Here is a 55,884-nt window from a genome sequence, read left to right on the forward strand (position 1 = left end):
CGAATCGAATTATACAGTACATTTAGCAAATGTCAACTAAAATTATCGAAAATTCTAACTAACTGTGTTATACTGTCTGCTTCGTTTTCTTCACCGCGTCAGCAGCGAAGAACCGAACTATACGCCCTCCAGCAAAACCAGTCAACACCTTTCGCAAAATTATTTCTAGAAATTTAACCACCGCCCTGTTTTAACAGGGTTTTTATTTTATAAAAAAACACCAACAACCTTCCTACACAATCCATACATACAAAAAATACAAACTAAAGGCCGTCTGAAATGCTCTTTCAGACGGCCTTTTGAAGTTTCTATATCTATATTCTTAGTCGGCGAACTGTTTTTTCATTCGTTCGCGGCGCTCTTGCGCTTCTACGGACAATGTCGCGGTCGGACGTGCCAGCAGGCGTTTGAGGCCAATGGGTTCGCCAGTATCGGCACAGAAACCGTAATCACCTTCGTCAATGCTGCGGATAGTCGCTTGCACTTTATTGAGAAGTTTACGCTCGCGATCGCGGGTGCGCAGTTCTAAAGCGTATTCTTCTTCTTGAGTAGCTCGGTCGGCTGGATCGGGAGCGGATTCGTGCTCTTGAAGATGGCCGGTAGTGGTGTTTGCATTTTCAATCAGCTCTTCTTGCATTTTAACCAGTAGTTCGCGGAAGAAGGCCAATTGGTCGCTGTTCATGTAGTCCTCTTCAGGACCATCCCAGTTTAAAATATCTTGTTCTGTCAGCTTTGCCATGGTGTCTGCTTTCGGTTTGTTGTTAATGATTTGGATGCTACGGGTTTGCTTTTATTGGGTTTTCTTAAATTTCCGTTTTGGAAATTGGGCGAATCATATCATGTTTTACCTATTCATTTATTCTTTATATTTCGATTTGCACTTTTTTGCACTACCTTACACCTAAATGTATTAAAGCGCTTTTTAGGACGTTGTATTTTTGGTCGTTAATACCTGCTGCGCTTTCAGACGGCCTATTGGAGCAACCATAGGTTGGTTTGCTGGATAAGCTGGGGAAACCATCGGGCCAGCCACAACCATAATAAGAGTGCCAACAAACTGCCTGAAAAATCGTATCGTCCTAGGCGTAAGAAGGAAAACGGTTTGAGCAATGGCTGCAAGATTCGTTCGATGGCATAAGTCAACGGCGAATAGCGGCCCTGTATGCTGGACACCATTCTAATAATCAGACCGATAAATAATGTATAGGCCGCGGCTTTCAGCATATGGAGCGCGGCAAACCAGAAGTTTGCCAAAATCAGCTTATTGCTGATGGACAGCGCCGGCGAGATGAAAATAATGGCGGTACAGGCAAGGTAGTACACCAGAAAACCTGAAGGCAGGCAGTACCAATCGGTTTTCTCGCCGGATGGAAATGCTTTTTGCCAAGGTTTGGTCAGCCAGCCTGTTGCCTGTATGCTGAATTTGAGCAGGGGGTGTTCTGCTGCCAATCCTGCATATCGGAGCAAAAAGCGCGTGATACACAGGATGGCAATAGCGTCTGCCAATAATAGGAGCAAGTCGCCACGCATGTTCAGACGGCCTTATATTGTTGCGCCATTTCTTGCGAACGTTTGACGCAGGCTTCTACACCCTGTTCGATGGCTTCGGCAACGTGACGGGCTTTGAAGGTTTCGATGGCTTCGTGTGTCGTGCCGCCTTTGGAAGTTACGTTTTGCTGTAATTGTGCGAATGCTTCGCCGGTTTGTTCGGCCAAAGCCACTGCGCCTTTAAATGTAGCGAGGCTCAGCTCGCGTGCGTCTTGTTCGTTGAAACCTTGTGCCAAAGCCGCATTTTGGAGCGCGCCCAACAAATAGAAAACATAGGCGGGGCCGCTGCCGCTGATGCCGGTAATATTGTGGAGTTGCTCTTCCTCGTTCAGCCAAACGGTTGTGCCGACAGAGCGCATGATGCCATCGGCAGCGGTACGGTCTGCTTCTGAAACGCCTGCATCGGCAAACATACCGGATACGCCCAAACCGATTTTGGCCGGTGTATTGGGCATGATGCGTATGATACGGCGTGTGCCGCCCAAATACTGGCTGAGGGTATCGATGGACAATCCAGCCGCCACGGACAACACCAACGCGCCATTTAAACGGATGTTTTGACAGGCTGCCTGCATGTCTTGCGGTTTGACGGCGAGAATGAGGATGTCGTCCGCACTCAATTCGGGCAGATTTTCAGAAGTGGCTACGCCCAATTCTTGCACCAGTTGCGCCCGTCTTTCGGCGCCGCGTTCGACAATGTGGACACGATAGCCGTCTTGTTGGACCAAACCGCCTGCAATGGCAGTCGCCATATTGCCGCCGCCGAGAAAATAGATATTCATATATATGTCACTCCTTTGTGATATCGATCAGGCCGTCTGAAACTGCTGTCTGCCCTGTTCAGACGGCCTATTACTTTTATTGAGGATAATGCCGCTTGCCGAAAATCGCGCTGCCGATGCGGACATGGGTTGCGCCGCATTCTACCGCGATTGGCATATCTCCGGACATACCCATAGACAAAACATCTGCTTCGACACCTGCCGCGTTCAGCTTAGCTAACAGCTGTTGCATGGTATGAAACTGGCTGCGCAATTCATCGTCGCTGCTGTCGGCCTTAGCCACACACATCAATCCGCGCACTTTAATATTCGGCAACTTGGCCACTTCAAGGGCCAGCGCAACCGCCTCATCGGGTGCTACGCCGTGTTTTGATTCTTCCGCAGCAATGTTCACTTCAATGCACACCTGCAACGGCGGCATTTCAGACGGCCTTTGTTCGCTCAAGCGCCGCGCCGTTTTCAGACGGCCTATCGTATGCACCCAATGTGCACGCTCGGCCACAAATTTGGTTTTATTAGACTGCACATCGCCGATAACGTGCCAAACAATATCCGGCAAATCGGCCAGCGTTTCCGTTTTTTCAAACCATTCCTGAATATAGTTCTCGCCAAAATCGCGCTGACCGGCCGCATACACTTCGCGGATATTGTCTGCCGGAAAGGTTTTGCTGACCGCTACCAGCTTCACCGTATCCGCAGGCCGCCCTGCAGCCTCAGCTGCCTGTTCAACCGACCGGCATACGTCCTGATAGTTTTGTTGCAATACCGACATGGTTTTCTCCTTTAACCCGTTCATCACTCGGCATTTTGAAAATTTTACTTGGTCGAACGGATTTATCTATTTAAAATAAAGCGATTTTATTATTCTAAACCAAAACAAGGCCACATTATGCAGATTACCGACTTACTCGCGTTCGGCGTGAAAAACAAAGCCTCCGACCTCCATTTGAGTTCGGGCATTTCCCCCATGATACGCGTACACGGCGACATCCGCCGCATCAACCTTCCCGAGATGAGCTCGGAAGAAGTCGGTACCATGATTACCTCGGTCATGAACGACCACCAGCGCAAGCTCTATCAACAGGATTTTGAAGTCGATTTCTCATTTGAGCTGCCTAATGTTGCCCGTTTCCGCGTCAACGCCTTTATGACCGAACGCGGCCCGGCTGCCGTATTCCGTACCATTCCGAGCACCGTCCTGACACTGGAAGAATTGCGTGCGCCGCGCATTTTCCAAAAAATTGCCGAAAATCCGCGCGGTTTGGTCTTGGTAACCGGCCCGACCGGTTCGGGTAAATCCACCACGCTGGCGGCGATGGTCAACTACATCAATGAAACCCAACCGGCCCACATTCTGACCATCGAAGACCCGATTGAGTTCGTCCACCAAAGCAAAAAGGCGCTCATCAACCAGCGCGAACTGCATCAGCACACCCACAGCTTTACCAACGCCCTGCGTTCCGCACTGCGCGAAGACCCAGACGTGATTTTGATCGGTGAGATGCGCGACCCTGAAACCATCTCCCTCGCCCTGACCGCCGCCGAAACCGGCCACTTGGTTTTCGGCACGCTGCACACGACCGGCGCCGCCAAAACCATCGACCGTATTGTCGACGTATTCCCTGCAGGCGAAAAAGAAATCGTGCGCTCCATGTTGTCCGAATCCTTGCGCGCCATCATTTCCCAAACCCTGCTGAAAACCCGCGACGGTAACGGCCGCGTCGCCGCACACGAAATCCTGATTTCCACACCGGCCGTGCGCAACCTCATCCGCGAAAACAAAATCGCCCAAATCAACGCCGCCCTCCAAACCGGTCAGGCCCACGGTATGCAAACCCTCGATCAAGCCCTGCAAACCCTTGTCCGCCAAGGTACCATCAGCCCCGAGCTGGCACGCAGCAAAGCGCAAAACATCGAAAACCTCTCTGTTTTCTAAACCATACCCAGGCCGTCTGAACCCATCATCCCGTTTTCAGACGGCCTTTCAGCCTGACCGAATACCCGTTTTAAAGAGAATCATCATGAGCGACCTCGCCCCTCTGCACGACCTGTTAAGCGAAATGGTGCAAGCCTACTCACAAAAAAACCAAGCACCGCACATCCCCACCCCGGCCGAAATCGGCACACATCTTCATCCCCTGCTCGACCGCATGTGTGAAGAGGCCGAAAAACGTAACGCATCCGACATCTTCATCAGCGCAGGCTTTCCCCCTGCCATCAAAGTCGGCGGCACCCTCACGCCCATGCCCCACAAAGCGCTGACCGGCGCGGACACCGCCGCCATCGCCGAATCTACCATGAACCCCGACCAGCTCGAAGCCTTCAACCGCGACTGGGAAATCAACTATTCCGTCCAATCGCGCAGCAACACGCGCTACCGCGTCAACGCCTACCACGAGCAAGGCCGCGTCGGCATGGTATTGCGCCGCGTCAGCCAAGACATTCCCGAGATGAAGACCCTCGGTTTGCCCGAAAAACTCCAAGAGCTTGCTCTCGCACCGCGCGGCCTGCTAATCCTCGCTGGCCCGACCGGTTCGGGTAAATCCACCACCATGGCCTCCATGCTCAACTACCGCAACCAAAAGCTGCCCGGCCATATCGTTACCATCGAAGACCCCATCGAGTTTATCTACAAACCTTGCCGCAGCATCTTCACCCAGCGCGAAATCGGCATCGATACCGACAACTGGAAAACCGCCATTCAAAGTGCCATGCGTCAAGCACCCGACGTCGTCTGTATCGGCGAAGTCCGCAGCGAAGAAAGCATGGAATACGCCCTCCAACTGGCTCAAACCGGCCATCTGTGCGTTTTCACCATCCATGCCAGCACAGCCTCCCAAACCATCGAGCGCATCATCAATTTCTATCCGGAAGACCGCCGCCAACAGGTTTTGATGGATTTGGCGTTAAACCTCGTCGGCATCATCGGCCAACGCCTCACCATCAAGAAAAACCGCCAACGTACGGCCGTTACCGACCTCCTGCTCAACACTCCGGCCATGCAGGACTTGATTTTCAAAGGCGAATTGCTGGAAATCCGCGACCTGATGGCACGCTCCGGCAGCAACGGCATGCAGACGTTCGACCAAAACCTCTTCAACCTCTACGCACAAGGCCAAATCGAACTCAGCGAAGCCCTGCGCCAAGCAGTATCCGCCAACGATTTGCGCCTGCGCATTCAAATGCACGACGAAGGCAACAATACCGAACGCCTCTACGACCGCATCAGCGACCTCAACCTGATGACCTAGTGGCGCAAGCCAAAAAAGGCCGTCTGAACGGGTGTGGAAACGAAATCAAGTATTTCCCCGTATCCGTTCAGACGGCCTTATCCTATCTCAAGCATTCTGAAACCGACTGAAAATCCTGTTAAAATCCAATCATTCACCTCATAACGAATAATAAACAACATCATCATGAAAACTCCGCCGCTCAAACCTCTGATCATTGCCTCCCTGCCCGTCTTCGCCAGCGTGTTCATCGCCGCCACCCTCGTTTGGCACTTCGACACGCCCAAGCTCGTTATGCCCTTCGTACTCGGTATTATTGCCGGCGGTTTGGTCGACTTGGACAACCGCCTCACAGGTCGTCTGAAAAACATCGTCATCACCGTTGCCCTGTTTACCCTCTCCTCACTGCTTGCCCAAAGTACCATCGGCACAGGCGTTCCCTTCATCTTGGCCATGACCCTGATGACTTTCGGCTTCACCATCCTCGGCACCGTCGGCCTCAAATACCGCACCTTCGCTTTCGGTGCACTTGCCGTCGCCACCTACACCACGCTGACCTACACCCCCGAGACCTACTGGCTGACTAACCCCGTCATGATTCTGTTGGGCACTGTCCTATACAGCGTCAACACCCTGATCTTCCAAATCATCCTGCCCCACCGCCCTGTCCAAGAAACCGTTGCCAACGCCTACGACGCACTCAGCAACTACTTCGATGCCAAAGCCGACTTTTTCGACCCCGACGAAGCCGCATGGTTGGGCAACCGCCAAATAGACTTGGCCATGAGCAACACCGGCGTGATTACCGCCTTCAACCAATGCCGCGGCGCACTTTTCTACCGATTGCGCGGCCAACACCGCCATCCGCGTACCGCCAAAATGCTGCGCTACTACCTCTGCGCACAAGATATGCACGAACGCATCAGCTCCGCCCACGTCGATTACAGCGAAATGGCCGAACAACTCAAAAATACCGATCTCATCTTCCGCATCCGCCGCCTGCTCGAAATGCAAGGCCAGGCGTGCCGCAACGTTGCCTCCTCCCTGCGCAACAACAAACCCTACGCATACAGCAAACGCCTCGGCCGTGCCATGGAAGGCTGCCGCCAATCCCTCAGCCATTTTGCCGAGACCCATGCCGATAATGCCAACCTCCACAATATCCGCCGCCTGCTCGACAACCTCAGCAGCGTCGATTACCAACTGCGACAACTGCAAAACGATGCGTCCCTTGCCGAAAACGACAACGCCGACACCCGCATCGCCGCCCTTGAAAACACCAAATTCCGCAATATCGGCGAAACCGTCCTCAGCCAGCTTAATTTCGAATCCGGCGTCTTCCGTCATGCCACCCGCCTCTCCATCGTCGTGGCCGCAGCCTGCATCATCGTCGAAATCCTCCATCTCAACCTCGGCTACTGGATTCTGCTGACCGCCCTTTTCGTCTGCCAACCCAACTACACCGCCACCAAAAGCCGCGTATACCAACGTATCGCCGGTACGATTCTCGGCGTGATTGTCGGTTCGCTCGTCCCCTACTTCACCCCGTCCGTTGAAACCAAGCTTTGGATTGTCATCGCCAGCACCACCCTGTTTTTCATGACCCGAAGCTACAAATACAGCTTCTCCACCTTCTTCATCACCATCCAAGCCCTGACCAGCCTCTCGCTTGCCGGTTTGGACGTGTACCACGCCATGCCCATCCGCATCATCGACACCATCGTCGGTTCCGTTATCGCATGGGCCGCCGCCACCTACCTCTGGCCCGATTGGCGTTACCTCACCCTCAGCCATACAGCCGCCCAAACCATTACTGCCAACGGCCGCTATCTCAACGCCATCCTCGACCAGCTGCAAAACGGCAGCCGCGACGATGTCGACTACCGCCTTACCCGCCGCCAAGCCCATGAAAGCACCGCCGCCCTCAGCAGCACCCTGTCCGACATGAGCAGCAACCCGAAAAAATACCAAGACCGCCTGCAAGACGGTTTTACCCTGCTCAAAACCAGCTATGCGCTGACCGGCCACATTTCCGCGCTCGGCGCATACCGCGACCAAGTTCATCACGACGGCAGCGATACCTTCGCCCCATATGCCCGCCTGACCCACCACATCGCCGAACTCCTCAAACAAATGCCGCAGACCGAACCGGCCACCTTCGATGCAAGCATCGAAGCCATCCGACAGGAGTTTGCCGATTTGGAACAGACCGACAAAGAGCAATCCCAACAAAACCAAATCCTCAAACACCAGCTCGACCTCATCATCCGCCAGCTTGCACCGTGTTATCAGGCATTGCACAGACAGTCGGATACGCAAACCGCCTAAACCGATAATACATTTCAACAAAATAAAGGCCGTCTGAAACCTGATTTCCAGATTTCAGACGGCCTTTATTCAGCCATCGAGATTAAAACCGATTACGCGCCGCGTTTTTCCAAAGCAGCAACGGCAGGCAACTCTTTGCCTTCCAAGAACTCAAGGAACGCGCCGCCGCCGGTAGAGATGTAGCTGATTTGATCGGTTACGCCGAATTTGGCAATCGCCGCCAAAGTATCGCCGCCGCCGGCAATCGAGAACGCATCGCTTTGGGCAATCGCTTCGGCCAATACTTTGGTACCGCCGGCAAATTGGTCAAATTCAAACACGCCGACCGGGCCGTTCCATACGACCGTACCGGCAGCTTTGAGCAAATCGGCCAAAGCAGCAGCAGATTTCGGGCCGATGTCCAAAATCATGTCGTCTTCGGCAACGTCGGCAATGTCTTTCACCACAGCTTCCGCATCGGCGGCAAAAGCTTTAGCGACAACCACATCGGTCGGCAGCGGAACAGAGCCGCCTTTGGCCGCCATTTTCGCCATGATTTTTTTGGATTCTTCCACTAAGTCGTGTTCGGCCAAAGATTTGCCGATGGCTTTGCCTTCTGCCAACAGGAAGGTATTGGCAATGCCGCCGCCGACGATGAGTTGGTCGACTTTGTCAGCCAAAGATTCGAGGATGGTCAGTTTGGTAGACACTTTGCTGCCGGCAACGATGGCAACCATCGGATGAGCCGGTTGTTTCAGGGCTTTGCCCAAAGCGTCGAGTTCACCCGCCATCAACACGCCAGCGCAGGCAACAGGCGCGGCTTGGGCAACGGCTTCAGTCGAAGCCTGGGCGCGGTGGGCGGTACCGAATGCGTCGTTGACAAACACGTCGCACAAAGAAGCGTAGGCTTTGCCCAGCTCCAAGTCGTTTTTCTTCTCGCCTTTGTTGATGCGCACGTTTTGCAGCATCACAACATCACCGGCGTTCAAAGTCGGTTTGTTTTCACGCCAGTCGTTCAATACTTTCACGTCTTTGCCCAACAGTTTGCCCAAATGCGCGGCAACAGGCGCCACATCGTCTTCAGGATGGAATTCGCCTTCGGTCGGACGGCCGAGGTGGGTCATCACGATCACAGATGCGCCGTTGTCCAAGCAGTATTTGATGGATGCGAGCGAAGCGCGGATACGGGTGTCGTCGCTGATGTTGCCGTCTTTAAACGGTACGTTCATATCGGCGCGGATCAGAACGGTTTTACCTTGAACATTTTGTTCGGTCAGTTTCAAAAATGCCATGATGATTCCTTTGTGATGGTTGGAAACGGGAATGTTTGGGATTATCCGCGAATGAGGCGCGACGGTAAAGATTGGCAACGGCCGCGCTTGATGTGAATCAGCAGATAAAGCCGCAGGCCGTCTGAAACATTCGGCCAATCTTTCAGATTTTCCGCTATACTTTGGCGATTGATTTTCATTTTACGGATTGAACCATGTTACGCCGAATTGCTTTAATGCTTGCCTTCGCGCTGCCTGCCGCCTCATGGGCGCAGACGCTTTCTGAAACCCTGCCCAACGGTCTGAAAATCATCGTCAAAGAAGACCATCGCGCACCTGTGGCCGTTTCGCAAATTTGGTACAAAATCGGCAGCGTGGATGAGAAACCGGGCAAAAGCGGCCTGAGCCACGCTTTGGAACACATGATGTTTAAAGGCACGAAAGACGTCCCCTCCGGCGAGTTCAACCGCCGCGTGTCCGAGCTGGGCGGACAAAACAATGCCTATACCAACCGAAATGAAACGGTGTATTACGAAAACGTCGCCGCCGCCAACCTGCCCGAGATTCTGAAGCTCGAAGCCGACCGCATGCACAACCTCAACTTCAGCGACAAAGAATTCCTCAACGAGATGAACGTCATCCGTGAAGAACGCCGCCAGCGCACGGAAGACACGGCCGACGGCAAAATGTGGGAGCAAGCCTACCTTGCCGCCTTTACCCAACCGTCCATGCGCGCCTCCGTCATCGGCTACATGAAAGATTTGCACACCCTAAAAGCCGACGACCTGCGCGCGTGGTACAAACAATATTACGCGCCCAACAATGCTGTATTGGTCATTGTCGGCGATGTCGATGCCAAACAAACGCTTCAGACGGCCGCCAAACTCTTCGGCGATATTCCGGCCAAAGCCCAGCCGCCGCGCAACAAACTGAATACCGAACCCTATTTGCGCAAACCTGTTACAGTCAAAGCCACTTCTCCGGTTACACACCAGCCGCTGATTGCCATCAACTTCCGTGTGCCAAAACTCCAAAAACTCGATGACACGATGCCTTTCGCCCTCGACATCCTCTCCGATATTTTGGCAGGCAACGCGTCCAGCCGTTTTGATAAAAACCTCGTGCGCGGCAAGCAAACCGCATTGAACGCAGGAACGCATTACGACATCATCAGCCGTGAAATGCCGCTGTTCAGCGTCATGGCTATGCCTGCCGAAGGCGTGAAAACCGATACTTTAATTGCCCAGCTGCGCCAAGAAATCAAAGACATTGCCGACCACGGCGTTTCCGAAGAAGAATTGCAGCGCGTCAAGACCCAGGCAGCAGTCAACGAAATCTACGCCAAAGACTCCATGTCTTCCCAAGCCTCCATGATGGGCCGCCTCGAAGCGCGCGGTTTCCAATATACCGACGAACAAGAAATCCACCGCCGCCTACAGGCCGTCAGCGCACAAGAAGTACAGGCTGCCGCCCGGATGTTGACCGACGATCGCATGAGTACCGTCATCATCGAGCCGCAAAAACCTGCCACCGCGCCAAACAAAAAAGTTGCCAAACGCCGATAAACATCAGGCCGTCTGAAAGCCCATAACCTTTCAGACGGCCTTAACAGAAAGCCACAACATGAAACCCACCCTGCTCACCCTTGCCCTACTCCTGCCCTTAAGCGTCCAAGCCGCCACCGACATCCAACGCTGGCGCAACCGCGACGGCACCCAAATCCTCCTTGTCGAACGCCACGAAAACCCCATCATCGACCTTGAAGTCAGCTTCAAGGGCGCAGGCAGCGTCGCCAATCCGGACGGCAAAAGCCAAGTTGCCGAATTTACCGCCGCCCTCCTGACCGACGGCACCCAAGAGCTGGACGAAGAAGCCTTCAATGCCGAAGCCGACAACATCGGCGCACAAATCAGCAGCGACAGCAATGCCGAAAGTGCATCCGCAGGCTTCCGCAGCCTCAGCAAAGCCGACATCCGCGACAAAGCCGCCAACTTGCTCAACCACTCGCTAACCCGTCCGCGTTTTGACGAAGCCGTTTTCCGCCGCCGTCAAATCCAATCCATTACCGGCTTGCAACAACAGGAAACCACCCCCGACTACACCGCCACGCGCGAACTGACCAAGCTCATCTACCCGAATCACCCTTACGGCAGTGGCGCAAACATAACCGTCGACAGCCTTAAACAAGTTAGTCTGGACGACATCCGCGCCTTCCACCGCACCCACTACGGCAAAGACAACGCCATCGTCGCCATCGTCGGCGACCTCAACCGCAAACAGGCAGAGCAACTGGTCGAGCGCGTCCTCAAAGACCTGCCAGCCAAAGCCACCGCAACCCACGCCATCCCGCCCGTTCCCAAACAAACCGCCCAACGCCGCGACATCCCCTTTGCCGGCACACAGGCACAAATCCTGCTCGGTACTTCCCTCTTCAAACGCCATGACCCCGACTATTACGCCCTCATTGCCGGCAACTACATCCTCGGCGGCGGCGGTTTCGACAGCCGCCTCATGAAAGTTTTGCGCGACCAACACGGCTACACCTACGGCGTATACAGCAGCCTCGCCCCAGCGACAGAAGAAGGCACGTTTGCCGTTTCCTACTCCACCCAAAAGAAAAACACCAAAGCCTCACTGGCCGACACCCAAGCCGTCATCGAACAGTTTATCGCCGAAGGCCCGACCGAAGCCGAACTGAAACAGGCCAAAGCCAACATCGTCGGCAGCTTCCCCCTGCGCTACGACTCCAACGACAAGCTGCTCAACTACCTGAGCCTGATCGGCCTCTACGACCTGCCTAACGACTACTTGGAAGCCTACCCCAAAGCCATCAACAGCCTGACCGTCGAACAAGTCCGCGACGCATGGCAACGCCGCGTTAAATTCAAAGACCTCAACACCGTCGTTGTCGGCGCAGAATAAAACGCTTTAAAACAACAGGCCGTCTGAAAGATTTTTCAGACGGCCTGTTGTTTGACAATTATTCAGATTACTTATGCACTATGATACAATTTCTTACTTTTTAACTATTAATCATAAAAGGGGTTTTCATGAAAGTATATAAGATATTTAAAGATTCAATAGGCCAATATGAAGCGGTCAAACAAGGCTGGTCTTGGCCTGCATTTTTCTTTGTAGGCATTTGGGCATGCGTGAAGAAAATGTGGGGGTTGGGTATCATCCTTATTATTCTATCTATAATTTTAAGTTTTTTTAATTTTGGAGCTGAAAAACTGGTAAGTATGGACCCCGCCTTCGCAATCTTTCTCCCCTTTCTATTTCTTATTGGTATTACCATTAGAATCCTAATGGGTGCATACGGCAACAAACTGCGTGAAAAAAATTTGATAAGCCGAGGCTATCAGTATCAAAAAAAAGATACTGAATTTATTATTGCTCAGAATCCTCAAATGGCCATTATTCAGTATATTTCCAAATACGAAAAATAAATCGGATTCTTAAAACATAGAGGCCGTCTGAAACCTGTTTCAAGGTTTCAGACGGCCTTTTTTAACCGGTTTATTGCTTATTCAACCGTTACTGATTTAGCCAAGTTGCGCGGTTTGTCCACATCTGTACCGCGTGCGAGGGCGGCGTGGTAAGACAGGAGTTGCACGGGGATGGTGTGCACAATCGGCGAGAGTACGCCGACGTGGCGTGGGGCGCGGATAACGTGCACGCCTTCGGTGGCGTTGAAGTTGCTGTCGAGGTCGGCGAAGACAAAGAGTTCGCCGCCGCGTGCGCCGACTTCCTGCATATTGGCTTTTACTTTGTCCAACAGGCTGTCGTTCGGGGCAATCACGACAACAGGCATGTTCTCATCCACCAAAGCCAACGGGCCGTGTTTCAACTCACCCGCAGGATACGCTTCGGCGTGGATATAGGTAATCTCTTTCAGCTTCAATGCGCCTTCGAGGGCGATTGGGAAGTGGATGCCGCGGCCCAGGAAGAGCGCGCTGGTTTTCTTGGCAAATTTTTGCGCCCAAGCGGCGATTTGCGGCTCAAGGTTGAGAACGTGCTGAATGCTGCCCGGCAGTTGGCGCAATTCTTCAACGTATGCAGCTGCTTGCTCGTCGGAAACCAGGCCGCGCTGTTTGCCCAAGGTAACGGCCAGGCCGAACAGGACAACCAGTTGGGTCGTGAACGCTTTGGTAGAGGCAACGCCGATTTCCGCGCCGGCGCGTGTGTACAGTACCAATTCGCTTTCACGCGGCAAGGCGGATTCCATCACGTTACAGATAGACAGGCTGTGTTTGTGTCCCAAGGATTGCGCGTATTTCAGGGCTTCCATGGTATCCAAGGTTTCGCCGGATTGGGAAATGGTGATGACCAATTGTTTCGGATCGGCAATCACGTCGCGGTAGCGGTATTCGCTGGCGATTTCCACGTCGGTCGGTACTTTGGCGATGGATTCGAGCCAGTATTTGGCGGTCAGCGCGGCATAGTAGGACGTACCGCAGGCAAGGATTTTGATGCTGTGGATATCGTCGAATACTTCGCGGGCGTTGGCGCCGAAGTTTTCAGGTTCGAAGCCGCCATCAAGGAAGACTTCGGCGGTATCGGCGATGGCGCGGGGCTGTTCGTGGATTTCTTTTTGCATGAAGTGGCTGTATGGGCCCAACTCCAAAGAAGCCAGAGACAATTCGGACACTTTAATCGCGCGTTCGGTTTGCACACCGGTTTTGTCGAGCAGCTTTTCGATACCGTTTGCGTTCAGCAGGGCGATGTCGCCGTCTTCCAAGTAAGCGATGCGGCGGGTAAAGGCGATCACGGCAGATACGTCGGAAGCGATAAAGGTTTCTTGGTCACCCAAGGCCACCAACAGCGGGCAGCCCATGCGCGCAACAACCATTTGTTCAGGGTTGTCTTGTGCGATAACGGCAATGGCGTATGCACCGTGGAAACGGGCAGTCGCAGCCTGGACGGCTTCAAACAGTTTGCCGCCGTTTTGTGTGTATTCGTGGTTGACGCTGTGGGCGATGACTTCGGTATCGGTTTGCGATTCGAAGGTGTAACCCAAAGCTTGCAGGCGTTCGCGTTCGGCTTCAAAGTTTTCGATGATGCCGTTGTGGACAACCGCAATCATGCCGCCGGAAATGTGAGGGTGGGCGTTAGGCTCGGTTACACCGCCGTGGGTTGCCCAACGGGTGTGGCCGATGCCGATATGGCCGAACACGCCTTTTTCGCGTGCCGCATCTTCCATCAGCTGCACACGGCCGACACGGCGGACGCGTTTGATTTTGCCGTCTGTATTTACGGCGATACCCGACGAATCGTAGCCTCGGTATTCAAGGCGTTTGAGACCGTCGGTCAGAAAATCGACTACATTGTGATTGGCGCGAATAGCACCTACGATACCGCACATATAAGTTCCTTAGTATCAAAAGTTTGAGAAAATGACTGCTGCTCCGGCTCCCGAAAGCGGCAGTCGGAAAACGCCGTTTTATATTCATTGAAACGGCAAATCTGGATTTCAGACGGCCTGTTGTTTCTCAAGGCCGTCTGAAAACAAATATAAAGATCAACCTTACTTCTTATCGCCTTTTTCCGGACGCACCCAGCCTTCAATGACGGTTTGGCGCGAACGGGCGAGAACGAGTTTGCCGTCTTCGCAGTTGCGGGTAATCGCACTGCCCGCGCCTGTCGTTACTTTGTTGCCGAGGGTAACGGGGGCAACCAGTACGCAGTTTGAACCGATGCGCACTTCGTCGCCGATGACGGTTTTGTGTTTGTTCACGCCGTCGTAGTTGGCAATAATCGTACCGGCGCCGAAGTTGGTTTTGCTGCCGATCTCGGCATCACCGATATAGGTGAGGTGGTTGGCTTTGGTGCCGTTGCCGATGGTGGCGTTTTTGACTTCGACGAAGTTACCGATGTGTACGTCGTCGGCCAGTTTGGCTTGCGGACGCAAACGGGCGTATGGGCCGATTTGGTTGTTTTCGCCGACTTCGCAACCTTCAAAATGGGAGAATGGGGCGATTTTGGTGTTGGCACCGATTTTGGCGTTTTTGATCACGCAGTTGGCACCGATTTCGACGTTGTCACCGAGTTCGACTTCGCCTTCGATGACGACGTTGACGTCAATCACGACATCTTGTCCGTGTTTCAGACGGCCTCGTAAATCAAAACGCGCCGGATCGCGCAGGGTTACGCCTGCTTTGAGTAATTCTTGCGCCTGTTCGGTTTGGAAGATACGCTCGAGTTCGGCCAGTTGGAGTTTGTTGTTCACGCCGGCGGCCAAATGGGAGGCGCGGACTTGGACGGGATGAACTTTAATACCGTCGGCAACGGCTTTGGCGATGAGGTCGGTCAAGTAGTATTCGCCTTGGGCATTGTTGCTGGAAAGGCTGTTCAACCAAGCTTCGAGTTTGGCGTTGGGCAAAACCAAAATGCCGGTATTGATTTCTTTTACGGCTTTTTGGGCGGCATCGGCGTCTTTTTCTTCGACAATGGCGGTTACGCTGCCGTTGCTGTCGCGGATGATACGGCCCAAACCTGTCGGGTCGTTGGGCACGTCGGTCAACAGGCCGACTTCGTCGCCTGCGGCTTCGAGCAGGGTTTCGAGGGTGGCTGCGTCAATCAGGGGGACGTCGCCGTACAACACCAGCGTGCGGCCTTCGGCAGACAGGTGCGGCAGGGCGGTTTTGACGGCGTGGCCGGTACCGAGCTGTTCGGTTTGTTCAACCCAAACGACATCGCGTTTGACGGTGTCCAAGACTTGCTCTTTGCCGTGGCCGATGACGACGCAGATGTTTTGGGGATTCAGGGAGGCGGCGGTATCAATAACGCGCTCAACCATGGGAAGGCCGCCAATGCGGTGCAGCACTTTGGGCATTTTGGAGTACATGCGTGTGCCTTTGCCGGCAGCGAGGATGACGATATTTAAAGCTGTCTGAGCCATGATACGGTTTCCGTTGTCGTTGTTTGAGGCCGTCTGAAAAGTGGGGCAACAAATGTTGATTGTTTTTCACTCCGTTTCAGACGGCCTTGGGGATATTGTTATTCGGTTACTGGCTGTTGGTTGGCAAATTGCGGTTTTTGCCAATGTTGGCCGCGTTCGCCGTGTTCAGCATGATCCGCTTGATTGGATTGGACGGCGCGGCGCTCTGGGCGGAACTGGTTGTAATTCATGTTTTTAGAATAAGTACCGTCCTGATAAACGATAGGTGTGCCGGTAGCATATTTTTGGCGTACGGCGGTACGGCCGGATTCGTTGGTGTAGGTTTCCCAAGAGCAACCGGCCAAAACGGCGGCGGCGGTCAGAATTAAAGCGAGTTTACGCATGATGTTGTCCTTGTTTTTAAATGTCGGCAATACCGTGTATTGTACTTGTTTTTTCAAAACTTCACGGCAGTTTTGTGCAAAATTCAAGCAAACCCTGCATATCTTTCGCTATGCCGTCGGCAAATGGTAACGGATGGGCTTTTTCGCCGTACCAAACGGTCTTCATGCCCAAGGCTTTGGCTTGGTGCAGATTGTCGGCGCTGTCGTCCACCATAACGCACTGTTCGGGTTTGACGCCCAACAGGCGGCAGACGTTGAGATAGGCTTGCGGATTGGGTTTGTAGAGCAGGCCGAAGTCGTCCGTGCCGAACAAGCCGTCAAAATGCGCTTCCAAGCCCAACGCCTCAACCAATGCGCGGACATAAAACGAAGGCCCGTTGGAAAATACGGCTTTTCGCCCTTTCAGACGGCCTAAAACATCATCAGTTCCATCCATACCCTCCACCTTTGCCAAAATTTGCTTAAGCGGGTGGCTTTCACGCAAAAATTCATCGATATCGACTTCGGGATGGTGGATTTGCAAACCGGCAAGCGTCGCGCCGTATCGGTGCCAATAATCTTGGCGCAGGTGGGAGGCGGCTTCTTCGGAAAGTTTCAGACGGCCTGCCATGTATTCGGTCATGGCGCGGTTGATGATGTAGAAAATGCCGACTTCGGCATTGTGCAAAGTATTGTCGAGGTCAAACAGCCAAACGGGGGAATGATTCATATCGTGCCTTGATATGCAGATTTTGTTATGATATTTCGTATTTTACCCGTACAAAGGAAAGAGAATGAAACTGAAATTGTCCGCCCTAGCCCTGTTGCTGGCTTCGGCAAATCTATACGCCCAAACCGAAGTGCGTTTGGCCGTGCACAAATCCTTCAGCCTACCCCAATCCGTCATCGCACAATTTGAAAAAGCCAACGATGCCAAAGTGTCCGTCATTAAGGCAGGCAGCGGCAACGAAATGCTCAACAAACTGATTTTGAGCAAGGCCAACCCGATTGCTGATGCGGTTTACGGTTTGGACAACGCCAACATCGGCAAAGCCAAAGCCGCCGGCATCCTCGCTGCCAGCCAACCCAAATCCGCGCCCGTAACCGCTTCCCTGCCCGATGCGCTGGCTGTTGATTACGCCTATGTCGCCATCAACTACGACAAAAAATGGTTTGAACAGAAAAAACTGCCCCTGCCGCAAACCCTGCAAGACCTGACCAAACCGGAATATAAAAACCTTCTGGTAACCCCGTCTCCCGCCACATCCTCGCCCGGCCTCTCCTTCCTCTTGGCCAACATCGGCGGTATGGGTGAAGAAGGCGCGTTCAAATGGTGGGCGCAAATGCGCCAAAACGGCGTGAAAGTTGCCAAAGGCTGGAGCGAAGCCTACTACACCGACTTCACCCAAAACGGCGGCGCCTATCCCCTCGTGGTCAGCTATGCCACCAGCCCGGCGGCTGAAGTCCACTACTCCAAAGGCAAATACAGCATCCCGCCCACCGGCAACCTCTTCCTCAAAGGCGGCACATTCCGCCAAGTTGAAGGCGCGGCCGTTTTGAAAGGTGCAAAACAACCCGAACTGGCGGCCAAACTGGTGAGCTGGCTGCAAAGCGGCGAAGTGCAAAAAGCCCTGCCTGCCGAAATGTGGGTCTATCCGGCAGTCAAAAACACGCCGCTGCCCAAAGTATTCGAGTTTGCCCAAACCCCGCAACACAGCGATTCCCCCAATCGCGCCGACATCAACACCAAGCAAAAACAATGGGTGAGCCGTTGGAGCAAAACCGTTTTACGTTAAACCGAAAAACTTAAAAACACATCAAGGCCGTCTGAAAAAACAAATCATTAGTTTTCCAGACGGCCTTGTTTTACAATAACCTTTTAAACAACTTCACACGCACACACAATTATGAATTTCGATCTTCAAGTCCTCTCTTCGTTTTCCGGCTGGGAACAACTCGCCCAAACCGGCATGTCTTTCGGTACCAACCTGCTGGCCGCCTTGGCCATCTTCTTTATCGGCCGCTGGGTCGCCACGCGCGTGGTGACACTGATGAAAGCCGCGCTGACTCGCGCCAAAGTCGATAAAACACTGGTCAGCTTCCTCGGCAACGTCGCCAACATCGGCCTGCTGATCCTCGTCATCATCGCCGCACTGGGCAAACTCGGTATCCCGACCACTTCCGTGACCGCCTTGATCGGTGGCGCAGGCTTGGCCGTGGCTTTATCTTTGAAAGACCAACTATCCAACTTCGCCGCCGGCGCGCTGATTATCCTGTTCCGCCCGTTTAAAGTCGGCGACTTTATCCGCGTCAACGGTTTTGAAGGCATCGTCCGCGAAATCAAAATGGTGCAGACCTCTTTGAGCACGCCGGACAACGAAGAAGTCGTCCTGCCCAACAGCATGGTCATGAGCAACAGCATCGTCAACCGCTCCTCCCTGTCCCTCTGCCGCGCCCAAGTCGTGGTCGGCGTCGATTACGCCTGTGATTTAAAAGTTGCCAAAGACGCCGTATTGAGAGCGGCAACCGAGCATTCATTGTGTGTTCAAACCAAAGAACGACCTGCCGTCGTATACATTACCAACCTTGGCGACAGCGCCATCGAAATCACCCTTTGGGCGTGGACGCAAGAAGAAAACCTCGGCCCGTTCCGGTTCGCCCTGAACGAGCAAGTGGTTGAAAACCTGCGTGCCGCCAACATCAACATCCCGTTCCCGCAACGCGATGTCCACCTCATCCAGTCGAAAGCCTGATTTCAGCTTTCAGGCCGTCTGAAACCCAGCGGGCCAAGCGCCTGCCCGGTTTTACCCTTTTCTATTAAGGAGCCGCTATGTCCCACCTGCAAACCATCGCCGAACACCTGACCAGCCGCCGTCAAACCGTTACCTGCGCCGAGTCCTGCACCGGCGGCCTGCTTGCAGGTGCGCTGACCTCCGTTCCCGGCAGCTCGCAGTGGTTTCACCAAAGCTTCGTCACATACAGCAACCAAGCCAAACAAGACCGCCTTGGCGTCATGCCCGACACCTTGCTGAAACACGGCGCAGTCAGCCGCGAGACCGTCTATGAAATGGCTCGCGGCGCAAAAGCCGTCGCGCAGGCGGATTACGCCTTGAGTATTTCCGGCATCGCCGGCCCCGGCGGCGGCAGCACAGCCAAACCGGTCGGCACAGTCTGGTTCGGCCTGGCCACGCCCGAAGGCTCGTTTGAGCAAACCGCGCTATTCACGGGCGATCGCGAAGCAGTAAGGGCGCAAGCCGTCGAATACGCATTGGCTTTCTTGGCGGAACATTTGGTTTGATAGAAAAAACTCAGGCCGTCTGAAATCTGGAAATCAGGTTTCAGACGGCCTTTTTATTTATCTATTCAAACCATCGGCGGATTTATACGCCCAAAAGTTCTTTGCCGAGGAAGCTGCCTTTTTCGACACCCGGCAGGACGAAGAAATAGCCGCCACCAAACGGGCTGATGTATTCCTCCAGCGGCTCGCCGTTGAGCAGGTTTTGCACGAAGATGAAACCGTCGGCAAGGTTGGCCTGATAGCAGATGAAAATCAGGCCGACGTCGAGCTGGCCGTTGGCGGCAAGGCCGCGTGAGTAGTTGAAGGCGCGGCGGTAGAGCAGGTGTTTTTTCATGAACTCCGGATCGCGCGGATTGGCAAGGCGCATATGGCTGTCTTTGGGCGTGATTTTACCGTCGGGGTCTTTGGCGAAATCGGCGGTGTCGCCCTCTTTTTTACCGTCCATGGGCGCGCCGCTGTATTTGCGCCGGCCGAAAATATCGGTTTGTTCCTGCATCGGGGTGCGGTCCCAAAACTCGACAAAGTGGCGGATGAGGCGGACAGCCTGATAGCTGCCGTTTTTCGTCCATGCCGGTTCGTCCAAGCTGTTGGTGGCAACGCCTGTCCACAGGACTTGATCGGCGACTTTGGGATCTTCGACTTTGGGATTGCCGGAGCCGTCGCGGAAACCTAAAAGGTTGCGCGCGGCAATGGCGCCGGGTTCGGCTTTAGGGAGCCAACCGTCTATGCTCCAGCGGATAACGGCAAACTGGGCGGTATTTTTGATGATGTCGCGCAGGGCGGCTTGGCAGGTTTCGGGGGAGAATGCGCAAATTTGCAGGCTGAGGTCGCCGTCGCACCAAGATTTTTGGAGTTTGTCGTTGGGGAAGTCGCGCATTTCCTGCAGGTGTTTCGGCTTTTTGTCTTTGAGGCCGAAGCGGTCGTCAAAGAGGCTGCTGCCGACGCCGACGGTAACTGTCAATCCGTCGGGGCGGAATTGTTTGCCGAGGATGCCGCTGCCCGCAGGCGGGAGCTTGTCATCGCCGTCTTGGTATTCGCCGCCTTGGGTGAGGAATTCGATGCGGGCGGTCAGGGCGCGGAACAGGTTTTCAAGTTGTTTGGCGTCTTTGGCGGTAACGTCAAAGGCACACATGATGCCGAAGAGCTGGTGTGGCGTGACGATGCCTGCCTGATGCTCGCCGTAACACGGATAGGCCAGCTCGGAATGTTGGTTGTTTTGGGTATCGGCGGCGGCTTCGCCTTGTTTTTTGCCGGCAAAATAACCAGCAACGCCGATGGCGCCGGCGGCAAGGGCAGTTTTGAAAAGGGTTCGTTTTTCGGGTTGTGCCGGTTGTTTGTTTTGGCTCATGGTCTGCTCCTTGGCAGGGAACGGAAAGATTGCAATCGTGTGAAGTAAGGTCAGTTTTCAAGCATATTTGTGTGGGCGGCAATAAGATTCAGACGGCCTTTCAATATCCAAAGGCCGTCTGAAAACGCGTTATCTTATTTCAAACCCAAAATGCCGCGCAGTTTGGCCAAGTCTTCTGCCAAGGCATTAATCGGCGCCTGCAGGGCTTTGCGGTCTTCTTCGCTCAGTTTGTCGTACAGCTCGAAACCGTTCGGGGTTTTGTATTTCGCCAAAATGTCTTCAACCTGTTTGAAGTTGGCATCGGTTTTTTCCAACAACGCTTTGTCTTTGGCTTCGATCAGCGGACGGAACAAATCAACGATTTTTTTGGAGCCTTCCACATTGGCTTGGAAGTCGCTCAAGTCGGTATGGCTGTAACGGTCTTCTTCGCCGCTGATTTTACTGCCCGCCACTTCTTCAATCAGTTCGGACGCGCCGCCGACCACCTTACCCGGAGGGAATGCCAATGCGTCGATTTCTTTTTGCAGTGCTTCGACATCGGTCATCAGTTTGGCTGCAATTTCCTTCACGCCGGATACGTCTTTTTCTACCCAAAGGGCGTGTTCGATACGGTGGAAGCCGGTAAATCCGGCATCTTTCGCACCGTCTTTGAAGTCGTCTTCACGCGCATCGATGACGGGGTCGAGTTCGCTGAAAAGCTCGGCAATCGGTTCGATACGTTCGTAATGGACGCGGGTGGCGGCAAACAGGGATTTGGCCTTTTCAATGTCGCCGGCTTTAACGGCTTCGGTAAAGGTTTTGGTTTTCGCCACCAGCTCTTTAACCTCGCCTTGAACGTAAGCTTTATAGTCGGCGAGCGGTTGCGCCAGTTTTTCCAAATCGGCTTCGTTGGCAGTATCTTTGAAGCCGCTGTCGGTAACAATCAGCTTACCGCGCGGATTGGTCAACAGGCCGCAAGTCATTTCATATTCGCCCGGCAGCAGGGTAACGGTCATTTTGTCGGATAAACCCGGGGCAATGTTTTCACGCTCGTCCACCACCATCACGCCTTTGAGGATTTCCCATTCCAGCTTGCGGCCGCTGTCATTTTTGATATTGAACACGACTTGGCCGCTGGGGACGGTCAATTCCATTGGTTCACAAGCAGTATCGTTCACGCCGATATTGACCGAACCGTCGGCATTAGCGGCAGCGGATGCGCCTGAAGCGGCAGGCGCGGCTTTTTCGGCTTCAGGCGGCTGACACGCGGTCAAACCCAGAGCCAACATTACGGACAAAGCAGTCAGATTGAATTTTTTCACTTTCATTCCTTTTTATTTAGTTAACGTTTTTGCTGGCGCACTGCCGCGCAAAAACCAAATCATGACGGGAACCAGATACAGCAGCCAAATCAGGACTTCGCCTTCGGTCGGGTGGTCGGTATAACCGAAGAAACCGCCGAGCAGCACGCCTAAAGGGCTGTCTTCATGCAAATATTTCGATGTGTCGAAAGCAATATCCTGCATCACATTCCATACGCCGGCCTCATGCAGCGCGCGAAACGAACCGGCCAGCAGACCGGCCGCCACTACAATCAAAAACGCGCCCGTCCAACGGAAAAATTTCGCCAAGTTCAGGCGCATACCGCCCTGATAAATCAGCGTACCGATGACAACCGCCACCAACAGCCCTAATACCGCGCCTATCGGCATAGACCACGTCGGGCTTTGCTGGAACACGGCCAGCAGGAAAAACACGCTCTCTAAACCTTCGCGCGCCACAGCCAAAAACGCCATGCCGACTAAGGCCCACCCCTGGCCGCTACCGCGGTTCAAGGCCGACTGAACAGAATCCTGAAGATGTTGTTTCATCGAACGTGCAGCCTTTTTCATCCACAAAATCATGTACGTCAGCATGGCCACGGCCACCAGGCCGATGACGCCGACCACCAATTCCTGTTCTTTTTGCGGAATCTCGCCAGTAGCGGAATGAATGCCGTAACCAATACCCAAACACATGACCGAAGCCAAAAACACGCCCAGCCAAACCTTCGGCATCAGCTCGCTGTGTCCCGACTGTTTCAAAAAACTGGCAACAATGCCGACAATCAGGGCGGCTTCGATGCCCTCGCGCAGCATAATCAATAAAGCAATCAGCATAAAAAACTCTAAAGTGAAATGTTCATTTGTTAACGCATTTATAACGCTTTATGCTTAATAACGCAAATTATTTTTATTTTTTAATAGCTCTATATTTATTAAGATTTTTTAAAATAAAATAACGGACGTAATCAATAAAAACTAAAAGGCCGTCTGAATTTTATTTTTTCAGACGGCCTTAATTTATCTAAGCAATTGTAAATAAATAATAAAAAAGTTCCATAGTATAAATTTCCCTATCAGTGATATTTTCAAAATTTATCAAATTTAAAAGGTTGATTTACAACAAAAATTAAAACCACCTTATCTTTTATAGTTGGCATATTGCTGGTGCAATCAGCAATCCATGACATAACAAACGCATAACAAAGGAACCCTCCTATGCCACGTTTAAAACTCCACCAAATCGCTTTGGCTTTGGCCGTTTCTGCCTCGCTGACCGCCTGCGGCGAGAAAACGGCTCAAACAACCGAAACCCCTCAAGCGGCTTCTGCCGCGAGTGCTGCCGATGCTGCCGCAAGCACCGCCGCCGTTTCAGCCCCTCAAAATTCCGCCGATGTTTCTGCCGAAGACAAAGCCCTGTTGGAACGCGCACAAGCCGTGTTCAAACCTTTGCCTGATGCGGCCGAAATGCAAAAAATCCGTCCGTTTACCGAAGAGCAGGTCAAACTCGGCCAACAACTTTGGTACGAAACCCGCCTGTCCAAAGGCAATACCGTCAGCTGTAACTCCTGCCACAACTTGGCAACGGCCGGCGTGGACAACATGCCGACCAGCGCGGGCCACAAAAGCCAATTCGGCGCCCGTAACCCCCCAACTGCCCTGAATGCCGCCTTGTTGGGCAGCCAATTCTGGGACGGCCGTGCCGCCGATGTGGAAGAACAAGCCGGCGGCCCATTGCTCAACCCGGTTGAAATGGCCAACGCGACCGAAGCCGATGCCGCCGCCAAAATCGCCGGCATTCCCGAATACCAAGAGAAATTCAAAGCCGCATTCCCTGAAGACGGCGCGGTTTCCTTCAAAAACATCACCACCGCATTGGGCGCGTTTGAACGCACCCTGCTGACCCCGACCCGTTGGGACGACTACCTCAAAGGCAACGTATCCGCCCTGAGCGAACAAGAACGCAAAGGTGTACGCGCATTTATGGACAATGGCTGTATGTCCTGCCACAGCGGCGTCAACTTGGGCGGTACTATGTTCCAAAAATTCGGTTTGGTGGATGGCCCTTACTGGAAACACATCGACGATCCTAAACACGACAAAGGCCGTGCGGACGTAACCAAAAAAGCCGAAGACGAATTCTTCTTCCGTGTTCCCGGCTTGAGAAACGTCGAACGCACCTACCCATACTTCCACAACGGCAGCGTTTGGGAACTGGATAAAGCCGTCAACATCATGGCGAAAGCGCAATTGGGTAAAACCTTGGCTCCGGAAGACACTGAAAACATCGTTGCCTTCTTGAAAGCCCTCTCCGGCAATGTTCCAGAGTCTGCCCGAACCATGCCTGAGCTGCCCGTCTCCCACGATGTCAAATCCCAACCTGACAACAAATAAGGTTTAGCATAAAACAAGGCCGTCTGAAAATCCGTTTCAGACGGCCTTTTTGTTGCCGGCCATATGGGCGCATTTGTTTCACGATTCCACACAATATGGTAATCTTGAACCGATTTTCACCATACATCCGAAAGGAACATCATGAGCCTGATTATTGAAGACTTGCAAGAAGGCCACGGCAAAGAAGCCGTCAAAGGCAAAGAAATCACCGTACATTACACCGGCTGGTTGGAAGACGGTACCAAATTCGACTCCAGCCTCGACCGCCGTCAACCGCTGACCATCACTCTAGGCGTCGGCCAAGTAATTAAAGGTTGGGACGAAGGCTTCGGCGGCATGAAAGAAGGCGGCAAACGCAAGCTGACCATTCCTTCCGAAATGGGCTACGGCGCACACGGTGCCGGCGGCGTGATTCCTCCGCATGCGACCTTGATTTTTGAAGTCGAGCTGCTGAAAGTGTACGAATAAGCATTTGACGCTTCAAAAGACCGAGGCCGTCTGAAATCCGAAGTTTGGTTTTTCAGACGGCCTGTTTTTATCAAGATTCGGTATAATGCCCTCTTTTACAAGCAAACCATTTCCCAAGGAACCCCCATGCTTTTACCCGAACAAGTCAAAACCCTGATTGAAGGCGTTACCCCTTGCGAACACGTCGAAGTCGAAGGCGACGGCCATCACTTCTTCGCCGTAATCGTTTCCTCCTCATTTGAAGGCAAAGCCCGCCTCGCCCGCCACCGCCTGATTAAAGACGGCCTCAAGCCGCAACTCGAAAGCAACGAATTGCACGCGCTGTCTATTTCCGTTGCCGCCACTCCGGCCGAATGGGCAGCCAAACAGGCTTAATTTGGAATCAAACAAAAAGCCGTCTGAAAAGTTTTCAGACGGCCTTTTTCATACATATTAAACAGCGCAGGCAATCGATACAAACGCCAAACTGCATTCCACAATACGCAATCGCAGTGTAAATCCTACCGGAAACGGCAACCAAACTAGCCCTGCCGTTTCGGGAAAAACTGCACCACGTTCTCCCCTTGCGGCAACATCAATTTCTTCACAGCATGGCCGTACACGGTTTCAAGCGTGATGTTCAGACGGCCTTCGTTAGTAAAAATCTGATCCACACATTCCTTAGCCGCTTGCGGATTGCTGAACTTCAACGCATTCCACAATCCCAAGGTTTCCATGTCCTGCCAAAACGTCCCGGCTTTTTTATAGCTCAACTCAAGCTTGGCCGTGTCGGTTACCGGATCGTAAAAGCCGTTGTCGGCGAGCATATCGCCCAAGTCGTGCATATCAATCAGCATGGGCGCTTCGCATTCGATGCCTTCATGGTTCAGACGGCCTGTCAGTTCGGTCAGGCTGTCGCGGCCAAAGTGCGTGAAAAACAATAATCCGTCAGTTTTCAAAGCGGCGGCCCAGTTTTTCAATACCGGCAAAATATCGTCGGCGCGGCTGAGGCTGAGGTTGGCCCACAACATATCGGCGGCAGCTTCAGGCAGCGGCACGGTCAGGGCTTGGCAATGCTGCGGAATGGTTTTGCCGGTCAGCTTCTGCCAGAAACCGCCTTTGCGCGCGGCGGCGGCGGTTTTCAAAAATTCGGCATTCGGATCGTATTCTTCAAACACGGCGTCGGGATAACGCGCGGCCAGCAGGCTGCGGCTGATGTCGGCATCGGCACCAATCAGCATGATGCGTTTGGGTGCATTGCGGACCAGCTGCAGGCGCTCGTCTGTGTCTTGGGCGAGATGGCGGTGAATTTGCCAGCGTTTGTCTTGTTCGGTCATGGTGGGTCGTGTCAGCGGGCTTTGCCCGACAATATTCTGTTTTTATGGTTGAAGGCTGTTTCAGACGGCCTTTTCGACAAAATTGCGGTAAATTTCGGCAAACTCCTCGGCATGGCTTAAAAAGGGCGCGTGTGCGGCTTTGTCGATAAGGACCAGCTCGCTGTTGCTCAAATGGCGGTGTAAATATTCGCCCATGCGCGGCGGCGTAATGGCGTCTTTCTGTCCAAACACCAGCAGTGACGGCGTTTGAATAAGCGGCAACAGCGGACGCGCGTCGGCATGGTTGACCGCTTCAAGCGCGGCCTGTAAGGCGGAAGGCGTGCCGCAGCGCGCCAAATCAGGCAGCACCCGGTTTAAGATTTCGCCGGAATGGGGAGTGTGCAGCAGTTGCAGCTGTAGAAACTGTTTAATATGTTTGGCATAATCCTGCTGGAATGCGCCGACCATCTTGCCCAAGGCAGGTTGCGCCAAGCCTTCGGGATAATCCGTGTCGGCAGTCAATCGGGCAAAGCTTGCCGTCAGGCAGAGCGATTGGATTTTGTCGGGATAAAGCGCGGTCAAATACAGGGCAACCAGTCCGCCCAGCGACCAGCCGAGAATGTGTGCCGGTGTGTCGATTTGTCCGGCGAAGGCTTCGGCAACGGCGGCAATATCAAACGGCTCGGTAAAAGGCGCATCGCCGTGTCCGGGCAAATCAAGCGCGTGGACGTCCCAATCGGCAGGCAGGCGCGGTATCAAATCGTCAAATACATGGCGGTTCGCCGCCCAACCGTGTATCAGATAAACTTTTTTGGCGGAGTGTGGCATGAATGTTCTTTCTTGGTGGCGCAGTTTGAAACAGCTCAATGCGCGACGTTGCGTATTATGCCACGATTCCGTTTCAGACGGCCTTTGCCGAGGCTGCGCAAACGATTTGACGGAATATTTTATCGACGCGGCACAAAGCTGCCCTTTGTGTTTCCGCCATATCGCGGGCGGGGCAGTGTGCGGCAGTTGTCAGAAAAAGCCGCCCGCATTTGATAGAATGTGGGCCTCGCTGTATTACGAACCGCCCGTCAGCAGCATGATACGCGAGCTGAAACACTTGGCGGATTTGGGCATGAGCCGTCCTTTGGCGGATTTGATGAGCCAAAACGCACCGGACTGGCTGGCGACGGAACACTTCGATTTCGTCCTGCCCATGCCTTTGAGCAAAGAGCGGCGGCTCAAGCGCGGATTCAACCAAAGCGAGGCGTTGACGGATATTTTGGCAAAACGCTACGGCTGGACGCTGCTGCCGCGCCACGCGGTTTTCAGACGGCATAGCGAGCCGCAAAGTACGCTGAAAAGCGACGAACGTCGGCGAAATATCAAGAATGCATTTAAAATCAAAGCTGAATTGCCGAAGGCGTGTAATATTCTGTTAATTGATGATGTCTTTACCACCGGTTCGACTTTAAACGAATTGGCGAAAACGCTGAAAAAATCAGGCGCAGGTAAGATTTTTTGCTGGAGTTTGGCGCGTCCGTCAATGAAAAAATAGCTTAAAGTTTTTGACACCCATGGAACATTTCGGCATTATGCCACTCTATAAGTGATTGATTTATATGTTTACCATAGTTTTGTACCAACCCGAAATCCCGCCCAATACGGGCAATATCATCCGCCTGTGCGCCAATACCGGTGCCGATTTACACTTGGTCAAGCCGCTTGGGTTTCCGCTGGATTCGTCCAAAATGAAACGCGCGGGTTTGGATTATCACGAGTTTGCCAAACTGACGGTACATGAGAATTTCGAAGACTGCCTCAAGGCCCTTGAAGGCCGCCGCATTTTCGCGCTGACCACCAAAGGCTCTACCCGCCCCGACGAAGTTTCCTTCCGCGAAGGCGACGTGTTGCTGTTTGGTCCCGAAACACGCGGCCTGCCTGCCGAAGTTCTCGACAGCCTGCCTGCCGGACAAAAAATCCGCCTGCCGATGATGCCCGACAGCAGGAGTATGAATCTTTCCAATACCGTCGCCGTCATTCTGTTTGAAGCATGGCGACAAAACGGTTTTGCCGGCGGCGTATAACAGGCCGTCTGAAACCGATGCGTTATCAACTCAAGAACGGAACCCGTTTTGACTTTTACTAAAAAAACCCTCCTTTCCCTAGCCGCCGCCACCATCGGCGTCCTCTCCATCAATGCCGCCGTCGCCGACAGCGTGGTCCGAGTCGAAAAACTGCATCCTTCTGCTAACCGCAGTTACAAAGTTGCCGGCAAACGCTACACGCCGCTGACCCAAGTTTCCTCTTTCAGCCAAACCGGCAAAGCCTCATGGTACGGCAACCAATTCCACGGCCGTAAAACTTCCAGCGGCGAGCGTTACAATATGAACGCCCTCTCCGCCGCACACAAAACCCTCCCTATTCCCAGCTACGCACGCGTGACCAATATGCAAAACGGCAAAAGCGTCATCGTCCGCGTCAACGACCGCGGCCCTTTCCACGGCAACCGCGTCATCGATGTTTCCAAAGCCGCCGCCCAACAATTGGGTTTCATCAACCAAGGCACGGCCAACGTCAAAGTTGAGCAGATCATCCCCGGCCAAACCGCCGCTCAAACCATTATTTCCCCAAACAACAAAGAATTTTTTGTTGATTTGAAATCCTTCGGTACCCAACGCGAAGCACAGGCTTATTTGAACCAAGCCGCACAAAGCCTGCCGTCAGACAGCAAAGTCATGCTTGAAAAACGCAACTACGAATACGTTGTCAAAATGGGTCCGTTCAGCAGCCAAGAACGTGCCGCCGAAGCAGGCGAACGCGCCCGTCATCTGAACCTGGCATCCGCCATCTGATTTCGTCCGCGTTACCGCTGAAGTTTGATACAATACAAGGCCGTCTGAAACCCGATTGCAAGGTTTCAGACGGCCTTTTTTAATCACAGGGGAGCACCATGATCAGCAGGCTCACAGGCAAATTGATTGAGAAAAATCCACCGCAGGTCGTTATTGACGTCAACGGCGTCGGTTATGAAGCCGACGTTTCCATGCAGACTTTCTACAACCTGCCCTCCGTTGGCGAAACCGTCCATCTCTACACCCAGCTTGTCGTCCGCGAAGACGCACATTTGCTGTTTGGTTTCGCCTCAGCCGAGGAACGCGCCACCTTCCGCCAACTGGTCAAAGTCAGCGGTATCGGTGCAAAAACCGCATTGGGCATTTTGTCGGCCATGAATGCCGACGAGCTGGCGCAAGCCATCGCCGAAGAAGACGTCAAACGTCTCTCCTCCGCGCCCGGCATCGGCAAGAAAACCGCCGAGCGCATGGTGTTGGAACTGCGCGGCAAACTCGTGTCCCATACCGTTTCAGACGGCCTGTTTGCACCTGTTGCCGTTGCCGACGAAAGCCAAGACATCATCAACACCCTGCTTGCCCTCGGCTACAACGAACGCGAAGCCAAAGCCGCCACCAAAGGCATTCCCAAAGGCACGGAAGTCGGCGAAGGCGTACGCCTGGCCCTGAAAAACCTGCTCAAATAAGGCCGTCTGAAACATGAAAACTGCCGTCCTGAGTGCCGCCTTGCTTCTAAGCGCATGCGTCTATACCGAGACCCCGTATGGACGCACCGCTGTCTTAGACCTGCCCGTCCACTCGCAAACCACCGTCAACAAAACCGTGACCATCAACGCCCCGCCCGGGACGACCGTCATCTATCAAGACAGCGAACCCGTCCGCAATTACCCGGCCTATCCCGTTTATCCCCGCCGGGTTTATCGTTATCGATAAACAACGCTGACCGTTTGAAACCATAGGTTCAGACGGCCTGTTGAGAGACCAACCATGAAATACATCCTTCCCCTGCTTTTACTCCTGAGCGCCTGCACACCGGACACCAAGACCACGGATGCCGCATCCACCCCAAAAACACACGGCTTCGCACACCGCCTGACCGAAGGCGAAAAACTACTGACCCAAGCCCTCATCAAACAAGACCTCGCCGCCTACTTCAAACACGAAACCGGCGGCGCATTTGCCGAACAAGCCCCCTTATTCTCGGCCCAGCAACTTGCCGAACAGAAAAACATCCCCAAAAACGATGCCATCGGCGTTTACGGCAAAATCATCAAAACCCAAGGCCGCACCGCCTGGCTGCAAACCGACAAGCAAACCCTCAAACTCGATTTGGCCGAACCGCTGCAAGAAGCTCAAGGCGAAGTTACCCTTGTCTGCCAACACGAAAACACCGCATTCCAAGACTGCCAAACAGAAGAAAACTTCGCCCGACGCTTTACAGAACAAATTTTCTCGGCGGTCGAGTCCGGACGCGTATCCGCCCAAACAGACGCACCGGCCGAAGAAATCATGGCCGGCCGCCTCATTCCGTTTTTAAGTGCCGCCAGCGACTTTACCGGCAACTTCAAAGCCTGCGCCACCACCATGACCGAATACTGCACCAGCCGCCTGGCACGCGAAATGCCCGAATCCGCAGTTCGCAAAAAAGCACAGGAATTGGGTTTGACCGAAATAGCATTTAAAAAGAAAAAATAAATATTTAGGCCGTCTGAACCCTATGGCGGCTGTGTTATAATCCGCACCTCATACAGGTCGGACAGACAGTCGCCGCGTATCGCGTAAGGCATACGGGGAGGAAAGTCCGGGCTCCACAGAGCAGAATGCCGGCTAACGGCCGGGCGCGGCAACGCGACGGAAAGTGGAACAGAAAGCAATACCGCCGATGATTGCCTTCGGGCAAAACAGGTAAGGGTGAAAAGGTGCGGTAAGAGCGCACCGTGCATTTGGTAACAAAGCGCAGCAGGCTAAACCCCATTCGGAGCAAGACCAAACAGAACGCGATGACGCTGCTCGCCGAGCGTTCGGGTAGGTTGCTTGAGCACACCAGCAATGATGTGCCTAGAGGAATGACTGTCCGCGACAGAACCCGGCTTACCGTCCGAGCTGTATGTCCCCATACCGCGGCAGGTTTTTAAAACCTGCCGCATTTTTATAGAAATAAAAAGGCCGTCTGAAACCTGAATCTTGGTTTCAGACGGCTTTTTTAAACCGCTGTTTATGGACGGTATTCCGGTTTCATGCCGTTGGGCAGGAGCTGCCATACATAGCCGGTGGTTTTCATTTTGCCGGCCACTTCGCCTGCTTCGTCGCCATAACCCCAGAAATAATCCACACGGACCGCGCCTTTAATCGCGCTGCCGGTATCTTGCGCCATAATCAGGCGGTTGAGGGCTTTTTTGGTGGTCGGATGGGCAGTGGCAACAAATAACGGTGCGCCAAGCGTGATGTAGTGACGGTCGATAGCACCGGCGTATTCGCCCATCAACGGCGTACCCAATGCGCCCACCGGGCCTGAATCACTGCTGCCGGTCAGCTCGCGGAAGAAGACGTAGCTTGGGTTTTGTCCCAAAACTTCGGCAAGGCGGCCGGGGTTTTGCTTCATATAGGCCTTGATGCCCTGCATGCTGGTCTGACCCAGCGGCAGATAGCCTTTGTCCGCCATATAGCGGCCGATGGAAACATACGGATGTTCGTTTTTATCGGCAAATCCGACACGGATGTATTTGCCGGACGGTGTTTTCAGACGGCCTGAACCTTGAATGTGCATAAAGAAAAGTTCGACCGGGTCATCTGCATAACCCAAAATCGGCGCTTTGCCGTTAAGCGCGCCGCCGTTGATTTGGCTGCGGGTGTAGTAAGGAACAAAGCGGCTGCCTTCAAAACGGCCTTTCAGCGCAGTACTGCGTGCAGTAATCGGGAATCTGGACAAATCGACCGTGTATGTGCCGCTATTGTCGATGACGCCGCTGTTTTGGCCGGTTTGGCGAATGCGGACGGTGGCTTTGCTGCCTCTCAAGTTTGCAGCCAGTGGAACGGAAACAAAATCGTTCGGAATGCCGTAAATCGGGAAACGGGATTGGCTTGTGGGCTTATCGTCGCCGTGCAGGACCGGTTCGTAATAGCCGGTAATGGTGCCGGCAGGATTGCCGCCGTTATCGACGCGCCATGCGGTGAAATAGCGCTCGAAAAAGTGCTTGGCTTGGAAATGGTGCACCGGTGTTTGCATGGCTTGGATACAAACGTCCTGCCAGCCTTGGCGGTTTTTAAGTTTTTCACAGCCTAAACGGAAAGACTGCAGGCTTTTGGTAAAGTGTTGGAGGTCCCAGTGCGGCAATTCGTTGTAGGAAACTACGGTGTAGTTTGCTCCTCCCCCGCTCACTGTCGTACCGACAGGATCGGGCGTACCGGTGGGGCGGTCGGGGCCTTTGATAACGCTGGTGTCGGTTTCGGGGAGGTTTTTAATGCTTTTGCTCGGACAGGCGGCAAGAATGGCTGCGGCAATGCTGACGAGCGTGATGCGGTACAGGTGTTTTTTCATGGAATCAATAGCGTGTCGAAAGGCCGTCTGAAAACTATTTTTCAGACGGCCTATGTTGGAAAGTGCTGATTTTAACACAAAAAAGCCATTTATCGGCGTGGCGGCAATTTGACGACAACCGTATCGGCCAGCATATCGTAGAGCGTGCGGCGGTCGCGTTTGACGGAGAAGAGCATGATGAAGTTGATCAGTGTGATCAGTAGTGAATAAATTAAAATGTTTCCTTTTAATACAAAGTATACAGCAAACACAATGGCAAGTACAATTAAGCCCCATGCAACTTCTCGTACCAATACCGTACCAAGAAAACCCGGATTGCTGCCATTGCTTTTCAATACTCGAATACGCATGATCTTTTTACCCAAGGATTGACCATAGCGGCTCATGTAATAAAGCTGAACAATACCGACAATTAAATATACGATAGAGGTCAATCCTAGCATCTGTGTCATATCGGCCCGCTCGCTGACACTTATTATAAGCTCTTGTGTAAAAGCAATATTTTTCTGCTTGGCAATTGCTGCTGTCTCAGTATATAAAATATAATAATAGGGTAAAAAAATAATTACATTAAATAAATAATTCAACAAATATGCTGCGACCCGTGACCATACTGAAGCAATATGGACATCCACTATTTCTGTTTTAGGCAAATCCGACAAATTGATTTCGCTCATTTAATCTTCCTCTGTGCTATTTAATGAGATGCAATTTCATTGCCATCTTAACCTATTTTTCCATCATTCTAAAAAATTTCGATAAAAACCTTTACATTTTCCGCAGACGGCGTTAAAACGTTTGTTTTCCCCTTTTTTATAGTGGGTTAACAAAAGTCTGAACAAAGTGGCAGGCGATGCCGTTCCGGTTTTTGTTAATGCACTATAAACTTATCCGGATTTTCTTTGTAAGGAGTAACACATGAAAGTAGGTTTCGTCGGCTGGCGCGGTATGGTCGGCTCTGTTTTGATGCAGCGTATGAAAGAAGAAAACGACTTCGCCCACATTCCCGAAGCGTTTTTCTTTACCACTTCCAACGTCGGCGGCGCTGCCCCTGATTTCGGTCAGGCAGCCAAAACATTGTTGGATGCCAACGATGTTGCCGAATTGGCAAAAATGGACATCATCGTTACCTGTCAGGGTGGCGATTACACCAAATCCGTCTTCCAACCCCTGCGCGACAGCGGCTGGAACGGCTACTGGGTTGACGCGGCTTCTTCCCTGCGCATGAAAGATGATGCGATTATCGTCCTCGACCCTGTCAACCGCAACGTCATCGACAACGGCCTCAAAAACGGCGTGAAAAACTACATCGGCGGCAACTGTACCGTTTCCCTAATGCTGATGGCCTTGGGCGGCCTGTTCCAAAATGATTTGGTCGAATGGGCAACCAGCATGACCTACCAAGCCGCTTCCGGCGCGGGTGCGAAAAACATGCGCGAACTCATCAGCGGCATGGGCGCGATTCACGCCAAAGTGGCAGACGAGCTTGCCGATCCTTCCAGCGCGATTCTCGACATCGACCGAAAAGTGTCCGATTTCCTGCGCAGCGAAGACTATCCGAAAGCCAACTTCGGCGTACCGCTCGCCGGCAGCCTGATTCCGTGGATTGACGTGGACTTGGGCAACGGCCAGTCCAAAGAAGAATGGAAAGGCGGCGTGGAAACCAACAAAATCCTCGGCCGCAACGACAATCCGACCGTAATCGACGGCTTGTGCGTACGCATCGGCTCTATGCGCTGCCACAGCCAAGCCATCACCCTGAAGCTGAAAAAAGACCTGCCCGTTTCCGAAATCGAAGCGATTTTGGCAGGCGCGAACGACTGGGTGAAAGTCATCCCCAACGAAAAAGAAGCCAGCATCCACGAGCTGACGCCTGCCAAAGTTACCGGCACGCTGTCTGTTCCTGTCGGCCGTATCCGCAAACTGGAGATGGGTGGCGAATACATCAGCGCGTTCACTGTCGGCGACCAACTCTTGTGGGGCGCTGCCGAGCCGTTGCGCCGCGTATTGCGCATTATCTTGGGCAGCCTGTAATTTAGGTTGACATGAAAAAAGCAACGGTTTGAGCCGTTGCTTTTTTTGTCACAAAAAGGCCGTCTGAAATGTTCAGGCGGCCTTGTTTCCTATTCTTTTTTACCGGCCAAACCGATTTCTTTGGTGGAATCGCCAACTTTGATTTGCGCCTTACCGGCAATTTCTTCAGCCTGCGGACCAAAGAGTTTCAAATCATAACGGCCGTTTTCGATACCGTTCAAACTGGTTTTACCGCTGATGGCGGCTTTGCCGTTGTTATTGGCAATACCTGCGGCAAGCAGGTCGACATTATTGTAGGAGGCCATGCTGCTAATTTTGCCGTAACCTTGTTTTTTATCAAAATCGACGGTGTATTTCAGACGGCCGCTGCGGTCGTCGCCGTTAAACGCGATGCCCGAATACTGATAGCTGCCTTGTTTGGGTAAATTGCGATACGCTGTTTCATCGCCTTGGACTTCGCCGACGATGAATGTGTATGTATCGAGGTTTTGCAGCTTGCCTGCGTCATCGGCTTTTTGTTTGGCGTAACGCGCAGCAACAGTGGAATAATTTTGTTTATACACTTGGAAATCGCCCGTTTCCAAAGTGATGACTTGGCCGTTTACCTTGATTTTTTGGGCGTAGTCGTAAGAGGATACTTTATCGGTTTTCAAAAAGCCGGTATCGAGTTTGTCGCCTTTTTGCAGGGTTTGCGGTTTACCGTTGGCCGTCAGCTCCAACGTACCGTTTTCAGGGACGGATTCGTTCAATTCAACGGACAACACGCCTTTCGGATGCGGATTGAGCGGCTCGGTCACGGCATTCGACAAGCCGCTTGTTGCGCCGCCGCAGGCAGCCAACATCAAAGACAGGGAAGCAGTCAAAGCAGAAATGCGGAGGGTTCTCATCATTTTTTCCTTTCCTTTTTTATTTGGTATGATATTTATCATATACCTAAAAAAATGAACAATAAATGATTTTTGTCAAAATTAAGTATTTTGAATATTAATTTTATAAATATTGAAACATTTTTAGAATATCGGATATTCAGTCCATCCCGCCTCCCTTCCGCTATAATCATTTTATTTTGCAAACGGATTTCATTATGCCGAAAATCACCCTCATCGCCGCCTACGCCGCCCGCCGCTGTATCGGCACCAACAACACTATGCCTTGGCATTTGCCCGAGGATTTTGCCTTCTTCAAATCCTACACCACCGGCAAACCCGTCATTATGGGCCGCAAAACATGGGAGTCGCTGCCGCGCAAGCCGCTGCCCGACCGTCAAAATATCGTCATCACCCGCCAAGATTATCAGGCCGAAGGTGCGCAAACGGCGGCTTCTTTGGAAGATGCGCTGGCTTTGTGTCAGGGGGCTGAAGAAGTCATCATCATGGGCGGCGCGCAAATTTATGCACAAGCCCTGCCGATTGCCACGGATTTGCGTTTGACCGAAGTCGGTTTAGATGTGGACGGCGATGCGTTTTTTCCTGAATTTTCCTCAGAAACATGGCAAGAAGCCTCTCGGGAAAACCATGTTTCCGCCAAAGGCATCGAATACGCGTTTGTGCATTATGTAAAGGCATAATCCGACAACGCAAAGGCCGTCTGAAACCCTGTTTTTCATGTTTCAGACGGCCTTTTTTTATCTCGTTTGTTTACGGCATTCCGTTTAAGCCGTTTTGTTTTTCAAAGGCAGCTTGATATGCGGTTTGGCCGGCTTGGGTGCTTCTTTCAGTCCAAGTTCGATTTGCTGCTCTTCGCTTAACAAATTGCTCCAGTCGCCTTTTTTATACCAGTCGCGGCCGTCCAACTCGATGGGATGTTGGATGCGCTCGCAACCGTTGCCGCATTGCAAATCGTCTTCTTTGCAGTATTTGTCGCAACCCCAGCAGATACGCTCGGGATTTTTCGGGAAAATGGGAAATTTCTTGGCCATGATGTTCTTCTTTTGTTTGTGTGCGGTACGGGCAGAATTATAAGTGATTTGAATGGGGCTGGCGGCGGGTTTATTGTGTTTTACGCTGATTTTTTAAGATGTGTTAATCTTTCAGACGGCCTATACTATAAAAATAATCCCTATGCCGTACAACAAGAGGACCAAATATGAACATATGCCGTCTGAAGCCTGAATTTGTCGAACCTTTAGCCCTCGCGCTGTTTGAGGAATGGCACGATTTTGCGCCATGGTCGTCTCTGGACAAAATCCGTGCGTATTACGCGCAGTGCATCAATGGGGATACCTTGCCGCTGGCGTTTGCGGCTGTGGATAACGAAGGGCGGCTGATGGGTTCGGCAGCATTGAAGCGGTTTGATATGGCGTGTTTTCCTGAATACGAATATTGGTTGGGCGATGTGTTCGTTTTGCCGCAATTTCGCGGTTTGGGCGTGGGCAGGCAGCTGGTTTCGTTTTGTCTGGATAAAGCACGCGAACTGGGTTTGCCGCATCTGTTTCTCTATACGCCGGATGTGCAGGCCGTGTATGAAAAGTTCGGCTGGAAAGAAATTACCCAGACTTGGCACAATGGGGAAACCGTATCCGTCATGAAATTGGATTTATAGCTTGAAAAGAATAAAAGGCAAAAGAATAAAAGGCCGTCTGAACATTTGATTTCAGACGGCCTCTGCCTTTGAATTATCCACAACTACCCTATCCGTTTAAACGGCGGCAAACAGGCCAATAATTGTTGGCCGTAGCGTTGCGTTTTGACGCGGTTGTCAAGGATGGTCACGCGGCCGTAATCCTGTTCGGTACGGATAAGGCGGCCGACGGCTTGGATCAATTTGATGCTGGCTTCGGGCACCGTAATTTCGATAAAAGGATTGCCGCCGCGTTGTTCAATCCAACGGTTTTGGGTTTTCTCGATGGGATTGTCCGGCATGGCAAACGGCAGCTTGGCAATAATGACTTGCACGCAGGCCGTGCCGGGCAGGTCGAGGCCTTCGGCAAAACTGTCGAGGCCGAAAATAATGCTGGCTTTGCCTTCTGCAATGGCTTGATGGTGCCTTTGTAAAAGAACGGCCTTGGGCAACTCGCCCTGCACAAGCAGAAGCGGCAAGTATTCATCAGGCAGTCGTAAGGCGACATCCTGCATTTGCTTGCGCGAGGAAAACAGCACCAGCGTGCCGATGGCTTCAACCGGCGAAACCAGCTTCGGCAACCATTCGACAATGGCGGCCGTGTGCGCATCAGGGTCTTTCGGGCTGGCATGAACCGGCGGAATATACAGCTCGCCTTGCGCATCGAAATTAAACGGGCTTTCCAATGCAAGCGTGGTGGTTTCGGGCAGCCATAATAGGCCGGTTTGGCGCAAAATCAGGTTGAAGCTGCCGAGCGATTGCAGGGTGGCCGAAGTCAGCACCGCGCCTGCCGCGCGCCGCCACAGACTGTTGGCAAGGTGGGATGCGCTGCTGATGGGGCTGGCATTGAAAATATAGTCGTTTTTGTCATCGGCACGGCGGGTTATCCATTTCGCCAACGGCTCTTCGCCCTCAATGGGAACGGTGGAGAGTAAATCCCAAACCGCGCTGATTTGTTCGATACGGGCGATAAAAAGGCCGAACTCGCTGGTCAGGCGGTCGATGAGCGCGCCGTCCTGCTCTTTTTCGCGGCGAGCGGCGGAAAGTGCATCGTTCATACCGACAACGTGTTTGAGCAGGCTGCGCGCAGCAATGGCCGTATTGGAAACTGTGGTTTCCAGGCCTTCGGGGATTTTGCCGTCTTCCCACAGCCAAGTCGGTTCGTTGTGTTTCCGCCTGTCGTTTTCAGACGACCCCAGACTTAAAGACGGCTCTTCCGCCAAGTGAAACTGCCATTCGTGCAGGCTGTCGAGCAAGGATGTGGCAGCTTCGTCGGCAAGGTTGGCAAGTTCGGCTTTATCGGTAAGCGCGGCAATTTTGCCGGTAAGCTGCGGCAGTTTTTCCAGCGTCCAAACGGCAATATTCCATGAATGTTCGGCGGCAAAACGGCTGAGGGCTTTTTTGGGCAGGTGGTGCGCTTCGTCTATGCAATAGAAACTGTTTTCGGGCGCAGGCAGAATCACGCCACCGCCCATGCTGATGTCGGCAAGCAGAAGATCGTGGTTGGCAACGACGACATCGACAGTTTCCAAGACATCGCGTGCCAGGTAAAAAGGGCATTCCGGACGATTTGGACAGGCGGATTTCAGGCAGCCGTGGCGGTCGTTGGTCACTTTAAGCCAAATCGCGTCATCGATTTTTTCCGGCCAAGTGTCGCGGTCGCCATTAAAGCGGCGGGCGGAAAATTCATCGGCAATGTCGCGCAGCAGGTTCAATTCTTCAGGCTTGGGTTTGCTGTCCCACAACACTTCCGGCGCTTCAAAACCAAGCAGGTTTTGCTGGGCGTTGTTTTGCGTCAGTTGATAGAGTTTGTACGGGCAAAGATAACGGCCGCGTCCTTTGGCAAGCGCAAAGGTCAACTCCAAACCGCTTTTTTCGACCAGAAACGGCAAATCGCGGTCAACCAACTGCTCTTGCAAAGCCACCGTCGCGCTGCTGACGATCAACCGTTTGCCGCGTGTTTGCGCCATGATGCCGCCGGCCAAAAGGTAGGCCAATGATTTACCCACGCCGGTCGGCCCTTCGATCACAGCAATGCTCTCACCCTCGCGTTTGGGCGCTTCTTCGCCTTCTTCACGCGTCAAGGTCCGCGAAAAAGCGTTGGCAATCGCCGCAATCATTTTCCGCTGCGAAGCGCGCGGACGGAAACCGGGTAGGTTTTTGCCGATGTTTTGGTAATGGTCGCGGATGGCGTTTTTTTCTAAATCGGTGAGCATTGAGGCCGTCTGAATGGGTTTGCAAGAATAGCGTATTTTAGCATTTTTACCTTCATGAAGCCTTCGTAAAGTCTTACTCTATTTTAGGGTTTGGCATTTTGATGGCGATGGACGAACCGCAAAAACATAATCGGTTTTAATCAAGCAAAAGGCCGTCTGAAACTTTAGCCGCACTGATGCAGAGGCACCCACAATTTTTGCTTGTCGGATTTGTTTTTCTCGTAGCGGTTCCACGCTTTTTCGTGAAAATAAAAGACAACGGTATTGACGATGGGTTCGACCAAAGCGACCGCGCTGGAAACGCCGATACTGCCGGTCAGAATATAGGCGACACTAAATGCGACGCTGAAATGCAAAATAGCAAATGTAATGGTTTTAATCATGCTGTTTTCCTGATACATTGATGTTTTAATCGCTACATAATAATTATTATCAACTAACGCGTATATTTTAAATCCTTTATCCTGATTTAGATTTTATAAATCGATATTTTATTTTTGATAGGAATTTTATGAACCCGCTCCATATTGTCGTCCTCGACCGCGACACCCTCGTCAACCGCCCGTTTGATTTTGATTTTCCACATACATTGAGCAGCTACGGCACAACCGAAGCGCACGAAACCTTAAAGCGTATCCGTGGCGCGGACATTGTGATTACCAACAAAGTCGTGATTTCCGCCCAAGCATTTGCCGAAAATCCACAACTCAAGCTGGTTGCTGTTACCGCGACAGGCGTCAACAATGTGGACGTTGAGGCTGCCAAACAAAACGGCACAGCAGTGTGCAATATCCGCGCTTACGGCAATGAATCCGTGGCGGAACACGCGTTTATGATGATGATTACCCTGATGCGCAACCTGCCTGCCTACCAGCGCGACGTTGCGGCAGGCTTGTGGGAAAACTCGCCGTTTTTCTGCCATCTCGGCGCCCCGATGCGCGATTTAAACGGCAAAACGCTGGCGATTTTCGGACGCGGCAATATCGGTAAAACGCTGGCAACTTATGCTCAGGCTTTCAAAATGAATGTCGTGTTCGCCGAACATAAAAATGCCCAAAGCATCCGAGATGGCTATGTTTCCTTTGACGAAGCCATCCGCTCCGCCGATGTCGTGTCACTTAATTGCCCGCTCACGCCACAAACGGCAAACATGATAGGCGAAGCCGAATTGCAGCAAATGAAACCCGGTGCCATCCTCATCAACTGCGGGCGCGGCGGCTTGGTCGATGAAGCCGCTTTGGTTGCGGCGTTGAAATACGGCCAAATCGGCGGTGCAGGTTTTGACGTGTTGACACAAGAGCCGCCACGCGACGGCAACCCTCTGCTGAAAGCCCGACTGCCCAACCTCATCGTTACGCCACACATTGCATGGGCAAGCCAAGAGGCCGCCAACCGTCTGTTTGACATCCTTTTGGACAACATCAACCGCTTCGTGGCCGGCAATCCGCAAAATCTGGTTTAATCCATGGAAAACCTGTTAATAAGGTTGTGAACAATTTTAAAGGCCGTCTGAAATATTCAGACGGCCTTTATTAATCTTTATTTATTTCATAAAGTTATCTATCAAATAGGCTAAATCGTTTCTTTCTTCATTGTGGATAACCCTATAAAAAGGCCGTCTGAAATACTCAGACGGCCTTGTGTTTGCTCAGGCAAATTAAATATCGTATGTGGTTGAAGCAGTATCGCCGCCCTTGCCTGTCCAGTTGGTATGGAAGAACTCGCCGCGCGGTTTGTCGGTACACTCGTAAGTGTGCGCGCCGAAGTAGTCGCGTTGGGCTTGCAGCAGGTTGGCGGGCAGACGCTCGGAAGTGTAGCCGTCAAGGAAGGTAATTGCGGAAGCCATGCAAGGCATCGGAATACCGCACTCAATCGCTTTGGCCACCACTTTGCGCCATGCAGGCAGACAGGTTTCCAATACGCCTTTGAAATAAGGATCGGAACCCAAGAAGACCAAATCAGGATTGGCTTCGTATGCGTCGCGGATGTTGCCCAAGAACGCGCTGCGGATAATGCAGCCTTCGCGCCACAAGAGGGCGGTATTGCCGTAATTCAATGCCCAATCGTTGTTTTCGCTGGCTTCACGAATCAGCATAAAGCCTTGTGCATAAGAAATAATTTTGGACGCCAACAGGGCTTGGCGCAAAGCATCCACCCATGCGGCTTTGTCGCCTTCAATCGGGGTAATGGTTTTGCCAAACAGGCTGTTTGCTTGAGCGCGTTGGTCTTTAAACGCGGACACGCAACGTGCAAATACGGCTTCGGAAATCAGGGTCAACGGGATACCCAAATCGAGGGCATTGATGCCGGTCCATTTACCTGTACCTTTTTGACCTGCGGTATCGAGGATTTTTTCGACCAAAGGTTTGCCGTTTTCATCTTTGTAACCCAAAATCGCGGCGGTAATTTCGACCAGATAAGAATCCAGTTCGGTTTTGTTCCACTCGTTGAAGATTTGGTGCATTTCGTCATAAGACAGACCCAAACCGTCTTTCATGAATTGGTACGCTTCGCAAATCAACTGCATGTCGCCGTATTCGATACCATTGTGCACCATTTTGACGAAGTGGCCCGCACCGTCGCGGCCGACCCAGTCGCAGCAAGGCTCGCCTTGAGGCGTTTTGGCGGAGATGGCTTGGAAAATCGGTTTGACGGCAGGCCATGCGGCTTCATCACCGCCAGGCATGATAGACGGGCCGTGACGCGCGCCTTCTTCACCACCGGATACGCCGGCACCGATAAAGCGGATGCCTTTTGCCGCCAGCTCGTGTGTACGGCGGGTGGAATCAGGATAGTTGGCATTGCCGCCGTCAATAATGATGTCGCCTTCGTCCAAAAGCGGAACAAGTTGCTCGATAAAATCGTCAACAACAGAACCAGCGCGTACCATCATCATGATTTTGCGTGGTTTCTCTAATTTATCAACCAGATCTTGCAGTGAATATGCGCCGATAATATTGGTATTTTTGGCTGCGCCGTTTAAAAAATCGTCTACTTTGCTGGTCGTACGGTTGAATGCGACAACTTTAAAGCCGTTGTCGTTCATGTTGAGAATCAGGTTTTGCCCCATTACGGCAAGGCCGATTACGCCAATGTCGCCTTTCATTTTGTGAAACTCCGTTATTAATTAATTTTATCAAGCGTAACTCTAGCTGATTTACACGTTTTTAACAATCCTTAACTTTTTAATTTTTTGAAAAGATGCCTTTACGTTTCAGATGGCCTTTACCTTTGGGAAAACAAACTATAAATTAGATTTTAAATAATAAATAGAAGATGATATTGAGTGCTGCCACAGCTTGTTGATAACTTTGATTATAAAAATTTTTCAAATACTTAGCTGATATTTTTTGATGAGGATAAAGTATGGTCGGCCTTGTTTGTAGGTGTGGATAAATTTTTTCTGCTGCTCCATTCTGTGGGTAACTTTTTGCCTGTGCACAATCTTAGCTTGTTTTATACTTCTCCAATTGGAACTGATTGACTGGAGAAATAGTCAAATGGTTTTTTATTTCAAGCTATTTTCATATTTCCTTTTGTTTAAGCTGGGAAAAGGCCGTCTGAAAATATGTCAATAAGGGTATGCATATGAAGTTTTCTTTTAGTATTAACCTGTTATCCGTTTTGATTTTGGCCGCTTGTGCGCAACAGCCGGTTCAAAAGCCTCAAGTTTCCCTGCCCTCCGTATCTATGGATAACCATGCGCCGGAGCAAGGGACGGGGCTGACGGAGCAGAAATTAATCCGCGCCAAACATTATATGGCGGCGTCTGCCAATCCGCTGGCAACTGAAGCCGGTTATGAAATTTTGAAGCGCGGCGGCAGTGCGATAGATGCGATGGTTGCCATGCAGACAACTTTGGGACTGGTTGAGCCGCAGTCTTCCGGATTGGGCGGCGGTGCGTTTTTGGTGTATTGGGACAATAAGGCGAAAAAGCTGACGACGTTTGATGCCCGCGAAACGGCGCCGAAAGCGGCAACGCCAGAACTTTTCTTGGATGAAAACGGCAAACCGATGGGCTTTATGAAAGCGGTGGTCGGCGGCCGTTCGGTCGGTGTGCCGGGGATTCCGAAGCTGCTGGAAGATGTCCACAAGCGTTACGGCAAATTATCGTGGGCAAGTTTGTTTGAGAAACCGATTACTTTGGCGGAACAAGGTTTTGCCGTTTCTCCACGTATGGCGAAATCCATCGAACAAAATTTGGAACCCTTGCAACGTTATCCGCAAACTGCTGCCTATTTCCTGCCTGACGGCAAGCCTTTGGCTGCGGGAACGGTGTTGAAAAACCCTGAATTTGCGCGTTCCGTACGCCTGTTGGCGGAAAAAGGCAGTGCGCCGTTTTACCAGGGAATGCAGGCGCAAAATATTGTCCGTGCCGTTACCGGTGCTGTGGATAATCCCGGCAAAATCAGCATGGCGGATTTGAAAAACTATCAAGTTATCGAGCGTCAACCGGTTTGTGCGCCGTATCGTGAATATGAAGTTTGCGGTATGGGCGCACCAAGTTCCGGCGCAATTGCTTTGGGGCAGATTTTGGGCGTATTGCAGAATCAGGATATGAAGGCGTTGGGATCGGAAAATATCCACAGTTGGCGCTGGATAGGCGATGCGTCGCGGATTGCGTTTGCCGACCGTGATTATTATGTCGGCGATCCCAAGTTTGTGAACGTTCCGACCAGAGCCATGATTTCTCAGGCTTATTTGAAACCGCGTGCCGAAGAAATCCGCAAAGCTGACAAGGCATTGGAAACTATTCAGGCAGGTAAATTCGGCAAGGAATACGCGCAAGGCATGGCGATCGAGCTGCCGTCCACCAGCCATTTGGTGGTTGTGGATAAAGAAGGCAATGTCGTGTCGATGACGACTTCGATTGAAAACGCGTTCGGTTCGGGGTTGATGGCAAACGGCTATCTGCTCAACAATGAATTGACCGATTTCGCTTTTAACCCTGTCGGCGCGGACGGTAAAACCGTTGCCAACAGCGTGGCGGGCGGCAAACGGCCGCGTTCTTCGATGGCGCCGACCATCGTGATGAAAGACGGCAAACCTTATATGGCGGTCGGTTCGCCGGGTGGCAGCCGCATTATCGGTTTCGTTGCTAAAACGTTGGTGGCGCATATCGACTGGGGTATGGACATTCAGACGGCAATTTCACTGCCGAATATGCTCAATCGCGGCAGCCAGTATGAGATCGAGGAAAAAACCGCTGCAGCGGATAAAGCGGCAGCATTGGAAAAACTGGGCTACAAAGTCCAAATCCGCGATTTGAATTCCGGCGTACAAGGCATTGTGATCGGCAAAGACGGTTTGCTCGGCGGTGCCGACCCGCGCCGCGAAGGTAAAGTCATGGGCGATTGATTTTATCGGTTTGACATGCAAAGGCCGTCTGAAACCTAGTTGTTCAGACGGCCTTTTAGTTTGGGAAAATATATGGATAAGATGTGTATAAGAATAACATTAAATTTTAATATTTTTATTTTTCAATAAGATAAAAGGAATGAATATGTGGATAATTACTTGTGGAAAACGACATGATTTAGGCCGTCTGAAAGGTTCAGACGGCCTTTTTATTGGACTGCTTTATCTATTTTCTATCAGGCTGCCGGCAGCTCGTGAAAAGCGCTGGGCAAGTCTTCGTCATCGGCAAACTCAACCCATTCGTAAGCGCTTTCATCTGCCAAAACGGCACGCAACAGCGCATTATTGATGGCATGGCCTGATTTGTAACCTTCAAATGCACCGATAATCGGATGGCCAACAATGTACAAATCGCCAATCGCATCCAGGATTTTGTGGCGAACAAATTCATCGGGATAGCGCAAACCTTCCGGATTCAAAACATCCATGTCGTCAATCACGATGGCGTTGTTCAAATTGCCGCCCAGTCCGAGATTATGGGCGCGCATCATTTCCACTTCGTGCATAAAGCCGAAGGTACGGGCGCGGGCAATCTCATCGATATAGGATTTTCCTGCAAAATCAATCTCGAAAGTAGGTGCGCTGCGGTTGAACACGGGGTGGTCAAATTCGATGGTTAAAGTAACTTTAAAGCCGTCATAAGGCGTAAAGCGCACCCATTTTCCGGTTTCTTTGATTTCAACGGGTTTGAGGATTTTTAAAAAACGTTTTTGGGCTTTTTGATCGACAACGCCCGCATCTTGTAAAAGATAAATAAACGGCAGGCTCGAGCCGTCCATAATCGGAATTTCGGGCGCGTTCAATTCAATCAAGGCATTGTCAATGCCGTAGGCAGATAGAGCCGACATAATGTGTTCAATCGTGCCGATGCGTACGCCTTTATCGGTAACGATGGTTGAAGAGAGGCGGGTATCATTGATTAAATAAGGGTTCAATTTGATTACTTCGCCCATTTCTCCACTTAAATCGGTACGGCGGAATGAAATACCGCTGTTTTCTTCGGCAGGATGCAAAGTCAGAGCGACCCTTTCGCCCGAATGCAGGCCAACGCCGGTAACGCTTACTGATTTGGCTAAAGTCCGTTGCAACATAATTGCTTCCTTTTAAAAAGTTTGATGGGCAAATGATACGTTAAAAAGGAAAAAACAAGCCATCATTTTTAATAGTATTTGCCAATATGGATGTTTTGCGAGAGAAACCTCTAGATTTAAATTATCCACAATAGTATGTGAAATTGAAGTGGGTAATTTGGTTTTTATCCACAGATAAATAGGGAAACTAAGATTCTATCCTTTTTTATTCCGGCATTCAGTTGGGGTTGGCCTCAAAGATAAAAAGGAATTATCAAATTGTTTTTAAAGAAAGTTATTCCATTATCCATAGATAGTTTGGTTCTTCATTAAAATCATCATTTTAAAAATAAAATATTATAATTTGAAGAAAACACTGAATGATCAACACAAAAATGGCAAAATACGGAGAAATAGAACTAAGTTTATGAAAATCATAAACTTATGAAACTTTTAAGATTGGAAAATGGTTTTTATGAAATAAAATATCAAAAGCTAAGTCTGATTCGATTTACCTGATATTTTCCTACAAACAAGAATTTCATGTTTTCTTTATTTAAATCAAACAACTTAAAAGTAATCATCTGAAATCCTAGAAAGTAATTTTATTTCAGGATACAATGGCCTCACTGAGAAATTTTTCCCATTCCATCTAATTAGGAGTAGCAAAATGAGTATTAAAGTAGCGATTAATGGTTTTGGCCGTATCGGTCGTCTGGCATTGCGTCAAATTGAAAAAGCCCAAGGTATCGAAGTCGTTGCTGTTAACGACTTGACTCCTGCAGACATGCTGTTGCACCTCTTCAAATACGACAGTACTCAAGGCCGCTTTGAAGGCTCTGCCGAATTGAAAGACGACGCTATTGTTGTTAACGGCAAAGAAATCAAAGTATTTGCCAATCCTAATCCTGAAGAATTGCCTTGGGGCGAGCTGGGTGTGGACGTCGTCCTCGAATGTACCGGTTTCTTTACCAATAAAACCAAAGCGGAAGCCCATATCCGTGCCGGTGCGCGCAAAGTTGTGATTTCGGCTCCTGGCGGCAATGATGTGAAAACCGTTGTATACGGCGTAAACCAAGATATTTTGGATGGTAGCGAAACTGTTATCTCCGCCGCTTCTTGTACGACTAACTGCCTGGCTCCTATGGCTGCGGTATTGCAAAAAGAATTCGGTATTGTTGAAGGCCTGATGACCACTATCCACGCTTATACCGGCGACCAAAACACCCTTGACGCGCCACACCGCAAAGGCGACTTCCGCCGCGCCCGTGCCGCTGCCTTGAATATCGTACCGAACAGCACCGGTGCCGCTAAAGCCATCGGCTTGGTTATCCCTGAATTAAACGGCAAACTTGATGGTTCTGCCCAACGCGTTCCTGTTGCTACAGGCTCTTTGACCGAACTGGTTTCTGTTCTCGAACGTCCTGTTACCAAAGAAGAAATCAATGCAGCCATGAAAGCTGCCGCCAACGATGCTTTAGGCTACACTGAAGATCAAATCGTTTCTTCCGACGTTATCGGTATCGAGTACGGCTCACTCTTCGATGCGACTCAAACCCGCGTGATGACAGTTGGCGATAAACAATTGGTGAAAACCGTTGCTTGGTACGACAATGAAATGTCTTACACTTGCCAATTGGTTCGCACCTTGGAATTTTTTGCCAGCAAAATCTAGAGGATAACAGACTGAATCAATCAGTCTGTGGATGATTAAAAGGCCGTCTGAACATTTCAGACGGCCTTTTGTATGTAGATAGATTAAATTGGTAATTCAGATTGTGGATAGTTTAATCACAGTGGCACATTTTTTTTCTATCCTAAACTGTACTTCATATTCCGCAATATTCATTACATAAACCCGTTCGGGAATATCTTGATAGGCAGGGCGGGGATCTTGGGCAATGCTTTGCTCAATGAGATGTTTTTCTTCTGTGGATAAATGTTCCGCAAGCGTACTTTCTGCCCAGACAACGTTCAATTCTTCAGGTTTGCCGCTGACAAAGCCTGATGATGCGTCAGGTTTGGATTCAACAAACGGGATGTAGGGTTTGATATCCACTACCGGAGTACCGTCCAATAGGTCTGCACCGCTACAATAGATGCGGACAGGTTTGCCTGTTTCGATTCGTTCGAGTTTCAGCAGGGATAAACCGAGATGATTGGGGCGGTGCGGGCTGCGCGTGGCAAATACGCCCATTTTTTGTTTGCCTCCAAGCCGTGGCGGACGCACCATTTGCGCCCAACCTTCATCCAATACGCCGTGAAAAATAAAGCTTATCCACACATAGTCGAAATATTCTAAGCCCCGAACGCTGTCTGCGGTAAATTCAGGAGTGAGTTCAATGCAAATTTCTGCTGCAGGAACCAAACCGGGTTGGCGGGCAATGCCGAATTTTTGTTTGTAGGGGGAATGAACGGTTGCAATAGGCGTAATCGAATAGGACATAATTTGTGGATAAATATTCTGTGCAAACTGTCATCATATCACAGATGTTTTCCCACATTTTGCGGTAGTAATTTGTTATAATAAAAAGCATTTATTCCAAATGTCCGTACATGGGCAATAAATGCTCAATTTGAATAATATAAAATAAAATCAATAGGTTAAATTAATCCATGATTGTTTCTATCGATGTAGATGCACAAAAAACGTTTACGCCTTTGTGTCCGAAAGAATTGCCTGTTACCGAAGGTCATCTGATTGCGGATGAACTCAATGCCCAAGCTGCATTGGCGGATTTACGCGTGATGACGAAAGATGCGCATCATGCCACGGCAAAATGGCTTGTGGATAATCCTGTTGATATGTTGAAACCGACGGGTTTGTCCGATGCGGATTTGACTTGGGTGTCGCATGCGATGGTTGGAACATATGGCTATGAATTGTTGGATGGCCTGCCTTCAGCCAAAGAATACGATTATTGCGTTTGGAAAGGCGTTGATCCTGAGTTACACCCTTACGGCGCATGTTTTCACGATATTGAAGAAAAGCTCAGTACAGGTTTGATTGAATGGTTGCGCTGTCAAAATGCAGATACAGTTATTGTCGGCGGTTTGGCAACGGATTATTGTGTGAAGACAACGGTTTTACAATTGCTTAAAGGTGGGGCTTGGAAAGTCATCGTCAATCAGGCGGCTTGTCGCGGCATTGCTCCGGAAACGGTTGAATCTGCATGGCGTGAAATGCATTCTGCCGGGGCTGTTATTTTAGAAAACGCCGAAAAAATAAAAGAATACATTAATAATCAATAAATTATATTTGAAATTCTATTGTTTCACGTGAAACATTTTCCAAAATATGAAGATTTTACTTGTCCGCTTGTCCAGTATGGGCGATTTAATTCATACGTTGCCCGCAGTTGAAGATTTGGCGCGACAATGTCCTGAGGTAGAGCTCCATTGGCTGTGTGAGGCAGGGTTTGCAGATATTGCCCGCTTACATCCTTTTGTCAAAAAGGTTCATGTAATGAAATGGCGGCAGTGGCGCAAACACCTTTTTCAGGCTGAAACATGGCGTGAAATAGGCCGTCTGAAAACGGATTTACAGGCTGAATCTTTTGATTTTGTTTTAGATAGTCAAGGACTGATTAAAAGCGCATGCTTTGCCAAAATGGCGAAATCCCCTATTTACGGTTTGGATAAACACAGCGCGCGTGAAAGTTTGGCTGCCTTTGCATACAGTAAAACATTTGCCGTACCGAAAGGTAAAAATGCGGTCTGGCGAAACCGTGAATTATTCGCCCAAGCATTTGGTTATGCAATGCCTGAGACGCAGGTATTTGGTTTGTCGGTTCCTGAATCAGGCCATCTGAAAAATTTGCAATCCCCCTATTACGTTGCTTTGCATGCAACCAGCCGCAACAGTAAATTATGGCCGGTAGAACACTGGCGTGCATTATTGAAAAAGTTGAATGAAGAGCAACACTGTAATGTATATCTGCCATGGGGAAATGAAACCGAAAAAATGCGTGCGGAGCAGATTTCAAGCGATTTACCGTTTGCTTTCGTCTGCGACAAAATGAATTTATTACAGGCTGCATTTTTATTGAAAAACGCAGAAGGTATTATTGGCGTAGATACTGGACTACTGCATCTTGCCAATGCACTGGAAAAGCCTGTTGTAGGAATTTATACAGATACAGATCCGGCCAAGACCGGCGTTCAAGTTTCGGCTTATGCAAAAAATTTAGGCGGTATTGCTCAAATTCCCAATGTTGACGAGGTTTATCAAACCTTGATGGATTGTGTTGCAGCATACGGTAAATAATTGCTGGGGAGTTGGATTTATTTTCTGAGTAAATGCTTTAGAAATGATATAATTCCGCTCTATTTGCCAAGATTTATACAAATTTGGTTTTGTCATGTTGGGAAAACCGAATTGGATTTTATATAAAGAATGCATCAAAAGCAGTATGCTTGATTTGATGGACATTCTTTTTAGGAGAATTGAATGAAAGCACTGGTCGCAGTAAAGCGCGTAGTGGACTACAACGTCAAAGTTCGTGTGAAAGCCGATGGTTCTGATGTGGATATCGGTAATGTCAAAATGTCGATGAACCCGTTTGATGAAATTGCGGTAGAAGAAGCTGTCCGTTTGAAAGAAGCCGGAAAAGTAAGCGAGATTGTTGCTGTTTCTCTTGGCGAGAAAAAATGCGAAGAAACGTTGCGTACTGCTTTGGCGATGGGTGCCGACCGTGCGGTTCATGTTGAGACTGAGGCGAAGTTGGAGCCTTTGGCTGTTGCGAAATTGCTGAAAGCTGTTGCGGATAAAGAAAATCCGCAAATTTTACTGTTGGGCAAACAGGCAATTGACGATGACGCCAACCAAGTTGCCCAAATGCTGGCTGCGTTGTTGAATGCGGCTCAAGGTACTTTTGCATCAAAAGTGCAAATTGAAGGCGAAGAAGCATTGGTAACCCGTGAAATTGACGGTGGCGAAGAGACTGTTGCATTGAAGCTGCCTGCGGTCATCAGTGCAGATTTGCGTTTGAACGAACCACGTTTTGTCAAACTTCCTAATATCATGGCGGCAAAGAAAAAGCCTTTGGAAAAATTAAGTCCTGCCGATTTGGCTGTGGATATTTCTCCACGTTTGAATACCGTGAAATTTGCCGAACCTAAAGCACGTCAAGCCGGTGTAAAAGTGGCTGATGTTGCCGAATTGGTTGAAAAGCTGAAAAACGAAGCCAAAGTGATCTAAGGAGTATGAAATGAGCGTATTGATTATTGCGGAACATAATAACCAACATTTGAATCCTGCCACTTTGCATGCGGTAACGGCTGCTGCTAAATTGGGTAATGTAGATTTATTGGTTGTCGGCAGTAATGCTGCTGCGGTGGTTGAAGAGGCAAAACAGGTTGCAGGCGTAGCGAAAGTTTTGGTAGCCGATGCGCCCTATTACGCTGAAGGCTTGGCAGAAGAATTGGCGCCTTTGGTTGTTAAACTGGCTGCGGATTACCGCTATGTGGCTGCGACTGCAACTGCGTTTGGTAAAAATCTGTTGCCCCGGGTTGCTGCCCTGTTGAATGTACCACAAGTTTCGGATTTAACCGAAGTTGTGGATAACTCGACATTTGTCCGTCCGATTTATGCCGGTAATGCATTTGAAACCGTTCAATCCAATTCTGAAAAACTGGTGCTGACTTTCCGTGCAACCGCATTTGATGCTGCCGGACAAGGTGGTAATGCAGAAGTGGTCAATGTTGAGGCAACGCCTGCTCAAAACCTGAGCCGTTTCGTAAACCGTCAACTTTCCCAGTCTGACCGCCCTGAATTGACTCAGGCAAAAGTGATCGTTTCCGGTGGCCGTGCATTGGGCAGTGCTGAAAAATTCAATGAAGTATTGACTCCTTTGGCTGATGTTTTGGGTGCGGCGATTGGAGCATCCCGTGCGGCAGTGGACGCCGAGTATGCGCCAAATGATGCCCAAGTCGGACAAACCGGTAAAGTGGTTGCGCCGCAACTTTACTTCGCTATCGGTATTTCCGGTGCCATCCAGCACGTTGCCGGTATGCAGGACAGTAAAGTGATTGTTGCCATCAACAAAGATGCTGATGCTCCGATTTTCAATGTGGCAGACTACGGCTTGGTTGGTGATTTGTTTGAAGTTGTGCCTCAACTGACTGAAGCATTGAAAAACTAATGTTTCACGTGAAACGTTCAGACGGCCTTTTTTATATAAGGCCGTCTGAAAATATTTTGGTATGATTACGACCTATAAAACCATTACCACTCCGACACAGGCTGAATTTAAAGATAAAGGCAGCCGCTTCATTGCATACGCCTATCCGATTCGCACTTTGGCCGATGTGAAGAATTATCTCGACCCATTAAAGGAAGAGCATCACAAGGCGCGACATTGGTGTTATGCCTATCGATTGGGTGTGGATGGAATGCAGTTTCGCGCAAACGATGATGGAGAACCGTCTGGAAGCGCAGGCCGCCCTATTCTGGGGCAGATTGATTCTGTCGGTGTGACGGATGTGTTGGTTGTGGTTGTGCGCTATTTTGGCGGTACGCTATTGGGCGTTCCCGGTCTGATTCATGCTTATAAGGAATCAACGGCTCAGGCATTGGCGATAGCTGAAGTTGTTGAAAAGAATGTCGAAAAGACAGTTTGGTTGAAATGTGAATATCCTGTTTTGAATGAGGCTATACGGATTGCCAAACAATATCAGGCCGATATTGTGGAACAGGATTTGCAGCTGGATTGTAAGTTGACAGTGAAAATAGCGTTGGCCGATTATGAAGCCTGTATTGCTGCTTGGAAAAATACGCGCCAAATTGAAGTAGATACTGAGAAGCCGTTTGAATAAAAGGTCGTCTGAACATATGTGAGAAATCAAAAGTTTCAGACGGCCTTTGATGTTTTAGTCTTGGTATCTGTCTAAAGCATTTACGCTTGAGCGCAGGTGTTCCCAAGCCAGTTGATGAAATTCCCCCAGTGCGTTCCATAGGGCATCTTCGCTCATAATGCTGTATTCGCCCTGTGTACGCAAATCAACATCTGCCCCTTCTTCAATGGCTTGATGGCATGCTTGGTATTCGTTGGTATAGAAGTCATCCATGTCTTGCATGAGGCTTGCAGCATGTTTCCAGCGGGCGATATCTGCTTCCAGTTGCGGCAGTAATTCGCACCATTCGCGATATTTGCTTTGAATTTCGTCAATACGTTTTTGCATGATTTGTCCTTTCGTTGTTTGAAATTAGAGTATGGTTGTCTTGGTGCGATATTATTCTTAATTTGAAACAGCTATGCAAGATGGAACAATATTCCATCAATTGAATTTTATTTACAACATCTATTCTTCAAGGAGATGGTATGAAATTGCTCGTTATTGGTAATGGTGGACGTGAACACGCACTGGCTTGGAAATTGGCGCAGTCGTCTAAAGTAGAAACTGTCTTTGTTGCACCTGGTAATGCCGGAACGGCAATTGAGCCTAAACTGCAGAATATAGCGTTGACGGCGCATCAAGATTTGATTGATTTTTGCCGTAATGAAAATATTGCCTTTACCGTAGTTGGCCCTGAAGCGCCTTTGGCTGCAGGTGTGGTCAATAACTTCCGTGCTGCCGGATTGAAGATTTTTGGCCCGACTCAATACGCGGCTCAGTTGGAGAGTTCAAAAGATTTTGCTAAAGCATTTATGGCAAAATATAAGATTCCAACCGCGCAATACCAAACCTTTGAAAATGCCGATGCGGCACATGATTACGTCAATCAAAAAGGTGCGCCGATTGTTATTAAAGCGGATGGTTTGGCTGCCGGTAAAGGCGTGATTGTCGCCATGACTTTGGATGAAGCCCATGCCGCTATTGACGATATGTTGTTGGGCAACAAAATGGGCAATGCAGGCGCGCGTGTTGTAATTGAAGATTTCCTGCAAGGCGAGGAAGCGAGCTTTATCGTTATGGTGGACGGCAATCATGTTTTACCGATGGCAACCAGCCAAGACCATAAACGCCTGCTGGATGACGACAAAGGCCCTAATACCGGCGGTATGGGCGCATACAGCCCCGCTCCGGTGGTAACGCCTGATGTTTACGAGCGCGCGATGAATGAAATTATTTTGCCGACTGTGGCCGGTATGAAGGCAGAAGGTCATGAATTTACCGGCTTTTTATACGCAGGCTTGATGATTGATAAAACTGGTGCGCCTTATACCATCGAATTCAACTGCCGTTTCGGCGACCCTGAAACCCAGCCGATTATGAGCCGTTTGGATAGCGATTTGGTGGATTTGGTTGAAGCGGCAATCGACGGCAAACTGGATAGTGTCGCTGCCGAATGGAATCCGCAGACCGCGGTAGGCGTGGTGTTGGCCGCACAAAATTATCCTAACTCTCCGAAAAAAGGCGATGTGATCTTCGGCTTGGATAAGGCCAATCAAATCGGTAAAGTTTTCCATGCCGGTACTGCAACGAATGAAAAAGGCGAAGTGGTAACCAACGGCGGCCGTGTATTGTGTGTCGTCGGTTTGGGCGATGATGTTGCGCAAGCTAAGAGCAAGGCTTATGAGGCATTGGAAACCATCCATTTTGACGGTATGCAATACCGTAAGGACATTGCCGATAAAGCCATCAACCGTTAATAATGAATAGAAACAGGCCGTCTGAACACAGATTGTCCGACAATCGCAGTTTCAGACGGCCTTGGTATTATGATGATGTTCCCCAGAATTTTATCGGCTGCAGCCCAACGCAGGTTGCAGGCGCATCTTAAAAAAGGCGGTTTGGTCGCCTATCCTACCGAGTCTTGCTATGGCTTGGGCTGTATCCCTACTTTGCCCAAAGCACTCAATCAACTGATTCATCTGAAAAAACGACCGCAACACAAAGGCATGATTGTCATTGGTCATAGCTTGGAACAGTTGCAACCTTTGCTGCAAAGGCCGTCTGAAAATATCCAAACCATGCTGCATCAAGCATGGCCGGCTCCGAAAACTTTTTTATTGCCGGTCGGCAAAAAAGTATTGCCTTCGTTACGGGGAAAAGGACGCAGTAAATTGGCTGTCAGGGTTCCTGCGCACGCAGGTGCAAGGCGTTTGTGTCAGGTTTTGGAAAAGCCTTTAGTCTCTACTTCATGCAATCGTGCAGGTAAACGGGCGTGCAAAACAGAAAGAGAAGTCAGAAGACAATTTGGCAGAAAAGTCTGGGTTGTAGGCGGATTGATAGGTAAGCAGAAAACGCCTAGCCAGATTATTGATGGAGAAACAGGAGCAAGGCTGCGTTAAAGATGGGCTGTATCATCAAAGGAAAGGTATTTATTTGGAGAAGCAAATTTTTCCAAAAGATTGGAATACCTGTGTGAAAAGCATTTAATGCAGATCTAGTTTAACGCGTAGCAGCCTGTAAATACGGATCGATTTAGTAGAGAATTAAGTCAATAAATAGAGTAGAAAGCAGTATTTTGTGAAATACTCTGGCAAAGAGTGAAGCAAATTTTGAGTGTAAATGAATCGCTGTAATAAATTATTTTTGAATAAACAAATTTTGTGGATAAATTTGAAGATAAATTTCTATAAAAACATAAAAAGGCCGTCTGAAACTTGATATTCAAAGCATTCAGATGGCCTCTTAAATATTTAAACTGTGGATAACTTTGTGAATAAGTGTAGATTAAAGCTTATGTCCGCACACAGTTTCGTATTGTTTTTCAGTAATCGTGCCGCTCATGACGCTCATTGGGCGGATGCTGGTCGGCG

The 55,884-nt window shown here is 50.7% G+C and carries 56 protein-coding genes and 1 other RNA gene (1 of these 57 only partly in view); 32 read left to right on the forward strand and 25 right to left on the reverse strand.

Translation table 11 applies throughout. The features are described from left to right. Positions 1-322: 322 nt before the first annotated feature. From dksA to ACTHTY_RS03370, 4 genes are all read right to left on the reverse strand, one after another. The gene (gene dksA / locus ACTHTY_RS03355) at positions 323-739 is read right to left on the reverse strand and encodes an RNA polymerase-binding protein DksA (RefSeq protein ID WP_049344904.1); all 417 of its coding nucleotides are present in this window, start codon (positions 737-739) and stop codon (positions 323-325) included. A gap of 233 nt (positions 740-972) precedes the next feature. Beyond that, entirely contained in the window at positions 973-1,530 is a 558-nt protein-coding gene (locus ACTHTY_RS03360; RefSeq protein ID WP_440366478.1) for a YggT family protein, read from the reverse strand. A 2-nt stretch (positions 1,531-1,532) separates the two neighbouring features. Continuing rightward, the gene (gene proC / locus ACTHTY_RS03365) at positions 1,533-2,330 is read right to left on the reverse strand and encodes a pyrroline-5-carboxylate reductase (protein ID WP_440366479.1); all 798 of its coding nucleotides are present in this window, start codon (positions 2,328-2,330) and stop codon (positions 1,533-1,535) included. A 76-nt stretch (positions 2,331-2,406) separates the two neighbouring features. Further along, positions 2,407-3,102 carry a YggS family pyridoxal phosphate-dependent enzyme gene (locus ACTHTY_RS03370; RefSeq protein WP_440366480.1) on the reverse strand — a complete coding sequence of 232 codons (696 nt, stop codon included), beginning with the start codon at positions 3,100-3,102 and terminating at the stop codon, positions 2,407-2,409. 117 nt (positions 3,103-3,219) lie between these two features. Here ACTHTY_RS03370 and ACTHTY_RS03375 point away from each other — a divergent pair, with 117 nt between their 5' ends. The 3 genes from ACTHTY_RS03375 (at position 3,220) to yccS (ending at position 7,888) form a co-directional block, all read left to right on the forward strand. Further along, the gene (locus ACTHTY_RS03375) at positions 3,220-4,266 is read left to right on the forward strand and encodes a type IV pilus twitching motility protein PilT (RefSeq protein ID WP_004519239.1); all 1,047 of its coding nucleotides are present in this window, start codon (positions 3,220-3,222) and stop codon (positions 4,264-4,266) included. Between the two features lie 85 nt (positions 4,267-4,351). Next, a complete protein-coding gene (locus ACTHTY_RS03380) occupies positions 4,352-5,581 on the forward strand; it encodes a PilT/PilU family type 4a pilus ATPase (RefSeq protein ID WP_440366481.1) in 1,230 nt (409 codons plus the stop codon). Positions 5,582-5,746: 165 nt separating this feature from the next. Then, the gene (gene yccS / locus ACTHTY_RS03385; RefSeq protein ID WP_440366482.1) at positions 5,747-7,888 is read left to right on the forward strand and encodes a YccS family putative transporter; all 2,142 of its coding nucleotides are present in this window, start codon (positions 5,747-5,749) and stop codon (positions 7,886-7,888) included. Positions 7,889-7,980: 92 nt separating this feature from the next. Here yccS and ACTHTY_RS03390 read toward each other — a convergent pair whose 3' ends face one another. Beyond that, positions 7,981-9,159: a phosphoglycerate kinase gene (locus ACTHTY_RS03390; RefSeq protein WP_004519232.1), complete on the reverse strand. Its 1,179-nt coding sequence runs from the start codon at positions 9,157-9,159 to the stop codon at positions 7,981-7,983. 194 nt (positions 9,160-9,353) lie between these two features. On the opposite strand from ACTHTY_RS03390, the gene ACTHTY_RS03395 reads away from it, so the two are divergent. The 3 genes from ACTHTY_RS03395 (at position 9,354) to ACTHTY_RS03405 (ending at position 12,587) form a co-directional block, all read left to right on the forward strand. Beyond that, the gene (locus tag ACTHTY_RS03395) at positions 9,354-10,703 is read left to right on the forward strand and encodes a M16 family metallopeptidase (RefSeq protein WP_440366483.1); all 1,350 of its coding nucleotides are present in this window, start codon (positions 9,354-9,356) and stop codon (positions 10,701-10,703) included. A gap of 58 nt (positions 10,704-10,761) precedes the next feature. Further along, complete coding sequence (locus ACTHTY_RS03400; protein ID WP_440366484.1) at positions 10,762-12,060, forward strand: M16 family metallopeptidase; 1,299 nt, start codon at positions 10,762-10,764, stop codon at positions 12,058-12,060. Between the two features lie 128 nt (positions 12,061-12,188). Next, a complete protein-coding gene (locus ACTHTY_RS03405; protein WP_293202409.1) occupies positions 12,189-12,587 on the forward strand; it encodes a DUF2628 domain-containing protein in 399 nt (132 codons plus the stop codon). Positions 12,588-12,664: 77 nt separating this feature from the next. On the opposite strand, the gene glmS is transcribed toward ACTHTY_RS03405, so the two are convergent. The 4 genes from glmS to ACTHTY_RS03425 all read right to left on the reverse strand — a co-directional run bounded on the left by glmS (position 12,665) and on the right by ACTHTY_RS03425 (position 17,131). Next, the gene (gene glmS / locus ACTHTY_RS03410; RefSeq protein ID WP_440366485.1) at positions 12,665-14,503 is read right to left on the reverse strand and encodes a glutamine--fructose-6-phosphate transaminase (isomerizing); all 1,839 of its coding nucleotides are present in this window, start codon (positions 14,501-14,503) and stop codon (positions 12,665-12,667) included. A gap of 162 nt (positions 14,504-14,665) precedes the next feature. Continuing rightward, entirely contained in the window at positions 14,666-16,039 is a 1,374-nt protein-coding gene (gene glmU / locus ACTHTY_RS03415; RefSeq protein WP_049335633.1) for a bifunctional UDP-N-acetylglucosamine diphosphorylase/glucosamine-1-phosphate N-acetyltransferase GlmU, read from the reverse strand. A 98-nt stretch (positions 16,040-16,137) separates the two neighbouring features. Next, positions 16,138-16,422: a membrane lipoprotein lipid attachment site-containing protein gene (locus ACTHTY_RS03420; RefSeq protein ID WP_107857831.1), complete on the reverse strand. Its 285-nt coding sequence runs from the start codon at positions 16,420-16,422 to the stop codon at positions 16,138-16,140. Between the two features lie 61 nt (positions 16,423-16,483). Continuing rightward, the gene (locus ACTHTY_RS03425; protein ID WP_440366486.1) at positions 16,484-17,131 is read right to left on the reverse strand and encodes a pyrimidine 5'-nucleotidase; all 648 of its coding nucleotides are present in this window, start codon (positions 17,129-17,131) and stop codon (positions 16,484-16,486) included. A gap of 64 nt (positions 17,132-17,195) precedes the next feature. Between ACTHTY_RS03425 and ACTHTY_RS03430 the strand changes: the two genes are divergently transcribed. The 3 genes from ACTHTY_RS03430 to ACTHTY_RS03440 all read left to right on the forward strand — a co-directional run bounded on the left by ACTHTY_RS03430 (position 17,196) and on the right by ACTHTY_RS03440 (position 19,699). Beyond that, positions 17,196-18,197, forward strand: coding sequence for a thiamine ABC transporter substrate-binding protein (locus ACTHTY_RS03430; protein WP_440366487.1), 1,002 nt, complete (start codon positions 17,196-17,198; stop codon positions 18,195-18,197). 111 nt (positions 18,198-18,308) lie between these two features. After that, positions 18,309-19,154: a mechanosensitive ion channel family protein gene (locus ACTHTY_RS03435; protein WP_440366488.1), complete on the forward strand. Its 846-nt coding sequence runs from the start codon at positions 18,309-18,311 to the stop codon at positions 19,152-19,154. A gap of 77 nt (positions 19,155-19,231) precedes the next feature. Beyond that, positions 19,232-19,699, forward strand: a complete 468-nt coding sequence (locus tag ACTHTY_RS03440; protein ID WP_204788954.1) for a CinA family protein — start codon at positions 19,232-19,234, stop codon at positions 19,697-19,699. Positions 19,700-19,781: 82 nt separating this feature from the next. Here the strand turns inward: ACTHTY_RS03440 and efeB are convergent, their stop codons facing one another. From efeB to efeU, 3 genes are all read right to left on the reverse strand, one after another. Continuing rightward, the gene (gene efeB, locus ACTHTY_RS03445; protein ID WP_440366489.1) at positions 19,782-21,047 is read right to left on the reverse strand and encodes an iron uptake transporter deferrochelatase/peroxidase subunit; all 1,266 of its coding nucleotides are present in this window, start codon (positions 21,045-21,047) and stop codon (positions 19,782-19,784) included. A gap of 134 nt (positions 21,048-21,181) precedes the next feature. Next, on the reverse strand, positions 21,182-22,348 hold the full coding sequence (gene efeO, locus ACTHTY_RS03450) for an iron uptake system protein EfeO (protein ID WP_004519217.1): 1,167 nt from the start codon (positions 22,346-22,348) through the stop codon (positions 21,182-21,184). Between the two features lie 12 nt (positions 22,349-22,360). After that, positions 22,361-23,185 (reverse strand): iron uptake transporter permease EfeU, encoded by an 825-nt coding sequence (efeU, locus tag ACTHTY_RS03455; RefSeq protein ID WP_049322979.1) that lies wholly within the window; start codon positions 23,183-23,185, stop codon positions 22,361-22,363. 381 nt (positions 23,186-23,566) lie between these two features. Between efeU and ACTHTY_RS03460 the strand changes: the two genes are divergently transcribed. The 3 genes from ACTHTY_RS03460 (at position 23,567) to ACTHTY_RS03470 (ending at position 25,585) form a co-directional block, all read left to right on the forward strand. Then, complete coding sequence (locus tag ACTHTY_RS03460; RefSeq protein WP_440366490.1) at positions 23,567-24,742, forward strand: cytochrome-c peroxidase; 1,176 nt, start codon at positions 23,567-23,569, stop codon at positions 24,740-24,742. 138 nt (positions 24,743-24,880) lie between these two features. Continuing rightward, entirely contained in the window at positions 24,881-25,210 is a 330-nt protein-coding gene (locus ACTHTY_RS03465; RefSeq protein ID WP_094192864.1) for an FKBP-type peptidyl-prolyl cis-trans isomerase, read from the forward strand. Positions 25,211-25,336: 126 nt separating this feature from the next. Beyond that, a complete protein-coding gene (locus tag ACTHTY_RS03470) occupies positions 25,337-25,585 on the forward strand; it encodes a BolA family protein (protein WP_003686612.1) in 249 nt (82 codons plus the stop codon). Between the two features lie 146 nt (positions 25,586-25,731). Here the strand turns inward: ACTHTY_RS03470 and ACTHTY_RS03475 are convergent, their stop codons facing one another. Together ACTHTY_RS03475 and bioH are read right to left on the reverse strand one after the other, a co-directional pair. Continuing rightward, positions 25,732-26,526, reverse strand: a complete 795-nt coding sequence (locus ACTHTY_RS03475; RefSeq protein ID WP_440366491.1) for a class I SAM-dependent methyltransferase — start codon at positions 26,524-26,526, stop codon at positions 25,732-25,734. A gap of 60 nt (positions 26,527-26,586) precedes the next feature. Next, entirely contained in the window at positions 26,587-27,333 is a 747-nt protein-coding gene (gene bioH / locus ACTHTY_RS03480) for a pimeloyl-ACP methyl ester esterase BioH (protein WP_440366492.1), read from the reverse strand. Here bioH and ACTHTY_RS03485 point away from each other — a divergent pair. From ACTHTY_RS03485 to rnpB, 7 genes are all read left to right on the forward strand, one after another. Then, entirely contained in the window at positions 27,332-28,048 is a 717-nt protein-coding gene (locus ACTHTY_RS03485; protein ID WP_440366493.1) for a ComF family protein, read from the forward strand. The two genes, bioH and ACTHTY_RS03485, sit on opposite strands and share 2 nt — an antisense overlap. A 64-nt stretch (positions 28,049-28,112) precedes the next feature. Continuing rightward, positions 28,113-28,577, forward strand: coding sequence for a tRNA (uridine(34)/cytosine(34)/5-carboxymethylaminomethyluridine(34)-2'-O)-methyltransferase TrmL (gene trmL / locus ACTHTY_RS03490; RefSeq protein WP_049329344.1), 465 nt, complete (start codon positions 28,113-28,115; stop codon positions 28,575-28,577). 48 nt (positions 28,578-28,625) lie between these two features. Then, a complete protein-coding gene (locus ACTHTY_RS03495) occupies positions 28,626-29,345 on the forward strand; it encodes a septal ring lytic transglycosylase RlpA family protein (protein ID WP_070695227.1) in 720 nt (239 codons plus the stop codon). Between the two features lie 98 nt (positions 29,346-29,443). After that, complete coding sequence (gene ruvA / locus ACTHTY_RS03500) at positions 29,444-30,028, forward strand: Holliday junction branch migration protein RuvA (RefSeq protein ID WP_070749706.1); 585 nt, start codon at positions 29,444-29,446, stop codon at positions 30,026-30,028. Positions 30,029-30,041: 13 nt separating this feature from the next. After that, positions 30,042-30,275, forward strand: a complete 234-nt coding sequence (locus tag ACTHTY_RS03505) for a methionine-binding protein (protein ID WP_070712458.1) — start codon at positions 30,042-30,044, stop codon at positions 30,273-30,275. 54 nt (positions 30,276-30,329) lie between these two features. Next, on the forward strand, positions 30,330-31,037 hold the full coding sequence (locus ACTHTY_RS03510) for a hypothetical protein (RefSeq protein WP_107723933.1): 708 nt from the start codon (positions 30,330-30,332) through the stop codon (positions 31,035-31,037). 53 nt (positions 31,038-31,090) lie between these two features. Then, positions 31,091-31,452: RNase P RNA component class A (gene rnpB / locus ACTHTY_RS03515), an RNA gene on the forward strand. 105 nt (positions 31,453-31,557) lie between these two features. On the opposite strand, the gene mltA is transcribed toward rnpB, so the two are convergent. Both mltA and ACTHTY_RS03525 read right to left on the reverse strand, forming a co-directional pair. Further along, positions 31,558-32,880, reverse strand: a complete 1,323-nt coding sequence (mltA, locus tag ACTHTY_RS03520) for a murein transglycosylase A (RefSeq protein ID WP_440366676.1) — start codon at positions 32,878-32,880, stop codon at positions 31,558-31,560. Between the two features lie 89 nt (positions 32,881-32,969). Continuing rightward, positions 32,970-33,557, reverse strand: coding sequence for an RDD family protein (locus ACTHTY_RS03525; RefSeq protein ID WP_440366494.1), 588 nt, complete (start codon positions 33,555-33,557; stop codon positions 32,970-32,972). Positions 33,558-33,798: 241 nt separating this feature from the next. Between ACTHTY_RS03525 and asd the strand changes: the two genes are divergently transcribed. Then, complete coding sequence (gene asd / locus ACTHTY_RS03530; RefSeq protein ID WP_440366495.1) at positions 33,799-34,914, forward strand: aspartate-semialdehyde dehydrogenase; 1,116 nt, start codon at positions 33,799-33,801, stop codon at positions 34,912-34,914. Between the two features lie 89 nt (positions 34,915-35,003). Here the strand turns inward: asd and ACTHTY_RS03535 are convergent, their stop codons facing one another. After that, on the reverse strand, positions 35,004-35,801 hold the full coding sequence (locus ACTHTY_RS03535) for a factor H-binding protein (protein ID WP_440366677.1): 798 nt from the start codon (positions 35,799-35,801) through the stop codon (positions 35,004-35,006). 197 nt (positions 35,802-35,998) lie between these two features. Here ACTHTY_RS03535 and ACTHTY_RS03540 point away from each other — a divergent pair, with 197 nt between their 5' ends. Further along, positions 35,999-36,481, forward strand: a complete 483-nt coding sequence (locus ACTHTY_RS03540; protein WP_440366496.1) for a dihydrofolate reductase — start codon at positions 35,999-36,001, stop codon at positions 36,479-36,481. A gap of 84 nt (positions 36,482-36,565) precedes the next feature. On the opposite strand, the gene ACTHTY_RS03545 is transcribed toward ACTHTY_RS03540, so the two are convergent. Further along, a complete protein-coding gene (locus ACTHTY_RS03545) occupies positions 36,566-36,832 on the reverse strand; it encodes a DUF3079 domain-containing protein (RefSeq protein ID WP_003686685.1) in 267 nt (88 codons plus the stop codon). Between the two features lie 167 nt (positions 36,833-36,999). Between ACTHTY_RS03545 and ACTHTY_RS03550 the strand changes: the two genes are divergently transcribed. After that, positions 37,000-37,455 carry a GNAT family N-acetyltransferase gene (locus ACTHTY_RS03550; RefSeq protein WP_440366497.1) on the forward strand — a complete coding sequence of 152 codons (456 nt, stop codon included), beginning with the start codon at positions 37,000-37,002 and terminating at the stop codon, positions 37,453-37,455. 83 nt (positions 37,456-37,538) lie between these two features. On the opposite strand, the gene dinG is transcribed toward ACTHTY_RS03550, so the two are convergent. Both dinG and ACTHTY_RS03560 read right to left on the reverse strand, forming a co-directional pair. After that, positions 37,539-39,689 (reverse strand): ATP-dependent DNA helicase DinG, encoded by a 2,151-nt coding sequence (gene dinG, locus ACTHTY_RS03555; RefSeq protein WP_440366498.1) that lies wholly within the window; start codon positions 39,687-39,689, stop codon positions 37,539-37,541. Between the two features lie 164 nt (positions 39,690-39,853). Then, entirely contained in the window at positions 39,854-40,072 is a 219-nt protein-coding gene (locus ACTHTY_RS03560; RefSeq protein ID WP_003686746.1) for a DUF2061 domain-containing protein, read from the reverse strand. Positions 40,073-40,200: 128 nt separating this feature from the next. Between ACTHTY_RS03560 and ACTHTY_RS03565 the strand changes: the two genes are divergently transcribed. After that, entirely contained in the window at positions 40,201-41,151 is a 951-nt protein-coding gene (locus ACTHTY_RS03565; RefSeq protein WP_440366499.1) for a D-2-hydroxyacid dehydrogenase, read from the forward strand. Positions 41,152-41,346: 195 nt separating this feature from the next. On the opposite strand, the gene gnd is transcribed toward ACTHTY_RS03565, so the two are convergent. Continuing rightward, positions 41,347-42,795: a decarboxylating NADP(+)-dependent phosphogluconate dehydrogenase gene (gene gnd, locus ACTHTY_RS03570; RefSeq protein ID WP_440366500.1), complete on the reverse strand. Its 1,449-nt coding sequence runs from the start codon at positions 42,793-42,795 to the stop codon at positions 41,347-41,349. A 482-nt stretch (positions 42,796-43,277) separates the two neighbouring features. Here gnd and ggt point away from each other — a divergent pair, with 482 nt between their 5' ends. Continuing rightward, positions 43,278-45,047: a gamma-glutamyltransferase gene (ggt, locus tag ACTHTY_RS03575; protein ID WP_440366501.1), complete on the forward strand. Its 1,770-nt coding sequence runs from the start codon at positions 43,278-43,280 to the stop codon at positions 45,045-45,047. Positions 45,048-45,283: 236 nt separating this feature from the next. Here the strand turns inward: ggt and lpxC are convergent, their stop codons facing one another. Then, positions 45,284-46,198, reverse strand: coding sequence for a UDP-3-O-acyl-N-acetylglucosamine deacetylase (gene lpxC, locus ACTHTY_RS03580; protein ID WP_440366502.1), 915 nt, complete (start codon positions 46,196-46,198; stop codon positions 45,284-45,286). 649 nt (positions 46,199-46,847) lie between these two features. Between lpxC and gap the strand changes: the two genes are divergently transcribed. Beyond that, entirely contained in the window at positions 46,848-47,852 is a 1,005-nt protein-coding gene (gene gap / locus ACTHTY_RS03585) for a type I glyceraldehyde-3-phosphate dehydrogenase (protein WP_049335677.1), read from the forward strand. 96 nt (positions 47,853-47,948) lie between these two features. Here gap and tsaA read toward each other — a convergent pair whose 3' ends face one another. Further along, on the reverse strand, positions 47,949-48,623 hold the full coding sequence (gene tsaA, locus ACTHTY_RS03590; RefSeq protein ID WP_440366503.1) for a tRNA (N6-threonylcarbamoyladenosine(37)-N6)-methyltransferase TrmO: 675 nt from the start codon (positions 48,621-48,623) through the stop codon (positions 47,949-47,951). Between the two features lie 170 nt (positions 48,624-48,793). Between tsaA and ACTHTY_RS03595 the strand changes: the two genes are divergently transcribed. From ACTHTY_RS03595 to ACTHTY_RS03615, 5 genes are all read left to right on the forward strand, one after another. After that, the gene (locus ACTHTY_RS03595; protein ID WP_440366504.1) at positions 48,794-49,429 is read left to right on the forward strand and encodes a nicotinamidase; all 636 of its coding nucleotides are present in this window, start codon (positions 48,794-48,796) and stop codon (positions 49,427-49,429) included. Between the two features lie 46 nt (positions 49,430-49,475). After that, complete coding sequence (gene waaC / locus ACTHTY_RS03600; RefSeq protein ID WP_440366505.1) at positions 49,476-50,444, forward strand: lipopolysaccharide heptosyltransferase I; 969 nt, start codon at positions 49,476-49,478, stop codon at positions 50,442-50,444. Between the two features lie 183 nt (positions 50,445-50,627). Then, positions 50,628-51,377 carry an electron transfer flavoprotein subunit beta/FixA family protein gene (locus tag ACTHTY_RS03605; protein ID WP_440366506.1) on the forward strand — a complete coding sequence of 250 codons (750 nt, stop codon included), beginning with the start codon at positions 50,628-50,630 and terminating at the stop codon, positions 51,375-51,377. Positions 51,378-51,387: 10 nt separating this feature from the next. Continuing rightward, positions 51,388-52,320: an electron transfer flavoprotein subunit alpha/FixB family protein gene (locus tag ACTHTY_RS03610; RefSeq protein ID WP_440366507.1), complete on the forward strand. Its 933-nt coding sequence runs from the start codon at positions 51,388-51,390 to the stop codon at positions 52,318-52,320. A gap of 61 nt (positions 52,321-52,381) precedes the next feature. Further along, positions 52,382-52,993, forward strand: a complete 612-nt coding sequence (locus ACTHTY_RS03615) for an IMPACT family protein (protein ID WP_188208974.1) — start codon at positions 52,382-52,384, stop codon at positions 52,991-52,993. 54 nt (positions 52,994-53,047) lie between these two features. Here the strand turns inward: ACTHTY_RS03615 and ACTHTY_RS03620 are convergent, their stop codons facing one another. Continuing rightward, complete coding sequence (locus ACTHTY_RS03620; RefSeq protein WP_107857737.1) at positions 53,048-53,359, reverse strand: DUF4298 domain-containing protein; 312 nt, start codon at positions 53,357-53,359, stop codon at positions 53,048-53,050. A 140-nt stretch (positions 53,360-53,499) separates the two neighbouring features. On the opposite strand from ACTHTY_RS03620, the gene purD reads away from it, so the two are divergent. Next, on the forward strand, positions 53,500-54,771 hold the full coding sequence (gene purD, locus ACTHTY_RS03625) for a phosphoribosylamine--glycine ligase (protein WP_440366508.1): 1,272 nt from the start codon (positions 53,500-53,502) through the stop codon (positions 54,769-54,771). A gap of 72 nt (positions 54,772-54,843) precedes the next feature. Continuing rightward, on the forward strand, positions 54,844-55,413 hold the full coding sequence (locus ACTHTY_RS03630; RefSeq protein WP_440366678.1) for an L-threonylcarbamoyladenylate synthase: 570 nt from the start codon (positions 54,844-54,846) through the stop codon (positions 55,411-55,413). Positions 55,414-55,798: 385 nt separating this feature from the next. Here ACTHTY_RS03630 and ACTHTY_RS03635 read toward each other — a convergent pair whose 3' ends face one another. Further along, on the reverse strand, positions 55,799-55,884 hold the 3' portion of the coding sequence (locus tag ACTHTY_RS03635; RefSeq protein WP_101755668.1) for a surface-adhesin E family protein. It continues 355 nt past the right edge of the window; 86 of the gene's 441 nt are visible here — the last part of the coding sequence; the start codon falls outside the window, past its right edge — the gene reads right to left on this strand; it ends in the stop codon at positions 55,799-55,801.

Source organism: Neisseria sp. P0019.S002 (assembly GCF_051957155.1).
In the GTDB taxonomy this organism is placed as follows: Bacteria; Pseudomonadota; Gammaproteobacteria; order Burkholderiales; family Neisseriaceae; genus Neisseria; species Neisseria perflava.

What these genes read in the sequence shown, in the direction of transcription:
- dksA (WP_049344904.1), bottom strand. Translation starts at nt 739, where the DNA reads ATGGCAAAGCTGACAGAACAAGATATTTTAAACTGGGATGGTCCTGAA.
- ACTHTY_RS03360 (WP_440366478.1), bottom strand. Translation starts at nt 1,530, where the DNA reads ATGCGTGGCGACTTGCTCCTATTATTGGCAGACGCTATTGCCATCCTG.
- proC (WP_440366479.1), bottom strand. Translation starts at nt 2,330, where the DNA reads ATGAATATCTATTTTCTCGGCGGCGGCAATATGGCGACTGCCATTGCA.
- ACTHTY_RS03370 (WP_440366480.1), bottom strand. Translation starts at nt 3,102, where the DNA reads ATGTCGGTATTGCAACAAAACTATCAGGACGTATGCCGGTCGGTTGAA.
- ACTHTY_RS03375 (WP_004519239.1), top strand. Translation starts at nt 3,220, where the DNA reads ATGCAGATTACCGACTTACTCGCGTTCGGCGTGAAAAACAAAGCCTCC.
- ACTHTY_RS03380 (WP_440366481.1), top strand. Translation starts at nt 4,352, where the DNA reads ATGAGCGACCTCGCCCCTCTGCACGACCTGTTAAGCGAAATGGTGCAA.
- yccS (WP_440366482.1), top strand. Translation starts at nt 5,747, where the DNA reads ATGAAAACTCCGCCGCTCAAACCTCTGATCATTGCCTCCCTGCCCGTC.
- ACTHTY_RS03390 (WP_004519232.1), bottom strand. Translation starts at nt 9,159, where the DNA reads ATGGCATTTTTGAAACTGACCGAACAAAATGTTCAAGGTAAAACCGTT.
- ACTHTY_RS03395 (WP_440366483.1), top strand. Translation starts at nt 9,354, where the DNA reads ATGTTACGCCGAATTGCTTTAATGCTTGCCTTCGCGCTGCCTGCCGCC.
- ACTHTY_RS03400 (WP_440366484.1), top strand. Translation starts at nt 10,762, where the DNA reads ATGAAACCCACCCTGCTCACCCTTGCCCTACTCCTGCCCTTAAGCGTC.
- ACTHTY_RS03405 (WP_293202409.1), top strand. Translation starts at nt 12,189, where the DNA reads ATGAAAGTATATAAGATATTTAAAGATTCAATAGGCCAATATGAAGCG.
- glmS (WP_440366485.1), bottom strand. Translation starts at nt 14,503, where the DNA reads ATGTGCGGTATCGTAGGTGCTATTCGCGCCAATCACAATGTAGTCGAT.
- glmU (WP_049335633.1), bottom strand. Translation starts at nt 16,039, where the DNA reads ATGGCTCAGACAGCTTTAAATATCGTCATCCTCGCTGCCGGCAAAGGC.
- ACTHTY_RS03420 (WP_107857831.1), bottom strand. Translation starts at nt 16,422, where the DNA reads ATGCGTAAACTCGCTTTAATTCTGACCGCCGCCGCCGTTTTGGCCGGT.
- ACTHTY_RS03425 (WP_440366486.1), bottom strand. Translation starts at nt 17,131, where the DNA reads ATGAATCATTCCCCCGTTTGGCTGTTTGACCTCGACAATACTTTGCAC.
- ACTHTY_RS03430 (WP_440366487.1), top strand. Translation starts at nt 17,196, where the DNA reads ATGAAACTGAAATTGTCCGCCCTAGCCCTGTTGCTGGCTTCGGCAAAT.
- ACTHTY_RS03435 (WP_440366488.1), top strand. Translation starts at nt 18,309, where the DNA reads ATGAATTTCGATCTTCAAGTCCTCTCTTCGTTTTCCGGCTGGGAACAA.
- ACTHTY_RS03440 (WP_204788954.1), top strand. Translation starts at nt 19,232, where the DNA reads ATGTCCCACCTGCAAACCATCGCCGAACACCTGACCAGCCGCCGTCAA.
- efeB (WP_440366489.1), bottom strand. Translation starts at nt 21,047, where the DNA reads ATGAGCCAAAACAAACAACCGGCACAACCCGAAAAACGAACCCTTTTC.
- efeU (WP_049322979.1), bottom strand. Translation starts at nt 23,185, where the DNA reads ATGCTGATTGCTTTATTGATTATGCTGCGCGAGGGCATCGAAGCCGCC.
- ACTHTY_RS03460 (WP_440366490.1), top strand. Translation starts at nt 23,567, where the DNA reads ATGCCACGTTTAAAACTCCACCAAATCGCTTTGGCTTTGGCCGTTTCT.
- ACTHTY_RS03470 (WP_003686612.1), top strand. Translation starts at nt 25,337, where the DNA reads ATGCTTTTACCCGAACAAGTCAAAACCCTGATTGAAGGCGTTACCCCT.
- ACTHTY_RS03475 (WP_440366491.1), bottom strand. Translation starts at nt 26,526, where the DNA reads ATGACCGAACAAGACAAACGCTGGCAAATTCACCGCCATCTCGCCCAA.
- ACTHTY_RS03485 (WP_440366493.1), top strand. Translation starts at nt 27,332, where the DNA reads ATGAATGTTCTTTCTTGGTGGCGCAGTTTGAAACAGCTCAATGCGCGA.
- bioH (WP_440366492.1), bottom strand. Translation starts at nt 27,333, where the DNA reads ATGCCACACTCCGCCAAAAAAGTTTATCTGATACACGGTTGGGCGGCG.
- trmL (WP_049329344.1), top strand. Translation starts at nt 28,113, where the DNA reads ATGTTTACCATAGTTTTGTACCAACCCGAAATCCCGCCCAATACGGGC.
- ruvA (WP_070749706.1), top strand. Translation starts at nt 29,444, where the DNA reads ATGATCAGCAGGCTCACAGGCAAATTGATTGAGAAAAATCCACCGCAG.
- ACTHTY_RS03505 (WP_070712458.1), top strand. Translation starts at nt 30,042, where the DNA reads ATGAAAACTGCCGTCCTGAGTGCCGCCTTGCTTCTAAGCGCATGCGTC.
- ACTHTY_RS03510 (WP_107723933.1), top strand. Translation starts at nt 30,330, where the DNA reads ATGAAATACATCCTTCCCCTGCTTTTACTCCTGAGCGCCTGCACACCG.
- mltA (WP_440366676.1), bottom strand. Translation starts at nt 32,880, where the DNA reads ATGAAAAAACACCTGTACCGCATCACGCTCGTCAGCATTGCCGCAGCC.
- ACTHTY_RS03525 (WP_440366494.1), bottom strand. Translation starts at nt 33,557, where the DNA reads ATGAGCGAAATCAATTTGTCGGATTTGCCTAAAACAGAAATAGTGGAT.
- asd (WP_440366495.1), top strand. Translation starts at nt 33,799, where the DNA reads ATGAAAGTAGGTTTCGTCGGCTGGCGCGGTATGGTCGGCTCTGTTTTG.
- ACTHTY_RS03535 (WP_440366677.1), bottom strand. Translation starts at nt 35,801, where the DNA reads ATGAGAACCCTCCGCATTTCTGCTTTGACTGCTTCCCTGTCTTTGATG.
- ACTHTY_RS03540 (WP_440366496.1), top strand. Translation starts at nt 35,999, where the DNA reads ATGCCGAAAATCACCCTCATCGCCGCCTACGCCGCCCGCCGCTGTATC.
- ACTHTY_RS03545 (WP_003686685.1), bottom strand. Translation starts at nt 36,832, where the DNA reads ATGGCCAAGAAATTTCCCATTTTCCCGAAAAATCCCGAGCGTATCTGC.
- ACTHTY_RS03550 (WP_440366497.1), top strand. Translation starts at nt 37,000, where the DNA reads ATGAACATATGCCGTCTGAAGCCTGAATTTGTCGAACCTTTAGCCCTC.
- dinG (WP_440366498.1), bottom strand. Translation starts at nt 39,689, where the DNA reads ATGCTCACCGATTTAGAAAAAAACGCCATCCGCGACCATTACCAAAAC.
- ACTHTY_RS03560 (WP_003686746.1), bottom strand. Translation starts at nt 40,072, where the DNA reads ATGATTAAAACCATTACATTTGCTATTTTGCATTTCAGCGTCGCATTT.
- ACTHTY_RS03565 (WP_440366499.1), top strand. Translation starts at nt 40,201, where the DNA reads ATGAACCCGCTCCATATTGTCGTCCTCGACCGCGACACCCTCGTCAAC.
- gnd (WP_440366500.1), bottom strand. Translation starts at nt 42,795, where the DNA reads ATGAAAGGCGACATTGGCGTAATCGGCCTTGCCGTAATGGGGCAAAAC.
- ggt (WP_440366501.1), top strand. Translation starts at nt 43,278, where the DNA reads ATGAAGTTTTCTTTTAGTATTAACCTGTTATCCGTTTTGATTTTGGCC.
- lpxC (WP_440366502.1), bottom strand. Translation starts at nt 46,198, where the DNA reads ATGTTGCAACGGACTTTAGCCAAATCAGTAAGCGTTACCGGCGTTGGC.
- gap (WP_049335677.1), top strand. Translation starts at nt 46,848, where the DNA reads ATGAGTATTAAAGTAGCGATTAATGGTTTTGGCCGTATCGGTCGTCTG.
- tsaA (WP_440366503.1), bottom strand. Translation starts at nt 48,623, where the DNA reads ATGTCCTATTCGATTACGCCTATTGCAACCGTTCATTCCCCCTACAAA.
- ACTHTY_RS03595 (WP_440366504.1), top strand. Translation starts at nt 48,794, where the DNA reads ATGATTGTTTCTATCGATGTAGATGCACAAAAAACGTTTACGCCTTTG.
- waaC (WP_440366505.1), top strand. Translation starts at nt 49,476, where the DNA reads ATGAAGATTTTACTTGTCCGCTTGTCCAGTATGGGCGATTTAATTCAT.
- ACTHTY_RS03605 (WP_440366506.1), top strand. Translation starts at nt 50,628, where the DNA reads ATGAAAGCACTGGTCGCAGTAAAGCGCGTAGTGGACTACAACGTCAAA.
- ACTHTY_RS03610 (WP_440366507.1), top strand. Translation starts at nt 51,388, where the DNA reads ATGAGCGTATTGATTATTGCGGAACATAATAACCAACATTTGAATCCT.
- ACTHTY_RS03615 (WP_188208974.1), top strand. Translation starts at nt 52,382, where the DNA reads ATGATTACGACCTATAAAACCATTACCACTCCGACACAGGCTGAATTT.
- ACTHTY_RS03620 (WP_107857737.1), bottom strand. Translation starts at nt 53,359, where the DNA reads ATGCAAAAACGTATTGACGAAATTCAAAGCAAATATCGCGAATGGTGC.
- purD (WP_440366508.1), top strand. Translation starts at nt 53,500, where the DNA reads ATGAAATTGCTCGTTATTGGTAATGGTGGACGTGAACACGCACTGGCT.
- ACTHTY_RS03630 (WP_440366678.1), top strand. Translation starts at nt 54,844, where the DNA reads ATGATGTTCCCCAGAATTTTATCGGCTGCAGCCCAACGCAGGTTGCAG.